The organism is Paenarthrobacter sp. NPDC090520 (assembly GCF_044769205.1).
GTDB lineage: Bacteria > Actinomycetota > Actinomycetes > Actinomycetales > Micrococcaceae > Arthrobacter.
This window is the reverse complement of the sequence record NZ_JBIVXM010000014.1, coordinates 1-56,333: the sequence shown is the minus strand read 5'-3', so window position 1 is coordinate 56,333 and position 56,333 is coordinate 1. Positions and strand designations below refer to the sequence as shown.

53 protein-coding genes, 1 tRNA gene and 1 rRNA gene (1 of these 55 running past the window's edge) are annotated in these 56,333 nt (G+C 64.2%); 19 read left to right on the top strand and 36 right to left on the bottom strand.

Annotated elements, in window-relative coordinates:
• The 4 genes from rsmH to dinB form a co-directional block, all read right to left on the bottom strand.
• Positions 1-560: the 5' portion of a 16S rRNA (cytosine(1402)-N(4))-methyltransferase RsmH gene (gene rsmH, locus ACIQTZ_RS16640; protein WP_400334663.1), read on the bottom strand. The gene continues 439 nt to the left of window position 1, outside the view; 560 of the gene's 999 nt are visible here — the first part of the coding sequence; it begins with the start codon at positions 558-560; its stop codon lies beyond the left edge, outside the window.
• A 164-nt stretch (positions 561-724) separates the two neighbouring features.
• On the bottom strand, positions 725-1,156 hold the full coding sequence (mraZ, locus tag ACIQTZ_RS16635; RefSeq protein WP_397322897.1) for a division/cell wall cluster transcriptional repressor MraZ: 432 nt from the start codon (positions 1,154-1,156) through the stop codon (positions 725-727).
• A 467-nt stretch (positions 1,157-1,623) separates the two neighbouring features.
• The gene (locus tag ACIQTZ_RS16630; protein ID WP_397322898.1) at positions 1,624-1,992 is read right to left on the bottom strand and encodes a DUF3040 domain-containing protein; all 369 of its coding nucleotides are present in this window, start codon (positions 1,990-1,992) and stop codon (positions 1,624-1,626) included.
• Between the two features lie 241 nt (positions 1,993-2,233).
• On the bottom strand, positions 2,234-3,496 hold the full coding sequence (dinB, locus tag ACIQTZ_RS16625; RefSeq protein WP_402982340.1) for a DNA polymerase IV: 1,263 nt from the start codon (positions 3,494-3,496) through the stop codon (positions 2,234-2,236).
• A 74-nt stretch (positions 3,497-3,570) separates the two neighbouring features.
• Between dinB and ACIQTZ_RS16620 the strand changes: the two genes are divergently transcribed.
• Positions 3,571-4,128 (top strand): hypothetical protein, encoded by a 558-nt coding sequence (locus ACIQTZ_RS16620; protein WP_402982336.1) that lies wholly within the window; start codon positions 3,571-3,573, stop codon positions 4,126-4,128.
• Between the two features lie 8 nt (positions 4,129-4,136).
• Entirely contained in the window at positions 4,137-5,222 is a 1,086-nt protein-coding gene (locus tag ACIQTZ_RS16615; RefSeq protein ID WP_402982334.1) for a polyprenyl synthetase family protein, read from the top strand.
• Between the two features lie 73 nt (positions 5,223-5,295).
• On the opposite strand, the gene ACIQTZ_RS16610 is transcribed toward ACIQTZ_RS16615, so the two are convergent.
• Positions 5,296-5,649 carry an Rv2175c family DNA-binding protein gene (locus ACIQTZ_RS16610; RefSeq protein ID WP_400334671.1) on the bottom strand — a complete coding sequence of 118 codons (354 nt, stop codon included), beginning with the start codon at positions 5,647-5,649 and terminating at the stop codon, positions 5,296-5,298.
• 260 nt (positions 5,650-5,909) lie between these two features.
• Between ACIQTZ_RS16610 and ACIQTZ_RS16605 the strand changes: the two genes are divergently transcribed.
• Positions 5,910-7,259, top strand: a complete 1,350-nt coding sequence (locus tag ACIQTZ_RS16605; protein ID WP_402945724.1) for a LysM peptidoglycan-binding domain-containing protein — start codon at positions 5,910-5,912, stop codon at positions 7,257-7,259.
• 75 nt (positions 7,260-7,334) lie between these two features.
• On the top strand, positions 7,335-9,374 hold the full coding sequence (pknB, locus tag ACIQTZ_RS16600) for a Stk1 family PASTA domain-containing Ser/Thr kinase (RefSeq protein ID WP_402982332.1): 2,040 nt from the start codon (positions 7,335-7,337) through the stop codon (positions 9,372-9,374).
• Positions 9,375-9,442: 68 nt separating this feature from the next.
• Here pknB and ACIQTZ_RS16595 read toward each other — a convergent pair whose 3' ends face one another.
• Complete coding sequence (locus tag ACIQTZ_RS16595; protein WP_400271612.1) at positions 9,443-10,846, bottom strand: class II 3-deoxy-7-phosphoheptulonate synthase; 1,404 nt, start codon at positions 10,844-10,846, stop codon at positions 9,443-9,445.
• Positions 10,847-10,912: 66 nt separating this feature from the next.
• Positions 10,913-11,704 carry a lysophospholipid acyltransferase family protein gene (locus ACIQTZ_RS16590; RefSeq protein WP_402982330.1) on the bottom strand — a complete coding sequence of 264 codons (792 nt, stop codon included), beginning with the start codon at positions 11,702-11,704 and terminating at the stop codon, positions 10,913-10,915.
• A gap of 106 nt (positions 11,705-11,810) precedes the next feature.
• On the opposite strand from ACIQTZ_RS16590, the gene ACIQTZ_RS16585 reads away from it, so the two are divergent.
• From ACIQTZ_RS16585 to ACIQTZ_RS16575, 3 genes are read left to right on the top strand one after another with little or no spacing between them, the layout of a single operon-like run.
• Complete coding sequence (locus ACIQTZ_RS16585; protein ID WP_402982328.1) at positions 11,811-12,599, top strand: alpha/beta hydrolase; 789 nt, start codon at positions 11,811-11,813, stop codon at positions 12,597-12,599.
• A complete protein-coding gene (locus ACIQTZ_RS16580) occupies positions 12,596-13,399 on the top strand; it encodes an alpha/beta hydrolase (RefSeq protein ID WP_400334681.1) in 804 nt (267 codons plus the stop codon). Before ACIQTZ_RS16585 ends, ACIQTZ_RS16580 begins: the two co-directional genes overlap by 4 nt.
• Positions 13,386-13,913 carry a hypothetical protein gene (locus tag ACIQTZ_RS16575; RefSeq protein WP_402982327.1) on the top strand — a complete coding sequence of 176 codons (528 nt, stop codon included), beginning with the start codon at positions 13,386-13,388 and terminating at the stop codon, positions 13,911-13,913. Before ACIQTZ_RS16580 ends, ACIQTZ_RS16575 begins: the two co-directional genes overlap by 14 nt.
• Before the next feature lie 30 nt (positions 13,914-13,943).
• On the opposite strand, the gene ACIQTZ_RS16570 is transcribed toward ACIQTZ_RS16575, so the two are convergent.
• Positions 13,944-15,002, bottom strand: coding sequence for an ROK family protein (locus tag ACIQTZ_RS16570; protein ID WP_402982325.1), 1,059 nt, complete (start codon positions 15,000-15,002; stop codon positions 13,944-13,946).
• A 186-nt stretch (positions 15,003-15,188) separates the two neighbouring features.
• On the opposite strand from ACIQTZ_RS16570, the gene ACIQTZ_RS16565 reads away from it, so the two are divergent.
• Positions 15,189-17,000 (top strand): AMP-dependent synthetase/ligase, encoded by a 1,812-nt coding sequence (locus tag ACIQTZ_RS16565; RefSeq protein WP_400334686.1) that lies wholly within the window; start codon positions 15,189-15,191, stop codon positions 16,998-17,000.
• A 78-nt stretch (positions 17,001-17,078) separates the two neighbouring features.
• Here the strand turns inward: ACIQTZ_RS16565 and ACIQTZ_RS16560 are convergent, their stop codons facing one another.
• Positions 17,079-20,474 carry a pyruvate carboxylase gene (locus ACIQTZ_RS16560; protein ID WP_402982323.1) on the bottom strand — a complete coding sequence of 1,132 codons (3,396 nt, stop codon included), beginning with the start codon at positions 20,472-20,474 and terminating at the stop codon, positions 17,079-17,081.
• 307 nt (positions 20,475-20,781) lie between these two features.
• On the opposite strand from ACIQTZ_RS16560, the gene ACIQTZ_RS16555 reads away from it, so the two are divergent.
• Positions 20,782-21,591 (top strand): ParA family protein, encoded by an 810-nt coding sequence (locus tag ACIQTZ_RS16555; protein WP_402982322.1) that lies wholly within the window; start codon positions 20,782-20,784, stop codon positions 21,589-21,591.
• 82 nt (positions 21,592-21,673) lie between these two features.
• On the opposite strand, the gene ACIQTZ_RS16550 is transcribed toward ACIQTZ_RS16555, so the two are convergent.
• The 5 genes from ACIQTZ_RS16550 to gcvH all read right to left on the bottom strand — a co-directional run bounded on the left by ACIQTZ_RS16550 (position 21,674) and on the right by gcvH (position 24,749).
• Entirely contained in the window at positions 21,674-22,267 is a 594-nt protein-coding gene (locus tag ACIQTZ_RS16550; protein ID WP_387438600.1) for a MerR family transcriptional regulator, read from the bottom strand.
• 236 nt (positions 22,268-22,503) lie between these two features.
• Positions 22,504-23,007 carry a bifunctional nuclease family protein gene (locus ACIQTZ_RS16545; protein ID WP_397322914.1) on the bottom strand — a complete coding sequence of 168 codons (504 nt, stop codon included), beginning with the start codon at positions 23,005-23,007 and terminating at the stop codon, positions 22,504-22,506.
• Positions 23,007-23,723, bottom strand: coding sequence for a MerR family transcriptional regulator (locus tag ACIQTZ_RS16540; protein ID WP_400334690.1), 717 nt, complete (start codon positions 23,721-23,723; stop codon positions 23,007-23,009). The genes ACIQTZ_RS16545 and ACIQTZ_RS16540 overlap by 1 nt, the downstream gene beginning before the upstream one ends.
• Positions 23,724-23,746: 23 nt before the next feature.
• The gene (locus tag ACIQTZ_RS16535) at positions 23,747-24,223 is read right to left on the bottom strand and encodes an FHA domain-containing protein (RefSeq protein WP_397322917.1); all 477 of its coding nucleotides are present in this window, start codon (positions 24,221-24,223) and stop codon (positions 23,747-23,749) included.
• A 139-nt stretch (positions 24,224-24,362) separates the two neighbouring features.
• Positions 24,363-24,749, bottom strand: a complete 387-nt coding sequence (gene gcvH / locus ACIQTZ_RS16530; protein ID WP_400334692.1) for a glycine cleavage system protein GcvH — start codon at positions 24,747-24,749, stop codon at positions 24,363-24,365.
• Positions 24,750-24,866: 117 nt separating this feature from the next.
• On the opposite strand from gcvH, the gene ACIQTZ_RS16525 reads away from it, so the two are divergent.
• The gene (locus tag ACIQTZ_RS16525; protein WP_402982320.1) at positions 24,867-25,457 is read left to right on the top strand and encodes a hypothetical protein; all 591 of its coding nucleotides are present in this window, start codon (positions 24,867-24,869) and stop codon (positions 25,455-25,457) included.
• A 106-nt stretch (positions 25,458-25,563) separates the two neighbouring features.
• On the opposite strand, the gene ACIQTZ_RS16520 is transcribed toward ACIQTZ_RS16525, so the two are convergent.
• Positions 25,564-26,772, bottom strand: coding sequence for an MFS transporter (locus ACIQTZ_RS16520; protein WP_402982319.1), 1,209 nt, complete (start codon positions 26,770-26,772; stop codon positions 25,564-25,566).
• A gap of 172 nt (positions 26,773-26,944) precedes the next feature.
• On the opposite strand from ACIQTZ_RS16520, the gene ACIQTZ_RS16515 reads away from it, so the two are divergent.
• Positions 26,945-27,391, top strand: coding sequence for a MarR family winged helix-turn-helix transcriptional regulator (locus ACIQTZ_RS16515; RefSeq protein WP_402945701.1), 447 nt, complete (start codon positions 26,945-26,947; stop codon positions 27,389-27,391).
• Positions 27,392-27,501: 110 nt separating this feature from the next.
• Here ACIQTZ_RS16515 and ACIQTZ_RS16510 read toward each other — a convergent pair.
• From ACIQTZ_RS16510 to ACIQTZ_RS16465, 10 genes are all read right to left on the bottom strand, one after another.
• Positions 27,502-27,578: transfer RNA gene (locus tag ACIQTZ_RS16510), tRNA-Pro, on the bottom strand.
• A 141-nt stretch (positions 27,579-27,719) separates the two neighbouring features.
• On the bottom strand, positions 27,720-29,270 hold the full coding sequence (gene der, locus ACIQTZ_RS16505) for a ribosome biogenesis GTPase Der (RefSeq protein WP_400334699.1): 1,551 nt from the start codon (positions 29,268-29,270) through the stop codon (positions 27,720-27,722).
• Between the two features lie 11 nt (positions 29,271-29,281).
• Positions 29,282-30,016 (bottom strand): lysophospholipid acyltransferase family protein, encoded by a 735-nt coding sequence (locus tag ACIQTZ_RS16500; RefSeq protein ID WP_402982317.1) that lies wholly within the window; start codon positions 30,014-30,016, stop codon positions 29,282-29,284.
• A complete protein-coding gene (cmk, locus tag ACIQTZ_RS16495) occupies positions 30,006-30,719 on the bottom strand; it encodes a (d)CMP kinase (RefSeq protein WP_402945697.1) in 714 nt (237 codons plus the stop codon). Before cmk ends, ACIQTZ_RS16500 begins: the two co-directional genes overlap by 11 nt.
• Positions 30,719-31,825: a prephenate dehydrogenase gene (locus ACIQTZ_RS16490; RefSeq protein ID WP_402982315.1), complete on the bottom strand. Its 1,107-nt coding sequence runs from the start codon at positions 31,823-31,825 to the stop codon at positions 30,719-30,721. Before ACIQTZ_RS16490 ends, cmk begins: the two co-directional genes overlap by 1 nt.
• Before the next feature lie 2 nt (positions 31,826-31,827).
• Entirely contained in the window at positions 31,828-33,039 is a 1,212-nt protein-coding gene (locus tag ACIQTZ_RS16485) for a pseudouridine synthase (RefSeq protein ID WP_402982314.1), read from the bottom strand.
• 134 nt (positions 33,040-33,173) lie between these two features.
• A complete protein-coding gene (locus ACIQTZ_RS16480; protein ID WP_402982312.1) occupies positions 33,174-33,830 on the bottom strand; it encodes an SMC-Scp complex subunit ScpB in 657 nt (218 codons plus the stop codon).
• The gene (locus tag ACIQTZ_RS16475) at positions 33,823-34,689 is read right to left on the bottom strand and encodes a segregation and condensation protein A (RefSeq protein ID WP_402982401.1); all 867 of its coding nucleotides are present in this window, start codon (positions 34,687-34,689) and stop codon (positions 33,823-33,825) included. Before ACIQTZ_RS16475 ends, ACIQTZ_RS16480 begins: the two co-directional genes overlap by 8 nt.
• A 38-nt stretch (positions 34,690-34,727) precedes the next feature.
• Positions 34,728-35,627, bottom strand: coding sequence for a ParA family protein (locus ACIQTZ_RS16470; protein WP_397322929.1), 900 nt, complete (start codon positions 35,625-35,627; stop codon positions 34,728-34,730).
• A 244-nt stretch (positions 35,628-35,871) separates the two neighbouring features.
• Positions 35,872-37,215: a cation:dicarboxylate symporter family transporter gene (locus tag ACIQTZ_RS16465; RefSeq protein ID WP_402982310.1), complete on the bottom strand. Its 1,344-nt coding sequence runs from the start codon at positions 37,213-37,215 to the stop codon at positions 35,872-35,874.
• A 141-nt stretch (positions 37,216-37,356) separates the two neighbouring features.
• Here ACIQTZ_RS16465 and ACIQTZ_RS16460 point away from each other — a divergent pair, with 141 nt between their 5' ends.
• The 6 genes from ACIQTZ_RS16460 (at position 37,357) to ACIQTZ_RS16435 (ending at position 44,112) form a co-directional block, all read left to right on the top strand.
• Positions 37,357-39,021, top strand: coding sequence for an ATP-binding protein (locus ACIQTZ_RS16460; protein WP_402945688.1), 1,665 nt, complete (start codon positions 37,357-37,359; stop codon positions 39,019-39,021).
• Complete coding sequence (locus ACIQTZ_RS16455) at positions 39,018-39,731, top strand: response regulator (RefSeq protein ID WP_402982309.1); 714 nt, start codon at positions 39,018-39,020, stop codon at positions 39,729-39,731. Before ACIQTZ_RS16460 ends, ACIQTZ_RS16455 begins: the two co-directional genes overlap by 4 nt.
• A gap of 76 nt (positions 39,732-39,807) precedes the next feature.
• Positions 39,808-40,449, top strand: coding sequence for a GntR family transcriptional regulator (locus tag ACIQTZ_RS16450; protein ID WP_402982307.1), 642 nt, complete (start codon positions 39,808-39,810; stop codon positions 40,447-40,449).
• A 23-nt stretch (positions 40,450-40,472) separates the two neighbouring features.
• Positions 40,473-41,993: an MmgE/PrpD family protein gene (locus tag ACIQTZ_RS16445; RefSeq protein ID WP_402982305.1), complete on the top strand. Its 1,521-nt coding sequence runs from the start codon at positions 40,473-40,475 to the stop codon at positions 41,991-41,993.
• On the top strand, positions 41,994-42,899 hold the full coding sequence (gene prpB, locus ACIQTZ_RS16440; RefSeq protein WP_402982304.1) for a methylisocitrate lyase: 906 nt from the start codon (positions 41,994-41,996) through the stop codon (positions 42,897-42,899).
• A gap of 73 nt (positions 42,900-42,972) precedes the next feature.
• Positions 42,973-44,112: a bifunctional 2-methylcitrate synthase/citrate synthase gene (locus ACIQTZ_RS16435; RefSeq protein ID WP_402945678.1), complete on the top strand. Its 1,140-nt coding sequence runs from the start codon at positions 42,973-42,975 to the stop codon at positions 44,110-44,112.
• 102 nt (positions 44,113-44,214) lie between these two features.
• Here the strand turns inward: ACIQTZ_RS16435 and ACIQTZ_RS16430 are convergent, their stop codons facing one another.
• Positions 44,215-44,709, bottom strand: coding sequence for an 8-oxo-dGTP diphosphatase (locus ACIQTZ_RS16430; protein WP_402982302.1), 495 nt, complete (start codon positions 44,707-44,709; stop codon positions 44,215-44,217).
• Between the two features lie 56 nt (positions 44,710-44,765).
• Here ACIQTZ_RS16430 and ACIQTZ_RS16425 point away from each other — a divergent pair, with 56 nt between their 5' ends.
• The gene (locus ACIQTZ_RS16425; protein ID WP_402982300.1) at positions 44,766-45,578 is read left to right on the top strand and encodes a hypothetical protein; all 813 of its coding nucleotides are present in this window, start codon (positions 44,766-44,768) and stop codon (positions 45,576-45,578) included.
• A 5-nt stretch (positions 45,579-45,583) separates the two neighbouring features.
• Here the strand turns inward: ACIQTZ_RS16425 and xerD are convergent, their stop codons facing one another.
• From xerD to ACIQTZ_RS16380, 9 genes are all read right to left on the bottom strand, one after another.
• On the bottom strand, positions 45,584-46,543 hold the full coding sequence (gene xerD, locus ACIQTZ_RS16420) for a site-specific tyrosine recombinase XerD (RefSeq protein ID WP_402982399.1): 960 nt from the start codon (positions 46,541-46,543) through the stop codon (positions 45,584-45,586).
• Positions 46,544-46,545: 2 nt separating this feature from the next.
• Positions 46,546-47,208 carry an NUDIX domain-containing protein gene (locus tag ACIQTZ_RS16415; RefSeq protein WP_402982299.1) on the bottom strand — a complete coding sequence of 221 codons (663 nt, stop codon included), beginning with the start codon at positions 47,206-47,208 and terminating at the stop codon, positions 46,546-46,548.
• A gap of 28 nt (positions 47,209-47,236) precedes the next feature.
• Positions 47,237-48,982 carry a CTP synthase gene (locus ACIQTZ_RS16410; protein WP_402982297.1) on the bottom strand — a complete coding sequence of 582 codons (1,746 nt, stop codon included), beginning with the start codon at positions 48,980-48,982 and terminating at the stop codon, positions 47,237-47,239.
• A gap of 135 nt (positions 48,983-49,117) precedes the next feature.
• A complete protein-coding gene (gene recN / locus ACIQTZ_RS16405; RefSeq protein ID WP_402982295.1) occupies positions 49,118-50,857 on the bottom strand; it encodes a DNA repair protein RecN in 1,740 nt (579 codons plus the stop codon).
• A 3-nt stretch (positions 50,858-50,860) separates the two neighbouring features.
• Complete coding sequence (locus ACIQTZ_RS16400; protein ID WP_397322947.1) at positions 50,861-51,883, bottom strand: NAD kinase; 1,023 nt, start codon at positions 51,881-51,883, stop codon at positions 50,861-50,863.
• A gap of 13 nt (positions 51,884-51,896) precedes the next feature.
• Entirely contained in the window at positions 51,897-52,709 is an 813-nt protein-coding gene (locus ACIQTZ_RS16395) for a TlyA family RNA methyltransferase (protein ID WP_402945667.1), read from the bottom strand.
• A gap of 3 nt (positions 52,710-52,712) precedes the next feature.
• Positions 52,713-52,961 (bottom strand): hypothetical protein, encoded by a 249-nt coding sequence (locus ACIQTZ_RS16390; protein WP_402982294.1) that lies wholly within the window; start codon positions 52,959-52,961, stop codon positions 52,713-52,715.
• A 9-nt stretch (positions 52,962-52,970) separates the two neighbouring features.
• A complete protein-coding gene (locus ACIQTZ_RS16385; protein ID WP_402982292.1) occupies positions 52,971-53,957 on the bottom strand; it encodes an HAD-IIA family hydrolase in 987 nt (328 codons plus the stop codon).
• The gene (locus tag ACIQTZ_RS16380; RefSeq protein WP_402982290.1) at positions 53,950-54,774 is read right to left on the bottom strand and encodes a hypothetical protein; all 825 of its coding nucleotides are present in this window, start codon (positions 54,772-54,774) and stop codon (positions 53,950-53,952) included. Before ACIQTZ_RS16380 ends, ACIQTZ_RS16385 begins: the two co-directional genes overlap by 8 nt.
• A 6-nt stretch (positions 54,775-54,780) precedes the next feature.
• On the opposite strand from ACIQTZ_RS16380, the gene ACIQTZ_RS16375 reads away from it, so the two are divergent.
• The gene (locus tag ACIQTZ_RS16375; protein ID WP_402982289.1) at positions 54,781-55,770 is read left to right on the top strand and encodes a hypothetical protein; all 990 of its coding nucleotides are present in this window, start codon (positions 54,781-54,783) and stop codon (positions 55,768-55,770) included.
• A gap of 209 nt (positions 55,771-55,979) precedes the next feature.
• Here the strand turns inward: ACIQTZ_RS16375 and rrf are convergent.
• Positions 55,980-56,096 (bottom strand): 5S ribosomal RNA (gene rrf / locus ACIQTZ_RS16370).
• Positions 56,097-56,333 lie beyond the last annotated feature (237 nt).

Here is a 56,333-nt window from a genome sequence, read left to right as displayed (position 1 = left end):
GCGCTGACAATCCTGTTGGCGATTCGGCCGGCGAACTTCTCCTCGCCCCACTTGCGGATGATCCGCACCAGGTCTTCTTCGCTGTATTCATTGACCACATCGGCGGCCGTCTGTCCGCGGCTCGTGTCCATCCGCATGTCCAGCGGGGCATCGTAGGAGTACGCGAAGCCACGTTCGCGCTCATCAAGCTGCAGGGAGGACACACCCAGGTCCATCAGGATGCCATGCACCTCGTCGATCCCGAGATCCGCCAGGACCTCTTCGATCTCGTCATACACGGCGTGGACCAGGTCGGTCCGACCTGCGAAAGGCTCCAAGCGCGCACCAGCCAACGCCAGCGCTTCCTCGTCGCGGTCAATGCCCACGAGGTGCAGGTCCGGGAATCTTTGCAGCATGGCCTCGGAGTGTCCGCCCATGCCCAGCGTTGCATCGATGGCCACGGGCGTTTGGCCGCGCTTCCGGGCAGCCTCGAAGCCTGGAGCGAGGAGATTGATGCAGCGGTCTTTAAGGACGGGTACGTGGCGTTCCGATGTGGGCTTTGCCGCGTCTTGCTCCTCCACGCTGCCTCCTCTTTCCTCATTGGCCCTGCTGGTGGTTCTTGAACCGGATCCCCATCCGCGCCTATCGCCCCGCCGGCCTGGCTCCGGGGAAGGTGAGCCAGGAAAACGGATCGATGGGCGGCTGGAGATCCCATCCAAGAACCGGTACTGCCTGTTCTGTCGGGCTAGAAGAACCCGGGCAGATTGTCATCGTCGGTCTCCGAGAAGGCGGCTTCCTTCTCGGCGAGGTACTCCTCCCAAGCTTCGGCATCCCAGATCTCAGCGCGGGTACCGGCGCCGATGACTGCCAGTTCCCTGCCGAGCCCTGCGTAAGACCGGAGCGCCGGCGGAATCGTCACGCGCCCCTGCTTGTCAGGTACCTCGTCAGAGGCTCCAGACAGAAAAACCCGAATGTAGTCGCGTGCCTGCTTGGAGGACAGTGGAGCCTCCCGCATCGACTCGTGAATGCGTTCGAATTCTTTCTGGCTGAAGACGTAAATGCAGCGCTCCTGGCCCCTTGTAAGAACCAAGCCCTCAGCCAGTTCCTCGCGGAACTTGGCGGGAAGTATGATCCGGCCCTTCTCATCGAGACGCGGCGAATGGGTGCCCAGAAACACCGGCCCACCGCCCCTCAATCAAGGTGCCCGCACATACCCAGCCCTGCCATTACCCTCTTATGCGCTCCACTTTACTCCACAACGCACCACAGTCAACGCACGCCGCGGCGTTTCTCCACCATTGAGATTCCCGAAGGCCGGAATGACGCGGAATTCGGGGCGTGGTGGGAAGTGGAGGGTTCAGGGAAGCCGCGGCGGATTCGCCTCCCCTTGTCCTACGTCGGAAAGGTCCCGCGGGCGGAATCGCGCCAGGAATCAGCCCGACGGGAGGGAAATGGAGGGAAATCCGGAAAGGGGTGGAAAGTGGAGGGGCGGAAGCGCCCCGCGCCCGTTAAACACGAAAAGACCCTGTTCGGGTCTTATGGCGGACGCTGTTGTGGCGCTCCTTTCGGGGGCGCCACACGTCAAACTCTTGGTTTGGTAAAAGACCGGCCACTGGTGCCGGGCGTCATTTCACGCCAGAACGCTCAGTTGTCGTCGCGGCGACGCTCGTCCCAGCGCTCTTCCAGGCTGCTCATGAAGGAACTCTTGGACTTGGCCTTGCCGGGCTTGCCCTTGCGTCCCTTACCGAAGGCGGCTCCACGCAGCGTTGCGAAGTAGACGCCCGCGCCCATCACCACGAAACCGAGGACGCCCACAAATATCTGCTGGAGTGAAACTCCCACAAGCAAGAGAAGAATGCCCGCAATGGCACCCAGCACACCGATGATGACGTGTCGGGTGGACCAACTGCGAATGGGATCAGACCCCATGGTGTTGGCAAACTTCGGATCGTCCTCGTGAAGCTGCTTCTCGAGTTGCTCCAGCAGCTTCTGTTCGTGCTCCGAGAGGGGCATCCCGACCTCCTTAAGTCAGCCAGCGTCTGGACGGACCGCGGCCTTTGCGTCTGTTTCCAGAACGAACGGATCCGAGAATTGGTTCCCCATGAATTCCTGCGAAGGTAAGCAGGCTTCCCGGGGCCGATAGCTCAGGAAACAGCAGTCCAGACGATCTAAATATCTGTACTCCTTAGGATAGTTTGTCCAGCGCCGTTCTGAAAGACGGGCAAACAGCTCGAATGGAGCCCCGAGCCGCGGCTCAGGGCTCCTCGGGAGGCTTGCCGGGCTCCAGTAACCGCGCCGGAAGGAGTGTCTTGGAACCAAACCGCTCGGCAACCCGGTCCAGTGCCTGCTCGGCCGCCCTCCAATTGTCGTCCCGGCGATCAAAACTGAGCTGCATGGACGTTTGGCCGGCAGCCTCCAACTGCTCCGCGCGGACGCCCACCAGCCTGACACTCAGTGGACGTGTCCCCAGCGAGTCCAGGAGCTGGACAGCCACCTGGTAAATGAGCTGGGCGCTGTCCATGGGAGTCTGCACGGTCCTGCTGCGGGTCACAGTGGAGAAGTCCGAATAACGCAGTTTCAGGGCCACCGTACGTGTCAGCATTCCGGCGCTCCGCAGCCGTCCGGCGACACGGTGCGACAACCTGAGCAACTCCCTGTTAAGCAGTGAAGGATCCGCCGTGTCCGTGGTGAAGGTCTCCTCGGCTCCGATGCTCTTTTCAAGCCGGGTAGGAGTCACCGGGCGGGGGTCCACACCCATGGACAGCCGATGGACGTGTTCGCCGCTGGCACCCAGAACCTTCTTGAGTGATGCGCGCGGAGTAGCGGCGACGTCGGCCACCGTCCGGATCCCGAGGCGCGCCAGGACCTCCGCGGTTTTTCCGCCGACGCCCCACAGCGCATTCACCGGCAAACTGTGCAGGTAGGCCACCGTGTCCGCGGCGTCGATCTTCAGGATGCCGTCCGGCTTGCAGCGCGTTGATGCGATCTTGGCCACGAATTTGGTCCCGGCAATTCCCACCGATGCAGTGATGCCGAGTTCGGACTGTACTTGACGGCGGATCAGGTGGCCGATCTCCAGCGGCGGACCCAATCGACGGATGGCACCTCCCACATCCAGGAAGGCCTCGTCCACGCTCAACGGCTCGACGAGATCCGTGATGGAAGCGAAGATGTCCATGATCTGCCCGGAAACCTCGTAGTACAGCTTGTGACGGGGTTGGATGATAACGGCAGCCGGACACATCCTCATGGCTATGGCCATGGGCATGGCTGACTTCACTCCCGTTGCGCGGGCTTCGTAGGACGCGGAGAGAACCACGGAGCGTTCGGCGGGGAAACCGACAATGACCGGCTTGCCCCGCAGGTCCGGCCGGTTCCGGAGTTCCACCGAAACAAAAAAGGCGTCCATGTCCACATGCAGGATGCTGGTGCGCCGAAGTTCGCGCAGGGCGTCCGCAGCACTACGGGCCGACCCGTGGTCCGTTTCCGCGCCGCCGCCAACTGCATCCTGCCTCACAACGGCAATACTATGCCCGGCCACTGACTAAACTGGAGGAACGCCCCGGCGTCAGCCAACGGAAGGATACCCCTGTGAAGCTCCCTGGAACTGCCCACGTGCGAGGACTTGCCCTGATCGCAATCACCGTCGCCCTGGCGGTTTCCGCCTGCACCCCTGCTCCCCAAGGGTCCGCTGCTCCGTCGGCCTCCAGCTCTTCCACCTCAGCGGCCCCGGCGTCCTCCACGCCTACAGCAAGCAGCACCGGATCCCCTGCCAGCAGTCCGGCCACGGCTGCCCCCAGCGCCACTGCCACTGTCGGAGCGTTGGTTGAAGGCTTCCCCCAGCAACTGATTCCGGTGATGCCAAAAACGTCCGTCCGTTCCAGCAGCTTCGACAAGACGGCGTCCCCTGCCACAGTGGCCTTGGTCGGAACCGTCAAGGCTCCGCCGGAAGGCGTGGTGGACTACTACAAGGCATCCTTGGAGGCCCAGGGCTTCAAAGAAGTTCCCGGATCCGGAACGGTGGGCAACGTCACCTCGATCGACTTCATCCGGGGTGACGGCGAAACAGTTAATCTTTCTGTCCGCCAGAAGGAAGGCGTCTCCACCTTTACCATCGGCGCCAACGTGGCGGCCGGTTCCGTCAAGTGACCGCGCACGTGCAACAGCTTCAGGCGGAACAGTCCCGGTTCATCCTGGGCGTCGCGGACCATCTCGAAGCCTTCCTGTCCTCACAGCAGGACATGATGGCGACGGTATCCTCCGACGTGGAGCCCCTGCTGGGCTCAATCTCAAGCCTGGTCACGGGCGGCAAGCGGCTGCGTGCCCTCATGTGCTATTGGGGTTGGCGGGGGGCCGGCGGTGCCGAAAACCACCAGGAGATCCTGACGGCAGGCTGCGCCTTGGAACTCTTCCAGGCCGCCGCCTTGATCCACGACGACATCATCGACCGTTCAGACACCCGCCGCGGTGGCCCCAGTGTGCACAAGCGATTCAGCCAACTGCACGAGGTCAACGGCTGGGCCCTGGACAACGAACGGTTCGGCCAGGCAGCCGCCATCCTGACCGGAGACCTTTGCCTCTCCTTCAGTGAAGAATCGTTTACCCGGATCGGCCCCAGGGCGGCAGCCGGTACCCAGGCCCGGTCCATCTTCAACCTCATGCGGGCCGAAGTGATGGCCGGACAGTACCTGGACATCCTTGAGGAAGTGGCCGGTCCGGTCCGGGAGCGTGCGGGATCAGTGGATCGGGCCAAGGCGATCATCCGTTACAAGTCGGCCAAGTATTCAACTGAGCATCCTCTTGCACTGGGCGGCGCCCTTGCCGGCGCACCCGCGGAATTGCTCAGGGGCTACTCGGCCTTCTCCTTGCCACTGGGCGAGGCCTTCCAAATGCGTGACGATGTCCTGGGCGTGTTCGGCGATCCGGAAACCACTGGCAAACCTGCCGGTGACGACCTCCGCGAAGGCAAACGTACGGTCCTGGTGGGATTTGCCATCAATATGGCGTCCGCTGCAGACGCGGCCCACGTAGACCAACTCCTGGGAAAGCAGGACCTCAGCGCGGAGGAAGTTGACCGCATCCGTCACATTATTGTCGAATGCGGCGCCTTGGACGCCACTGAGTCGCTCATTGCGGAACTCAGCGACCAGGCATTCGCGGCGCTCGAACAGCTGCCTCTGGCGGAATTGCCGCTTTCAGCGCTCCGCCATCTGGCCGAGGCGGCCGTTAGCCGCGCGGCCTGACCCATCAGGCAAGGTACTTAAAAGGAATCGACGGCGGTGTGGCACCGCCGTCGATTCCTTTTGTTTGGTCCTGCTACCAGGCCAGGGATTGGGCCCTGCGCCTGATTTCCGTCTTTCGTCCTTCACGCAGTGCATCAATGGGACGGCCGCGCAGGGACTCATCCGGCGTGAACAGCCAGACAATCAATTCCTCGTCGCTGTAGCCCGCATCGCTGAGGACGGCAACGGTCCCCTTAAGGCTGTCCACGACGTGTCCATCCTGGATAAACAGTGCCGGGATGGAACGGATATTCCGTTCACCCCGCCTGACGGCCACCATCGCGCGCTCGTCGAGCAGTCCGTGGACTTTGGTGATGGTGACATCCAACAACTCGGCGACATCGGGCAGAGGCAGCCAGTCGGTTACAAGGTTTTCAAGATTACTCACGGATCAAGGGTGCCATGACGCCCCACCTCCCGCCTAGCCGAATGCTTTCAGGGAGCGGGCATTCCTGTTTCAGCCTCCACGGCTTTCCCGCCTGATTCCGTCAATCGCGAGGAATTGTTGTGCCGATGGAATAAGTATGAGAGATTCACTTTGATCACACTTGCACCATTGATAACAACTGCACCATTGATAACATCAGTAACATTGGTAACAGCGGCAATACCCAACCATCCCCCGCTGCCGAGATGAGGACTCACTTCATGACCACGCCCCGCTCGACGAAACGAACCATGAGCATGCCCGTCATCGCGGCAACCACGGCTGCGCTTCCTGCAGTGGTGTTGTCCTCGCTTGCAGTGGCCCAGCCCGCCACGGCAGCCCCGTTGCCGCAGCCGCGCAAGATTCCGGCTACGCTGGCCGCCGCGATCCAGGCCCAGGCTGCCCAGGCCGCACATGTCATCCCCGCGCAGTCTGTCGCGTCAGCGCTTCCCGCAGCGCTGCGCCCCATGGCACCGTCCGTCCCGGACACGTACAAGATCGTCAGGGGCGACACCATCAGCGCCATTGCCCACCGGTTCAGCCTGGACACCAACGAGGTGTTGAAGCTGAACAAGCTCACGGCCACCACGTTGATCTATCCGGGCCAAACCATCCAGCTCAAGGGCACGGCGCCCGCGGCCACTCCCGCTCCGGCACCTGCCGCTGCGCCTACCCCGGCTGCCTCATCGGATGCTGCTGCGACGTACACAGTGGTGTCCGGCGACACCCTGGGGGCCATTGCGGCCCGGCATGGAGTTCCCCTGTCCAGCATCTTCAGCTGGAACAACCTCAACGGAAGTTCCATCATCTACCCCGGCCAGAAGATCAAGGTCAGCGCTGGTTCCTCCGCACCCGCCCCGTCCGCTCCGGCACCTGCCCCGGCTCCGTCCGCGCCGGCGTCGGGCTCCGGCACCTACACCATCAAGGCCGGTGACACCCTCAGCTCCATCGCATCCCGGCAGGGCGTCTCCCTGTCCGCGCTCATGAGCGCCAACAACGTCACCGCCACCACGGTCATCTACCCCGGCCAGAAGCTGACCATTCCGGGAAGCAACAGCCTGGCGCCGGCGTCGAGCACCACGCCTTTGGTGCCCAGTTCCTTCCTTGGCTTCACTTACCCGCCCGCGGTGGTGAGTTCGGCAAACGAAAACAAGGCCCTGCTCAACGCTTCACCGGTGCCCAGCCGCGCCGAAATGAAGACGATCGTGGCGGACACTGCCCGTCGCATGGGGGTGAGCCCTTCGCTGGCCTTGGCTTTTGCGGAACAGGAATCCGGTTTCGACCAGCGCGCCGTCTCTCCCGCCAACGCCATCGGCACCATGCAGGTCATCCCGTCGTCGGGCGAGTGGGCCTCGGACCTGGTAGGACGAAAACTGAACCTCCTGGACCCCTATGACAACGCCACTGCCGGCGTGGCCATCATCCGCGCCCTGGTTGCCACGTCCAAGGACCTGGACACCGCCATCGCCGGTTATTACCAAGGTCAGTACTCGGTGAGCAAGTACGGCATGTATGACGACACCAAGAGATATGTGGAGTCGATCAAGGCCCGCCAGCGCACCTTCGCCTGAGAGCCCTGCCAAGCACGTGAAGAGGCCCGGATTCCGCTGGAATTCGGGCCTCTTCCACGCCTCGACTAGGATCGTATGGTGCAAGAACCTCAGCAGGACCACCTGATCGGAACAACCGTGGACGGGCGCTACCTGGTGCGCTCACGCCTCGCGAGGGGCGGAATGTCCACGGTCTACTTGGCGACGGACCAGCGCTTGGAACGCGATGTGGCCCTGAAAGTCCTGCACCCCCACCTGGCCAATGACCAGACTTTCCTGGAACGCCTGAGCCGCGAGGCCAAGGCAGCCGCAAGCTTGTCCCACCCCCACGTGGTGGGTGTCCTGGACCAAGGCGAAGACGGCCACATCGCCTATTTGGTGATGGAATACGTCAAGGGCCACACGCTCCGCGATGTGTTGGACGAGCAAGGCGCCCTCCCTCCCCGGCTGGCCCTGGCCCTGATCGATCCGGTCATTGAGGGACTGGCGGCAGCCCACGGGTCCGGCCTCATCCACCGGGACGTCAAGCCCGAGAATGTGCTCATTGCCGACGACGGCCGGATCAAGGTGGGCGACTTTGGACTGGCCCGCGCCGTCACCGCTACCACCAGCACCGGCGCCCTGATCGGCACCGTCGCGTATCTGGCTCCCGAACTGGTACTGGGTAAGGCCGCAGATGCCAGGAGCGACATTTACTCGGCCGGGATCATGCTCTACGAGATGCTGACGGGCAAGCAGCCGTACGCCGGCGATTCCCCCATCCAGGTGGCCTACCAGCACGTCAATTCCGCGGTGTCACGGCCTTCCGAGGCCGCCCCCGGACTGGCCCAGGACCTGGACGAACTGGTTCAGTGGTGCACGGCGGTGGACGCCGAGAACCGGCCAGTGGACGGGACCGCGCTGTTGTCCGAGCTCCGCCATATCCGCACCTCGCTCAGTGACGAGCAACTCGACCACAAGCAGGCGTCCTCGAACGGGCCTCTTCCGGCGACGGCCCCGGTGCCCTACGGGGCGCACCCAACGGAGGCCATCCCGGCCACGTCTTCGCCTACGGAGTTCATTTCCCACCAGAGCAACCCAACAACCGTGATGGCCTCGGCCGCTTCCCAGGGACGCGCCACCATACCCGGCGTTGACGATCCCGTCCGCGCGCCCGGGAAACGGGAAGCCAAACGGCTTGAAAAGCAGGAAGCCAAAGACCGGGCCAGGGCGGCGGCCACCCCGGTCCGGCCCCTCCGCGAGGGGAATCCGCGGCGCCGTGGGGTGATCTGGGCGATCGTGATCGTCATCCTGGCGCTCCTGGCAGGTTCCGCGGGATGGTTCTTCGGCATGGGTCCGGGGTCTCCCGGCACCGTCCCGGATGTCAAGAACAAGACCGTTGCCGAAGCACAGCAACTCCTGCGCACCGCCGGATTCCAGTCGGAACCGCAGGACGTCTTCGACGACGACATCAAGGCCGGCCTCACTGTGGGAACCAAGCCCGAATCCGGTGTGCAGGTGAGGAAGTTCCAGCCCATCACGCTCTTCGTGTCCAAGGGCGCCCAACTGTTTGCGCTTCCCGGGCTGACAGGCGGAACGCTCGATGACGCCAAGAACGCCCTCAACACCGCGCAAATGGCCTTGGGTAACGTTACCCAGGCCTTCGACGACAAGGCCCCTGCCGGCGTCGTCCTCGCACAGGACCCGGCCAAAGGCACCGAAGTCCGGCACGGCACGCCTGTAGCACTGGTTGTCTCCAAGGGTCCGCAGCCTATCCCGGTGCCGGATGTCAAAGGCCAGCCGCAGGACGCCGCCGTCAAGGCGATCCAGGACGCCGGGCTGAAGGCCGTGATCGCGCCGGAAACCGTGAACGACAAGACCGTGCCCAAGGGATCGGTCGTGACGCAGTCCCCTGCCAACGGAACCCTCATCAAGGGCGACTCTGTGACGCTGACCGTTTCCAAGGGGCCCAAGTTGGTCAAGGTGCCCAGCTTTGTAGGCAAGCAGGCCAAGGACGCCCGGAAGCAGCTCGAGGATCTGGGTTTCGAGGTCAAAGTCAATGAGATCCTGGGCGGTTTCTTCGGTACGGTCCGGGACCAGAACCCGGTCAACAGCGAGGTTCCCGAGGGTTCCCTCATCACGCTGACCGTGGTCTAGGAGACCAACCAAGCATAAAAAGGCGCGGCCCGGAAAATCCGGACCGCGCCTTTTTCTTAGGGGGACGTCTACCGCTTGGCGAGGGCTCCTGCCACCAGGAAAGCCATCTCCAAGGACTGCATGTGGTTCAGCCGCGGGTCGCAGACCGACTCGTAGCGGTCCAGGAAGGCATCCTGGTCGATCGGGTCTGCGCCGCCGAGGCACTCGGCGACGTCGTCGCCGGTCATCTCCACGTGCAGGCCACCCGGAACGGTTCCGAGGGCGTGGTGGACCTCGAAGAACCCGCGGACCTCGTCAATGACGTCGTCGAAGTTGCGGGTCTTGTAGCCGTTGGGCGAGGTGACGGTGTTGCCGTGCATCGGGTCGGTCACCCAGAGCACCTGGGCGCCGGAAGCCGTGACACGCTCGACGACGGCCGGCAGCTTTTCGCGGATGTTCTTGGCGCCCATGCGGGTAATGAAGGTCAGGCGGCCCGGTTCGCGGTTCGGGTCCAGCTTGTCGATCAGGCGCAGGGCGTCGTCTCCGCTGGTGGTGGGGCCGAGCTTGACGCCGATCGGGTTGCGGACACGGGACAGGAAGTCCACGTGTGCGTGGTCCAGTTCACGGGTCCGCTCGCCGATCCACAGGAAGTGTGCCGACGTGTCATACGGAAGTCCCGTGCGCGAGTCGATGCGGGTCAGCGCACGCTCGTAGTCCAGGAGGAGTGCCTCGTGGCTCGCGAAGAATTCCACTCGCTTGAGTGCCTCGAAGTCGGCGCCGCAGGAGTCCATGAACTTAATGGCGCGGTCGATGTCACGGGCCAGGGATTCATAGCGGGCGTGGGCCGGGTTTTCCGTGAAGCCCTTGTTCCACTGGTGGACCAGGCGAAGATCAGCGAAACCGCCCTGCGTGAAAGCCCTGATCAGGTTCAGCGTGGAAGCCGAGGTGTGGTAGGCCTGGAGCATTCTTCCGGCGTCGTGGGCGCGGGACTCCGGAGTGAAGTCGTAACCGTTGACGATGTCTCCGCGGTAGGCGGGCAGGGTGACGCCGTTGCGGGTTTCGTCGTTCGAGGACCGCGGCTTGGCGAACTGGCCGGCCATGCGGCCCATCTTGATGACGGGCATCGCGGCACCATAGGTGAGGACCACTGCCATCTGGAGGATCGTCTTGACGCGGGCGCTGATCTTGTCGGCAGTGGCAGCTTCGAAGGTTTCGGCGCAGTCGCCACCTTGCAGGAGGAAAGCCTTCCCCTGCGCGGCAGCGGCCAAGCGGTCCCGGAGGACGTCTACTTCACCGGCGAAAACCAGGGGCGGAACGATCGACAACTCCCTGACGGAAGCCTTGAAGACCTCTGCGTCGGCCCAGGAAGGCTGCTGCGAGATGGGCAGGTCACGCCAGGCATCGAGTCCGGGATAGTTCGCGGCACCGCTCTGGGCGGTGCTGGCAAGCGGATCTGCTACAGATGGTGCGGTGTTCGCGGTTAGCTCAGTCACCCTACAAGAGTAGTAGCCCGGGCGGGTCTTGGGGCACAGCATCCGTAACCCATCCTGCCGGATGCGTCACAGTGCCCTGCCGGAGGGGCCCATGCCACTGCCGGGCTCCTCCCGGTCTTCCGCTATCCCACCCGGAGCTTCCTCTGCCGCTTCGACTTTCTGAACCGGCTCCGGGCCCTTGCCGGCCAGCCTGGCCTTAACCACTGCCGCATACTCATCCACATATTCCTGACCGGACAACCTCATGAGTTCATACATGATTTCGTCAGTGACGGCCCGCTGGATGTGCCGGTCTTCCTCCATGCCGTAGTACCGGCTGAAGTCCATGGGTTGCCCAAAGATCAAGCCGATCCGACGGATGTTAGGCAGCCTCTTTCCAATGGGCTGCACCTTTTCCGTTCCGATCATAGCCACCGGCACCACGGGAACCCGTGTCTGCAGGGCCAGGCGGGCGACACCCACTTTGCCACGGTAGAGCCGGGCATCCGGACTGCGGGTCCCCTCGGGATAGATCCCCAGCAGCCCGCCGGCGGCCAGGACATCCTTGCCTGCCTGCAGCGACGTCTCCGAGGCCGCGCCGCCCGACCGGTCCATGGGCAACTGGTTGCTCAACCTGAAGAAAAGGGCCGTCAACCTGCCTTTGATGCCCTTGCCCGTGAAGTACTCCGATTTGGCCAGGAAGACCACAGGCCGGTGCACCATCAAGGGAAGGAAGATCGAGTCCGAAAATGACAGGTGGTTCGATGCCAGGATGGCGGCACCGTCCGCTGGAACGTTGTCCAGGCCTTTGACCCAAGGCCTGAACAGGAGTTTGACGATGGGACCGAGGAAGATCCTCTTCATGACCCAATAGAACACGGTTGTCCTCTCACGGCCGATGGCAGATGCCCTCCCGGCTGCGGCCAGGATTCAACAGCAACCCTACTCCAGTGAGAAATGCCCGGAACAGTGACACGATGGAGCCATGACGGAACCACACCAAGCGGCGGCCCCACTGGCTTTCCACCACCCGGGCCACGGGGAAAACGCCTCCACGGGTATCGCCATCTGCCATGGATTCACCGGTAGTCCCCAGAGCGTACTCCCCTGGGCGGAGTACTTGGCGGAGCGGGGCTTCGCCGTCTCGGTGCCGCTTCTCCCGGGACATGGAACCAACTGGCGGGATCTTGCCACGACCCGCTGGCAGGACTGGTACAGGGCTTTCGAAAGAAGCTACCTGGATCTCGCCGGACAAACCAATGCCTGTTTCGTTGCCGGACTCTCCATGGGCGGGGCCGTCGCCCTGCGCGTGGCTTCCCTCCACCCTGTTCCAGGCCTGGTGTTGGTCAACCCCGGTTTGAGCTTCTATGACCGCCGGGTGCGCTACGTGGGTGCCCTGAAGTACGTCATGCGCACCACGTCCCCCATTGAGGAAGAGAAACCGACAGCGGCCGCCACGGAGGACGGCGACTATTCGAAGACGCCGTTGCAGTCCGTCCACGAACTCAAGAAGCTTTTCAGGCACGCGACGCGCGCCTTGCCCCAGGTCCACGCACCCGCGTTGGTGTTCAAGTCGGCTGTGGACGGCGTCATCCCGCCAAGTTCCGTGGCCACGATTGCCAAGCACCTGGATCCGTCCCGGCTCCGGGTGGTCTCCCTTCCCGGCAGTGGACATGTGGCCACCTTGGATGTGGATGCCCCCACTATTTTTGAAGAATCCGCTCAGTTTTTCCGCCGTCATGCCGGCGACAGAGTAGCCTCGGAGACATCATGAACAAGCTTCCCGATTCTGCTCCGTTCCGCAGCGCCTCCATGGGCTCCGGACCGCGCATTGGCGTGGTCATGTCCCACGGATTCACCGGAAGCCCCCGCAGCATCAGGCCGTGGGCGGAGCACTTGGCGGACGCCGGTTATGCCGTCAATCTTCCGCTGTTGCCCGGCCACGGGACCACGTGGCAGGACATGGCCACGCGCTCCTGGCACGAGTGGCACCGCGCAGTGGACCACGCCTATCTGGAACTTGCCGAAGAGTGCGACTACGTCTTCGCCGCAGGACTGTCCATGGGCGGCACCTTGGCCTTGCGGATCGCCGCCACGCGACCTGTGGCGGGCACCATCGTGGTCAACCCGGGGATGGTGCTGGATGATCCCCGCGCAGTGATCGTGGGCGCGTTGAAGTACGTCCTGAAAAGCACACCGGCGATCGCCAACGACATCCTCAAACCGGACCAGGACGAGGGCGCCTATCCGCGGACGCCGGTGGCAGCAGCCCACCAGTTGAAACTGATGTACAAGGACACGGTGCGCCTCCTCCCCCGGATCAACGCCCCTGTCCGGGTGTTCCGTTCAACGGTTGACAACATCGTGTCCGACGCAAGCCTGGCCATCCTGCAATCGCGGGTACAGGCCAACGTGGATGTCAGCTACCTCAGGAACAGCTACCATGTGGCAACCCTCGACAACGACGCTCCGGAAATTTTCTCGGGCACTGTTGGGTTCATCCAGAAAACCCTGGCGGCACTGGCCGGCAGCGGGCCATCGCTCGAAAAGGATAAAGCCAATGAACAGGCCTGATCCCAACTCAGCCGACCAAAGCGCCAATAAGGACGACGACGCCGTATGGCTGGACCTGGTAGCACGCCTGGAGGCGACCGAATCTTCGCCTTCGGACGCGGAACCCGCGGGCGCCCCGGATCCTGGAGCTGACCGTAAATCCTTCCAGGATTTCGACCCGCTGGGCCTCTCGGCTCGGGGTGCAGGGCAGGACGCACCAGGCACTGATGCACCTCGCCAGCAGCATGGTTCCGGTTTCACCTCAGGTCCCCGGGACTACGATGTGGCCGACGACGACGGGGCCTTCGTTCCGGAGGAACCGCCGAGCCTGGCGGGAACGGAGCCGCTGACCATGCTGGCGTGGTTCGGCGCCGTCGGAGGCCCGCTCGCCCTGTTGTTCACGGCCATGTTCTGGCGCTCGGCACCCTTGGCAGCGATCCTGGGGATCGTGGCAGCCTTTGTTGCTTCGGTGGTCTACCTCATCATGCGGCTTCCGCGCGAAAAGAACGAGGACGACGACGGCGCACGCATCTAGGCGCGCAGCCTCCGGCCTGCGGTTGAATGCCTAGCTGTGCGCGCGTCCGCTGACCCGCGACAGATCGGCTGCGCCAATCATCCCGGCCCGCGGCCCCAGCGCTGCGAGTTCGATCCGGGCCATCGGCCGGAAGCCGCGTCCAGTCAGGTTCTTCGCAAAGGAGGACCTTGCCGGATCGGCCAGGAGATCGCCGGCGTCACACAATCCGCCGCCAATGACGAACATGCCCGGGTCCAAGGCTGCTGCGAGATTGGCGAGCCCAAGGCCAAGCCACTCACCCTGATCGGCAATAAGTTCCTTGGAAGTGGCGTCACCGTTCAATGCCAACGTGGTCACTGCAGCTCCGGTGATGCTGTCCGCCACGCCGCCGGCCTTTTCAAGGAGGCCCCGGCCCTCGGGTGAGTTGGTCTTGACGAGTTGCCTGGCTTCACGTCCCAGGGCATTGCCTGAAGCGTACTGTTCCCAGCAGCCCCGGTTTCCGCATTCACAGCGGTGGCCGCCGGGGAAGATGATCTGGTGGCCGAACTCGCCGGCCACGCCAAAGCGGCCGCGCTCCACGCGGCCGTCCATCACCATGGCGCCGCCGATCCCGGTGCCCAGGGTGATGCACACCAGGCGGCTCTCTCCTTGGCCGGCACCAAAGCGCCATTCCGCCCACGCGGCGGCATCGGCGTCGTTGGTCAACAGGACCGGGCGCCGCAAGAGGTTCTGGAGGCTTTCGCGCAGGGGCTCGTTGCGCCAGGCCAGATGCGGGCTGAACAGGACCGTTCCGCCGTCGAGGTCCATCCATCCGGCGGCCCCAATACCCACGGAAGCGATCCGGTGATCGGCACTGAGCTCGTCCACCAGTTCCACGATGGTCCGCTCGACGGCCCGGGCATCGGCCCCCGGAGTGGCACGGCGGGCTTCGGCCAGCACCCGGCCGTCGGCGTCGATCACGCCGGCGGCCACCTTGGTTCCGCCGATGTCGATGCCGATGGCCAGCCCACGCCGGCCAAGGTGGCTGCGGCGGGCGCCCCACGGAACGTCTTTCCAACCGGCAACAGGAGGCCGGAGCCGGGGACGCGAGCTTGACCGAATTTGAGGCATCCCCTCATCCTATTCCGCTGCCCCGGGCAGCCCGGCATCGGGCGTCGATCGTGGCGCCAAGTTGCCCAAAATGGCGGGCGATCCGTAAAGTTACTCGCCAGTAGGTGAAATCGGACACACCTCCATGAGTGGGCATACTAGAGTGGACAGTGCCCCTTGTGGCCCGTGGATATCAAAGGAGCTGCCGTGCGTGAAATCAGTGTTCCTCCCCTCGTCAATGTCGCCCCCGAAACCAATATCACGGACTTCGTTGTCCGGGAGGCCGCGAAGGCATCCAACCCCGCACTGTTTTCCAAGCTGGACAGCCAAGGCCAATGGCAGGACATCCGCGCCACCGATTTCCTCGCCGACGTCAAAGCCCTGGCCAAGGGCCTGATCGCCAGCGGCGTAGGCGCGGGCGACCGCGTGGGCATCATGTCCCGCACCCGCTACGAATGGTCCCTGGTGGACTTTGCCATCTGGTTCGCCGGCGCCGTCTCCGTGCCGATCTACGAGACATCCTCGCCGTCGCAGGTGGCTTGGAACCTCGGTGATTCAGGAGCCGTGGCAGCGTTCGGCGAAGCCGCCCATCACGAGGACATCATCCGGCAGGCCGTCGCTGCCGAGGACATCAGCACTGTCACCAACGTCTGGCAGCTCGAAGGATCCGGGCTGGACGCCCTTCGCGCCGCCGGGGCTGACGTCAGCGATGACGAGCTGGAAACCCGCCGCTCCGCGGCCGGCCTCTCCGACCTCGCCACCATCATCTACACCTCCGGCACCACAGGCCGCCCCAAGGGCTGCGAACTGACCCACGGCAACTTCGTGGAACTTTCCGAGAATGCCCGTGCAGCACTCGGCGAGATCATCAACGAGTCGGGGAAGACCATCATGTTCCTTCCGCTGGCACACGTCTTCGCCCGTTTCATTTCCGTCCTGGCGGTAGCCGGCGGCGTCCAAGTAGCGCACACCCCGGATATCAAGAACCTCCTCGGCGATCTCCAGAGCTTCCAGCCGACGTTCATCCTCGCCGTACCCCGCGTCTTCGAAAAGGTCTACAACTCGGCACTGACCAAGGCAGAGGACGGCGGAAAGGGTGCCATCTTCCACCGTGCGGTGGACACCGCGATCGAGTACTCCAAGGCACGCCAGTCCGGCTCCTTGGGATTCGGCCTCAAGATCAAACACGCGGTCTTCGACAAGCTCGTGTATGGCAAGCTCCGCGCGGCCATGGGCGGGCATGTTGCCCACGCAGTTTCGGGAGGAGGCCCGCTCGGCGAACGCCTTGGCCACTTCTTCCAAGGCATTGGCCTCCAGATCCTGGAAGGCTACGGCCTCACCGAAACCACGGCACCGATCTCGGTGAACACGCCGTCGATGATCAAGATCGGCACAGTGGGAGCGCCGCTTCCGGGCAACGCGGTCAAGATTGCGGACGACGGCGAGATCCTCACCAAGGGCGTCTGCGTGATGCGCGGCTACTACAAGCGCGAGGACCTCACCGACGAGACCTTCGTTGATGGCTGGTTCCGGACCGGAGACATCGGCGAACTGGACAGCAACGGCTTCCTTAAGATTACCGGCCGCAAGAAGGAAATCATTGTCACCGCCGGTGGCAAGAACGTGGTCCCGGCACTCCTTGAGGACCAGATCCGGGCAGATGCACTGGTCTCCCAAGTGCTCGTGGTGGGCGACAACCGCCCGTTCATTGGGGCTTTGGTGACCCTCGATGAGGAAGCCCTGCCGGGCTGGCTTGAACGCCACGGACTCCCGGGTTCCACCACCCTGGAAGAAGCAACTGACAACGCCGTAGTGAAGGCAGCAGTCCAGGAACTCATCAGCAAGGCCAACCAGTCCGTCTCGCAGGCCGAGGCGATCAAGTCGTTCCGGATCGTTCCCTCGGACTTTACCGAGGCGTCCGGCCATTTGACTCCTTCGCTCAAGGTCAAGCGCGCACAGGTCATGAAGGACTTCGACACGGTGATCGAGGATATGTACTCGGCACCGAGGGCCTCCTAGGACCTCCCGGTAAAAAGTCCATAGCAGCAAAGAACCCCGCCAGGAAAATTTCCCGGCGGGGTTCTTTCAGTTCAGTGGCTAGCCGACCACGAGCAGCAAATCGCCGCCCTGGACCTGCTCCACCGCGGAGATGGCGAGGCGGGAAACCGTTCCTGCCACCGGTGTGGTGATTGACGCTTCCATCTTCATGGCTTCGATGGTGGCGACGGTATCGCCGGCCTTGACTTCATCGCCAACCTTCACGGTCACCGTGACGGCACCGGCAAACGGTGCCGCGACCTGGCCCGGCTGGGCGGGATCGGCCTTCTCGGCGGCCTTGACGTTGCTCACCACGGAACGGTCACGGACAACCACCGGACGGGACTGTCCGTTGAGCGTGCACATCACCGTACGCATGCCCTTTTCATCGGCTTCGGAAACAGCTTCCAGCTGCGCGATGAGCCGGACGCCCTTCTCCAGTTCGATGATGTGCTCTGCACCGCGCTGCAGGCCGTAAAGGTAGTCGCGCGTATCAAGGACAGAGATGTTGCCGTACGTGTCAACGCTCTTCTGGTAGTCCTTGGTGGGACCGGCGAACAGGAGACGGTTAAGCGTCTGCTGGCGGGTCTTGGAATCCGCTTTCAGCGCGGCGCTGTCCTCTGCGCTGATCTCGACGTCGCGCACCTTCACACTGCGGCCTTGGAGGGCCTTGGTGCGGAACGGCTCGGGCCAGCCTCCGGGAGGATCACCGAGTTCGCCGGAGAGGAAACCGATGACGGAATCCGGAATGTCGTAGTTCTGCGGGTTCTCGTTGAAGTCGGCAGGATCGGCGTTCAGTCCCACCAAGTGCAGGGCGAGGTCACCCACCACCTTGGACGACGGGGTCACCTTGACGAGGCGGCCAAGGATCCGGTCGGCAGCCGTGTACATGTCCTCGATGGCCTCGAACTGCTCACCGAGGCCCAGGGCGATCGCCTGCTGCCTGAGGTTGGAGAGCTGGCCACCCGGGATTTCGTGCTGGTAAACCCGGCCTGTGGGTCCCGGAAGGCCGGACTCGAAGGGCGCGTACACACGGCGCACGGCTTCCCAATACGGTTCGAAGGCCCCCACGTTCTCCAGGCTGAGGCCTGTGTCCCGCGGCGTATTGGCCAAGGCTGCCACGAGGGCAGAAGCTGCCGGCTGGCTCGTCGTACCAGCGAGCGAAGCGGCTGCAACGTCGACGGCGTCCACACCGGCGTCGACAGCGGCGAGCAGCGTTGCAAGCTGTCCTCCGGCGGTGTCGTGCGTGTGCAGGTGGACCGGGAGGTCGAACCGCTCGCGCAGCGCGGAAACCAGCTTGGCCGCCGCGGCCGGACGCAACAGGCCGGCCATGTCCTTGATCGCGAGGATGTGGGCACCGGCGTCGACGATCTTCTGGGCGAGGTCCAGGTAGTAGTCGAGCGTGTACAGCTTCTCTTCGGGGTCAAGCAGGTTGCCGGTGTAGCAGAGAGCCACCTCGGCGACTGCCGTCCCCGTGGCACGGACGGCGCGGATGGCAGGAGCCATCTGGTTCACGTCGTTCAGCGCGTCGAAAATGCGGAAAATGTCGATGCCGGTGGCAGCGGCTTCGTTGACGAACGCTTCCGTGACTTCTTCCGGGTACGGTGTGTAGCCAACGGTATTCCGGCCGCGGAGCAGCATCTGGATACACGTGTTGGGCAGTGCCTGGCGCAAAGCAGCCAAGCGGTCCCATGGGTCTTCGCCGAGGAAGCGAAGCGCGACGTCGTACGTGGCTCCACCCCAGGCTTCGACGGAAAGCAGTTCCGGCAGCAAAGCCGTGACCGCAGGGCCGGCAGCAACGAGATCGCGGGTGCGCACGCGAGTGGCCAGGAGGGACTGGTGGGCATCACGGAACGTGGTGTCCGTGACGGCGAGGGCCTGCTGTTCGCGAAGGGCCTTGGCGAAACCTTCCGGACCAAGTTCCTGGAGGCGCTGACGTGAACCCGAGGTGGGCACTGGGCCATCGACAACCGGCAACTTGTCGGCCGGGTCCGACTGGACCGTCAGTTCCCCGTTGGGCTTGTTCACCGTAACGTCTGCCAGCCAGGTCAAGAGCTTGGTGCCACGGTCCGCCGAAATGTGGGACTTGAGCAGTTCGGGGCGCTTGTCGATGAAGTCAGTGGCCACGTTGCCGGCGTTGAAGTCCGGGTCCGCCAGGACAGCCTGCAGGAACGGGATGTTGGTGGATACGCCGCGGATACGGAATTCGGCGAGGCCGCGGCGGGCGCGGGCGACTGCAGCCGGGTAGTCACGTCCGCGGCAGGTGAGCTTGACCAGCATCGAGTCGAAGTGCGGGCTGATCTCGGCACCGGAGTAAACGGTACCGCCGTCGAGCCTGACACCGGCGCCACCGGCCGACCGGTAGCCGGTGATCTTTCCGACGTCCGGACGGAAACCGTTCGCGGGGTCCTCGGTGGTGATGCGGCACTGCAGTGCGGCGCCTTTGATCGCGACGGTTTTCTGGCTCAGCCCAAGATCGGCGAGGGTCTCGCCCGAGGCAATGCGCATCTGGGCCTGGACCAGGTCCACGTCCGTGATCTCTTCGGTGACCGTGTGCTCAACCTGGATGCGGGGGTTCATCTCGATGAAGACATGCTGGCCTGCGCGGGCACCCTCGGTGTCCACCAGGAACTCGACGGTTCCGGCGTTGACGTAGTTCAGCGCCTTCGCGAAAGCGACTGCGTCGCGGTAAAGGGCCTGTCGGATGTTTTCGTCCAGGTTCGGCGCCGGAGCGATTTCCACCACCTTCTGGTGGCGGCGCTGCAGCGAACAGTCACGTTCGAACAGGTGCATGACGTTGCCCTCGGCGTCGGCAAGGATCTGCACTTCGATGTGGCGGGGACGCAGCACGGCCTGTTCAAGGAACATCGTGGGATCGCCGAAGGCGGCATCTGCCTCGCGCATGGCGGACTGAAGGGCTTCGGGGAGCGCTTCGCGGGTTTCGACGCGGCGCATGCCACGGCCGCCACCGCCGGCGACTGCCTTGGCGAAGATGGGGAAACCGATCTCATCCGCTGCCGCGATCAGCTCATCCAGGTCCTTGGACGGCTTGCTCGACTTCAAGACGGGAACGCCGGCCTTGCGGGCAGCCTCAAGGGCAGCAACCTTGTTGCCTGCCAGCTCGAGCACCTCGGCGGGCGGGCCGACGAAAGTGATGCCCTGGGCCGCTGCCGCGCGGGCGAGGTCCGGGTTCTCGGACAGGAAACCGTAACCGGGGTAAATGGCGTCGGCGCCGGCTTCCTTGGCGACGCGGACAACCTCCTCCACGTCCAGGTAGGCGCGGACCGGGTGGCCCACCTCACCGATCAGGTAGGCCTCGTCAGCCTTCTGCCGGTGGATCGAGTTACGATCCTCGTGCGGGAAGACGGCAACGGTTTTTGCGCCCAGTTCATAACCAGCGCGAAACGCCCTAATCGCGATTTCTCCGCGATTGGCCACCAGAATTTTCGAAAACATACTTCTCCTGCATCATTGCGGGTGGATCGGTCGGTGGTCACAGTGTGTAGTGCCGCCAGCATCAAACACAAATCTTTGTGGCAACCATCACAACAGTATTCGTCATGTGCGCTGTATGTGGGTACGGAGGACCATAAGGCGTGATATGTCAGGCCGCTCGCAGGAGTCCCCCGGGCGCGTAGAAAGCGGGATTCGGGGGCCGTGCACCATATGATGTTCAAGGGGCTTCGGCAAGTCCCGGGCTCCAGCTCTGCAGGAGCGGAAAACAGCGCGATACGGCAACCGGCGTTAGGTTTTGGGTTTTCAAGTGCAAGTAGTCAGCATCAGCAGCCTTAAAGGCGGCGTGGGAAAGACGTCCGTGACAACCGGCCTCGCCTCGGCGGCCCTCGCAGCAGGAATTTCCACCTTGGTGGTGGATCTCGATCCCCACGCCGATGCCACCACCGCCCTTGGCGTCCAGCCAAACGGAAAGCTGGACATCGGACGGATGCTCAAGAGCCCGCGCAAGGCCAGGCTCCCCGAGAACGTCTCCGGCAGCAGCTGGGTTTCCAATGGTTCCAGCAATGGGACACTGGACGTCGCCGTCGGCTCGGCACTGACAGGCATCTATGACCGGCCGGACCTCAGCCGCAGGGATCTTCGGCGCCTCTCCGCCGTCCTCGCGGGGACCAGTAGCTATGACCTGGTCCTGGTGGACTGCCCACCGTCACTCAACGGGCTGACCCGCATGGCCTGGAGCGCCAGCGATCGCGTAGTGCTCGTGGCTGAGCCCGGACTCTTCTCCGTTGCCGGAACCGAGCGGACCATGCGCGCCATCCAATTGTTCAAGCAGGAATTTGCACCGAACCTGGCCCCGGCGGGCATCGTTGCCAATCGTGTCCGGACGGGATCGACGGAACACGCGTTCAGGCTTGCCGAAATGGAATCCATGTTCGGGGAACTCCTGCTGAGCCCGCACATTCCCGAACAGGCAAACTGGCAGCAGATCCAGGGTGCAGCCCATTCGGTGCATCACTGGCCCGGCGACTCGGCCAAGAACTCCGCCAAGCTTTTCGATTCCCTGCTGCAGAACCTCATCACAGGTCCATCAGCATCCCAGGCCCGCCGCCAAGGCTGAGCCACCCACTGGACCAAGGCAAAGAAGCCGTCTCCCGATGAGGGAGGCGGCTTCTTCGGAACTGCATAAAGTCCGGGCGCGGTCAGCCGATCTTGCGGGCTACGCGTCGCTTGCTGAGTTCGTCGTCCGGAAAAGATTGTTCGGCGGCATGCTCACTCGGAAGGGCTGCGAGGCTCCCCTCGACCTCGCGCCACACGCGGCCCACGGCGATGCCGAAGACGCCTTGGCCACCTTGCACCAGATCAATGACTTCATCCGCGGACGTACATTCGTAGACGCTGGCGCCATCACTCATCAACGTGATCTGTGCCAGGTCTTCGACACCGCGTTCCCGCAGGTGCTCCACGGCGCTCCGGATTTGCTGGAGCGAGACTCCGGTGTCCAACAACCGCTTGACGACTTTAAGGACCAGGATGTCGCGGAATCCGTACAGGCGCTGCGAACCGGAACCGGCGGCGCCGCGGACAGCGGGTTCAACCAAGCCGGTGCGTGCCCAGTAGTCGAGTTGGCGGTACGTGATTCCCGCGGCCTTGCATGCGGTGGGGCCGCGGTAGCCTGCGTCCTCGTCCAGCACTGGAAGGTCCTCCGTAAAGAGCAAACCTTGGGCGCCGGATGCGGGCGCGGCAATGCCGGTCGAGGCCTGCTTCAGCTCGCCTGCTTCGCCTTTCGGACTCACGTGACCTCCTTGTTGACAGTTCCCTTGGGGACGGTGCACATCACTGACACACAACGCTGAAAATCAGCCGTGTAATTCCCACAAGACCGCACCTTCCAGTGTGACTTGCGCCGGCAGTGTATGCAACGGGAACTTGATACTTCGACGTTAGGCCGGTAAGAGCCCTAGGTCAAAGACGTTGGCCGCGAAAAAAGGCGTGTCGAAACTTTCACCCTCAACTTTAGGCTTAGGGTGACTCAGCCTTCGAAATCCTCTGGCTCCACATCGTCCAGGAACTCGCGGAAGCGGCGCATCTCACGTTCTTCGTCCACGCTGGGATCCGGCTCGGAGTCTTCGCCCTCGTCGTGCTCAGTGATACGGACGCCTGCTTCCTCCATGACTGCGTCGGCGCACCAAATGCGGCATTTTGCCCGCAAAGCCAGGGCCAGGGCATCCGACGCCCGCGAACTGACCACCGTGCCGTCGTCGAACTGCAGTTGGCCGTAAAAGATGTTGTCCTCGACCGCAACGATGTTGACGCTGATGATCGAGTGGCCCAGGGACTCAACAACGTCGATCAGGAGATCGTGCGTCATGGGTCGCGGGGGGACCACACCCTGCTGCGCCAGCGCAATGGCGCTGGCCTCGGGAGTGCCGATCCAAATCGGAACATGCCGCTCCCCCTTGAGTTCCCGGAGCAGAACCAAAGGCTGGTTGGAGGGCAGTTCGATGCGAACGCCGACAATTTCTACTTCGATCATCAGGAGTCCATCCGTGAGATGCGGTGGTGGACGAGCGCCCGGTGAAGGGTGAGGCAGAGGTCGCTGATTTCACGCGCGGCTTCGGCTGCACGGGCCTGCGACGCAGCATCCTTCCGCGAGGTCAGCGGCGCCACGGCCCTTTCCACCAGGCCAAACTCGCGGTCGGCGGCGGCCTGGAACGGCCTCAAGTGCCGGGGCTCCAGGCCGTGGACTTCCAGTTGGACGCAGGCGCGGGCAACCTGGAGGGCGTGTTCGTCGAACTTGCCGCCAATGTGGCTGATCAACCCGAAACTCAGCAGGGACTCCAGCAAGGGGACGCTCGCACCGGACTCGGCGCGAAGCTGTTCTTCCGTCAGCGTCCGGGCACGGCCATGGACCTCAGCAGCCATCTCGGCAGTGACGGCCCGGGGTGTGACCGAGACTCCCGGCGGAAGATTGTCCGGGCGCTCCCCACGGTCGATCGCGTCCAGGTAATCCTTGATCACCTTCAGCGGCAAGTACTGGTCGCGCTGGAGTGCCAGGACGAACCGCAGGCGTTCCACATCACTGTCCGCATACTGCCGGTAACCGGCCGGCGTGCGCTTGGGATTGATGAGGCCCTTTTCCTCGAGGAATCGGATCTTGGACGCGGTCATCCCGGGGAAATCGTCACTCAGTTGAGCCAGGACTTCCCCGATGTTCAGGACCTGCGGTCCGCGACGTTCCGGCTGGGCCATTGCCACAGGCAGGTACCCCGGGGTCAGGCTTGGCCCGCCGGGCGGCCAGGGCTCAGGTAGTAGGTCAGCCGGAACTTGCCGATCTGCACTTCGTTGCCGCTCTTCAGTTGAACACGGTCCACACGGTCGTGGTTGACGTACGTGCCGTTCAGGCTTCCCATGTCCACGAGTTCGAAGCCCGCGGAAGTGCGGTGGAATTCGACGTGCTTGCGTGAAACGGTGACGTCGTCCAGGAAGATGTCCGCATCAGGGTGCCGGCCGGCCGTGGTGGTATCCGCATCGAGAAGGAACCGCGCTCCGGCGTTGGGGCCACTGTGGGCAATGAGCAGTGCGGAATCCGGCGGCAGCGCGTCAACAGAGGCGCGTTCCTCCGGCGCAAGCTTCGGGGCAATGCTGGGCTCATCCCACGTTGGCGTGATGCTGATCGAGGTGGTCTCCGACGTGGGCTGCTCCTCCGCGCCGTTCCCTACATTGGCTTGGTTCTTGTCGCCGCCAACCATGGAATTTCCTCCTCATCCGCCGGCATTCCAAAACCTGCCGGCCACATCCACCTCCCGGTACCGCCGGGCAAATCGGTTGCTGGCCCGCCCTTCCCGTAAATCCCCTCCGGGGAAATACAGCCGGGCGGGCCAGATAACTTTAGCCTACCTGTTGTTCGTACTCCGATGCACTGAGCAGGGAATCCACTGCGTCAGCTTCGGCGAGTTTGACTTCAAAAAGCCAGCCTTCGCCGTAAGGATCGGAGTTGATGAGGGCAGGATCCTGGTCCAGGGCGTCATTCCTGTTGATGACTTCGCCGCTGACCGGAGCATAGATATCGCTGACGCTCTTGGTCGATTCAACCTCGCCCACAACATCATTTCCGGTGATCTTGGTTCCGGGTTCCGGCATCTGGGCATAGACCACATCGCCCAGGGCATCCTGGGCAAAATCCGTGATGCCTACACGGACAACTCCGTCGCCGTCCGGCGCCGAAACCCATTCGTGTTCTGCGGTATAGGAAAGATCGGCTGGAATATTGCTCATGAGTCGCCTTTCATCGGGACTTTATTGGACCTCGACGGCGGCCCGGGCATCCGGCCACCGCTGAAAGTATAGGCATAATTCCGTTACGCCCTGTGAGGTCTCTGCCATGATTGACCCATGACTGAACAAGCACAAGTACCACCCGGGAAAAAGGGCAATTGGGGCGTCAAAATAATCCTGGTCATTGTGGCATTGCTTGTTGCCGTGGCAGCCTACTTTGTTTTGGGCGCAATACTCCCCCGTTGGTGGTCCGACGTCATCGCGGGACAAATTCGGCGTGACCTTGGTGCCAGCGTCCTGGTGGGCATGTTCTACGGGTTCGTCTTCACCTTCGTTCCCTTGGTGATTGCCTGGCAAGCCACGCACAAAGCTGTGAAGTGGCCCCTCAAGATCGTCATTCTCCTGGTGGCGGTAGCCGTCGCGACGCCCAACCTCCTGACGGCGGGAATCGTGTTCGGCTCCAGCGAATCCGCCCACGCAGGCCAGCGCACCCTCAGCGTGGATGCCGGCTTCTTCACCACGTGGACGGCGATCTCCGCAGTGGCGGCCGCGGTCATCTTCGCCGCAGTCACCATTCTTTGGGCAGTGTGGCGTCGCCGTGGCAAGCAAATGAAGGCACTCAAGCAAGCCGAACTGGAACGCGTGCGTACCGCCAAAGCTGCGGCGTCGACGGAAGACGCAGGGAACGGGACGCCCGCCGGACCATGAGCCCGGGCGATCTGCGCCCGGGAGTCTGCCCCAACGGCAACAGAGCATGAAAGAAGCCCGCCCCGGACGACTATCCGCGGCGGGCTTTTCCCTGCTGCCGTCAGCGTCAGGCGACAGTGGCCGCCCGGGGTTCGCGTTCGACGTCGGACGCCGGCTTTGGCGCCGAAGGAGCCTTGCGTTTGGCCGCCACTGCGGCTGCCACCATGACCAGCAGGGCTGCCACCGTGATCCCCGCACCCGCCCAAATGGGCGATGTGTAGCCGAGGCCTGCGCTGATGGTCACGCCGCCGAGCCAGGCACCGAGCGCGTTGCCAAGGTTGAACGCACCGATGTTGGCCCCGGACGCCAGGGTGGGAGCCGACGTGGCGAAATGCATGACGCGCATCTGAAGGCCGGGAACCGTGGCAAAGCCGAACCCACCCATGAGCGCAAGCGAGACGAGGGTGGCGATGCTGCTGGAAGCCGTCAGGGCGAAGAACACCAAGACCAGCACCAAGCCACCGAGGATCACCATCAAGGATGCGTCGAGGGCCTTGTCCGCCGCCTTGCCGCCCAAGAAGTTCCCCACGAACAGGCCGGCACCGAACAGCACCAAAAGCCACGGAACCGAATTTGCCGCGAACCCGGAGACCTCGGTCAAGGTGAAGGCAATGTAGGTGAACGCTCCGAACATGCCGCCGAATCCGAGGATGGTCACCACAAGGGAGAGCCACACCTGGCCCGAGCGGAAAGCCCCTATTTCGGTGCGCAGGCTCTTGGCAGCATCGGCACTGGCCTCGGGCACCATGAGCGCAATCCCCGCCAAGGCAATGACCCCAATGACGGTAATGGCCCAGAAAGTGGAGCGCCAGCCAAAGTTCTGGCCGAGGAGGGTGCCGAAGGGCACTCCCAGGACGTTGGCCGCGGTGAGGCCGGTGAACATGATGGCGATTGCTCCGGCTTTTTTGTGTGCGGGAACCAGGCTCGCAGCCACCACGGAACCGATGCCAAAGAAGGCTCCATGGCACAGCGCGGCAATGATCCGGCCTACCAGCATGGCGCTATAGCTTTCCGACACCGCGGACAGGAAGTTGCCAACAATGAAGAGGACCAGGAGGCCCATGAGTACGGGTTTTCGGGGAAGCCTGGTCACGGCCGCCGTCACCAGGAGGGCTCCGACAGTGACGCTCAAGGCGTAGCCGGAGATGAACCAGCCGGCCGACGCTTCGCTGACGCGGAAATCAGCCGCTACTTCGGGCAAGAGGCCCATGATAACGAATTCGGTCAGTCCGATACCGAAACCGCCCAGGGCAAGGGCAATCAACCCTGCAGGCATGTGGAGAGCTCCTTCATTGGGGTGGTCCCCTGGAGTGGAAGTGCGCCGCCGGGAACCGTAGAATAATAGTTGCAGACGCTGTATATATAGTTGCACACGCTAGGTATTTGCGCAAGCAACTACTTTGTGGAGCCTGCATTCGGACCACCACCAAGTCAGGAGCACAGCAGACATGGGCATCAAGGATGACGCCGTCGAGGTACGGGCACAGGGCTGGCGCACGCTTGCCGCCTTGCACGGGAGCATTGAGGCCGAACTGGAGAAGGCACTCCAGGCGTCCAGCGAACTCTCGGTAGTGGAGTACACGGTCCTGGACGCGCTCAGCCGGCAGGACGGATGGCACATGCGCATGCAGCAACTCGCCCGCGCCACGGCACTTTCCAGCAGCGCTACCACCAGGCTGGTGAACCGCTTGGAGGATCGCGGGCTCCTCACCCGCATCCTCTGCGCCGATGACCGGCGTGGGATCTACACGGAACTGACAGTGGCCGGACAAAAGCTGCTCCTGGATGCCAAACCCGTCCACGACGAAACGCTGGCATCTGCCCTGGCTGCGGCCGAACGGGTTCCGGAACTCGAGCCGCTGGTGCGGGCGATCGGGGCTTTGCAGGCAGTCTGACGCACGCACCCCCAGGGGTGGCCTGGCTTTCGCCGGGCCGCCCAGGAGGGGCCGCACCCCTTAACGACCAAAGGCCGGAGTCCCGTGTTTCCACGGGACTCCGGCCTTTATGGTCGGGCTGACAGGATTTGAACCTGCGACCCCTTGACCCCCAGTCAAGTGCGCTACCAAGCTGCGCTACAGCCCGCTGGTTCCACCGTTCTCCGCCATGGTATTCCTCCGAAGATTCCTACCTAAGCAGTCCGGCCGAACCACCTCCAAAAGCTTACACGAAGTTGGAGGCCGCTTATGCCATCCGAGCCAAAGTTGGCTGTGATGCGCGTCTCATTTACTTTTTCCGGCCGCGCTTCTCGCGAACGCGCATGTTGACCTCGATAGGCGTGCCCTCGAAGCCGAACGTTTCGCGCAGGCGCCTCGTGATGAACCGGCGGTATCCGGGGTCCAGGAAGCCAGTGGTGAACAGCACGAACTTCGGCGGCCTGCTGGAGGCCTGGGTGCCGAAGAGGATGCGCGGCTGCTTTCCGCCACGGACGGGGTGCGGGTGGGCAGCTACCAGTTCACCCAGGAACGCGTTGAGGCGTCCCGTGGGAATACGGCGGTCCCAGCTCTCCAGCGCCGTGTCCAACGCAGGAACCAAACGGTCCTTGTGCCAGCCGGTCTTGGCGGAAATGTTCACCCGGGGGGCCCATTCAACGTGCGCCAGGTCCTGTTCGATTTCGCGTTCCAAATAACGGCGACGCTCATCATCCAGGAGGTCCCACTTGTTGAAGGCCAGGACCAGCGCACGGCCGGACTCGATGGCCAACTGCAGGATGCGGACGTCCTGCTCGCTGAGGACTTCGTCCACTGCGAGGAGCACGACGGCGACCTCCGCCTTCTCGAGCGCGGCCTGCGTTCGCAGCGAGGCGTAGAAATCCGCGCCCTGGGCCATGTGCTGGCGGCGGCGGATACCGGCAGTGTCCACGAAGCGCCACGTACGGTCGCCGAGTTCGATGAACTCGTCTACGGGGTCACGCGTAGTTCCCGCCAACGGGTCCACCACAACACGCTCCGAGCCAGCGAGCTTGTTCAACAGCGAGGACTTGCCCACGTTCGGGCGACCGATGAGTGCGATGCGGCGTGGACCACCGGACCGCTCGACGCCTTCCACCAGCGAGAACTCCGGCAAGGTGTCAATGACATGGTCCAGGAGGTCGGCGACCCCGCGGCCGTGCAGGGCCGAAACCGGATACGGCTGGCCGAAACCCAGGCCCCACAAGGAGGCAGAGTCGGCTTCCTGCGCAAAGTCGTCCACCTTGTTGGCCACCATGATGACCGGCTTCTTGCTCTTGCGGAGCATCTTCATGACGCCCTCATCGGTTGCCGTGGCGCCAACGGCGGAGTCCACAACGAACAGCACTGCGTCAGCCAGCTCGACAGCCATCTCGGCTTGGTCGGCCACGCGGGCATGGATGCCCTTGGCGTCGTGCTCCCACCCGCCGGTATCCACCAGCGTGAAGTTCTTGCCGTTCCAGCGCGCCGAATACATCACACGGTCGCGGGTGACACCCGGGGTGTCCTCAACCACGGCCTCGCGACGGCCCAGGATGCGGTTGACCAGGGTGGACTTGCCAACATTGGGACGCCCGATGATGGCCAGGACGGGATCCAGCTTGAGTGGTCCCTCGTCGCCTTCGTCCTCGTAGTCTCCGCTGAGCAGGGCAGCGTCGTCTTCGTCGAGCTCGTAATCATCGAGTCCGGCACGGAGGGTGGCGGCCCGGAGCTCTGCCTCCTCGTCGTCCAGCGCAGCCAGGTTTTCAGCCACCTGGTCGGTGCCGGTGGGCGTGTATTCGTCGTCGCCGGCACCATGGTGGCCGGATTTTTGAGTCGTATCGCTCATTGCACTTTCCTTCAGTGGTGGTCTGCCGGGGTTCCGGCTACTTCGATGTGGCGGTGGTGTTGGTCCGGTTCAGGGGCCGCTTCCCGGGGAAGGGCCTGCCCGGTCTTCCGGACGGCTTCCTGGACGTGTGCTGCCAAGGCATCGCGGATTGCCGCCGCCGCCCTGTCCATTGAAACACGCCCCGGTTCGCCCTTCCGGCGCTGCACCGTCAGGGGTTCGCCGAAGCTGACGTACAGCTTCCTGCGCAGGCGGGGAATATGGTCACGGTGCTCGCCCGGGTGCCGCGTTCCAAGGATGGCCACGGGAATCACCGTGGCACCGGAGTTGACAGCCAACCAGGCAACTCCGCTGCTGATGCTTTCGGCGGCACCGGTCCCCCGCGTCCCTTCAGGCAGGATGCCGACGCAACGGCCGCCGTCGAGCAGTTCCTTGCCCAGGTGCAAGGCGGCACGGTCGCCGCTGCGGTCCACCGGGATCTGGCCCGAAGCCGTCAGGACCCTGCCCAGGAACCCCTTGAACATCTCCTTCTTGACCATGATGTGCATGGGCCGCGGCGCGGCTCCGTACATGACGGGGCCGTCCAGGAAGCTGATGTGGTTGGCGGCAAAAATGACCGGACCGGCGGCAGGGATATTGCTCTTGCCCGCCACCGACGTCCTGTACAGAACGTGATCCAGGAACCACCCGATGGGACGGCTCCAGAAGCGGTTCCAGGATGCCGGTAGCCGCTGCTGCTCAGTCGCCATAGATGACCTTGCTGACAATCGCCAACGCAGTTTGGACGGTTTCCTCGAAGTCGAGGTCCGAAGAATCCAGGGTCACCACGCCGTCAGCGGCCTGCGTGAAGTTCACCACCGTGGAATCCTTCGCATCGCGCTGGAGCACCTGGGCGGCCAGTTGTTCGTTGCTCTGGGTCCCGCCCAACTGGATTCCGCGACGTCGGAGCCTGGCTTCCTCGCTGGCGGTCAGGAGCATGCGCACTTCGGCTCCGGGCGCGACGACCGTGGTGATATCGCGGCCTTCCACCACCATGCGGTGATGGTGCTGGTCGATCAGTTGCCGCTGACGGCGGATCAGTTCCGTCCTGGCACCCAGGGTGGTGGCCACGGCACTCACGGACGAGGAAATCCGGGGATCCCTGATTTCCTCCGTCACGTCGGTTCCGTCCACAGCCACGTACTCGTTCGCGGCACTGGTGCTGATTTCCAACGGCATGGTCTTGGAAGCAAGTTCAACGGCGGCGCCATCGTGAAGGTCCACCCCTGTCTTAAGGCAGTACCAGGTCAGCGCGCGGTACATGGCGCCCGTGTCCAGATAGGCCAGCTTCAGCCGCTTGGCCACTTCCTTGCTGACACTCGATTTGCCCGATCCCGAAGGACCGTCGATCGCTATCACGAGCGGCTTGCCGGGACGGGCAACCGTCTCCGGGCCAAAGAATTCACGCGTCATTACTGGAGTACCCGCCATCCACGATCGGTCAATGCTTCAACAAGGAGGTCGTGCTTGCTGGGCAGGACGGAGATTTCCACCATGCCCACGTTCTGTCCCGACGAATGGTCCAGCCGAAGGTCTTCCAGGTTGACGCCGATCTCGCCGATCTCGGTGAGGAGCTGCGCGATCTGGCCCGGCCTGTCATCGACCAGGATGGTCAACCAGGAATATGCCTGCGGCGGGCCGCCATGCTTCCCCGGGATCCGGGCCTGCCCGGCGTTGCCTTCGCTGATCAGTTGGGCGAGGTCAAGCCTGGCACCAGGGGCCAACGGATCTTCCAAGGTACCGATCAGCCGGTTGAGGTCCTCACGGACGCCATGGAGAATTTCCACGACCTTGCCCGCATTTCCACCGAGGATCTGGACCCAAAGGGTGGGATCGCTCGCTGCGATACGCGTGGTGTCCCGCAGGCCGTTACCGGCAAGGGACAGCGCATGGAGCGGCGTGCCTTGAAGCCGGCTGGCCAGCAGTGAGGACATGATCTGCGGCAAGTGCGACACCAGGGCCACAGCCTCATCATGTTCATCGGCGCTGAACTGGGAAACAAACGCGCCCAGGTCCCCCGCCAGCGAACGCGCCACTTGGCGTGCCTCGTCCGCTGTTTCGTCGGACGGGCAGATGACCCACGGCATGGACGTGAACAACTCGCCCCTGGCAGCCACGGGTCCGGACTTCTCCCGGCCTGCCATCGGGTGGGTGCCCACGTAGCGGGACATATCCACGCCCCGCGAACGCAAGTCGGCCTGGATGGCGGCCTTGACGCTGGCAATATCGACGACCACCGCTTCCGGGTAGTCAGCCAACGCCTTCTCGACGACGTCTGCCGTGACATCCGGCGGTGCTGCCACAACCACAAGCTGCGGCTGGGCATCCAGCTCGTCAAGCGGACGCCCCGCGCCAATGTCCACGGCCACAGCCTGGTTGGTGGGCGAGGTGTCGAACAGGAAAACCGGGACGCCGCGCCCACGCAGGCCGAGGCCAATGCTGGCACCGAGCAGGCCCGTACCAAGTACCACGACGGGGCCATCCAGATGGCCCCGTCCGTGCGTGCGGAATGCCGACATGACTAGAGTCCCACGGCGGCCATCAAGTGGCCGATTTCCTGCTTGCCGAGGTTGCGGATGCTGCCCTGGCGCTGGTCGCCCAGGCCAATCGGTCCGACCTTGACGCGGACCAGGCGCTGCACCGGGAAGCCGACGGCGTCGAACATGCGGCGCACAATGCGGTTCTTGCCGGAGTGCAGCACGACCTCGATGAGCACGTGGCCAGGCGTTGAGTCAACCAGACGGAAGGAGTCCACTGCCGCCACGCCGTCTTCAAGCTCGACGCCCGACTTCAGTTGGGCTCCGACACCCTGCGGGAACGGTCCCCTTACCTGGACCAGGTACGTCTTGGGTACCTCGTACGAAGGGTGGGTCAAGCGGTTGGCGAGCTCGCCGTCGTTGGTCAGCAACAGCAGACCCTCGGTGGCGACGTCCAAGCGGCCCACGTGGAACAAGCGTTCGCCCTTGTTCTTGTTGGTCTTGAGGAAATCGCTGATGCACGGACGGCCCTCGGGGTCTTCCATGGTGGACACGACACCCTTGGGCTTGTTGAAGACCATGTAGACCAGGGTTTCGTCCAGCTGGATGCGGATGCCGTCCACGTGGATGACCGCCGACTTGGGGTCGACGCGCATGCCAAGCTCCGTGGTGATCTGGCCGTCCACTTCGACGCGGCCTTCCAGGATCATTTCCTCGCACACGCGGCGGGAAGCCACGCCTGCCTGGGCCATGACCTTCTGGAGGCGCACGCCGTCAACGTCATGCAGATCCGATTGGGGAACGTCCACCCGCGGACCGCGGTTGCGGCCGGGCTTCCGGACCGGACCGAGGTTTTGGCCAAACCGCTCGCTGCCGAAGGCCTTGGAGCCGTACTGCTTGGCGTTGCCGGGCTTCGGCTTGGGCTTGAGGGCGCCGGGCGTGCCGGGTGCCTTGCCGTAACCCGGCTTGTTGGATCCGGGCTTGCGGAAGGGCTTGGCGGGCTTGGCCGCCTGGCTGCGACCGCCGGCGGTCGTGGGGTTGTCGGGGTCGAAAGGAGCCGCTTCCCGCGGTTTTGCGGCCTTGAACGGCCGGCCCTCGCCCTGCTTGAAGGTGCGCTTTCCAGCGCCGGCACTGCCGCCGCGGCCAGCAAAGCCGCCGGCGTTGGAGCGCCCTGCGCCGCCCCTTGCCTCATTGCGTCCGGAGTTGTTGCGTCCCGAACCGTTACGTGGTGAACCCTGGCGTCCCGCCTGTGTCATGACCCGTCCTTGTGTAGTATTGGCCGGCCGTCCGTGCTGCAATCAACACTAGCCAGCCCGGCAGGCAATCGCCTGCCCCTGCTGCTGCGGCACGCCCTGCGCGCCGTGAACCAATATGTATTTGTGCCGAATGCTCACATCCGGCTTGCGTCGTAATACTCGTCGATCCCCTCGAGGCCGGGAAGGTGCGGTGACAGCTGCGGCAAGTCCGCGACTGAACCGATGCCCATTCGTTCCAGGAAATAGGAGGTTGTCCGGTACAGGATTGCCCCGGACTCGGGATCGTTACCGGCGTCTTCGATCAATCCACGCTGGGTCAGTGTCCTGACGACGGAATCGACGTTAACGCCGCGAATTGCGGACACCCTGGCCCTCGAGACCGGCTGGCGATAGGCAATGACCGCCAAAGTCTCCAGTGCTGCCTGGGTCAGCCTGGTGGTTTGGCCCTCAAGGACGAACCTGCCAACGATGTGGGCGAAATCCGGCCGCGAGTAGATCCGCCAACCCCCGGCGATGTTCCGCAATTCGAAACCCCGGGGTGCGTTGCTGGCAGCGGCAAAGCCATCAGCATCCACGTCCGGGGCTTTAACAGTATAGCCGCTATACTCGCGCCGGATTTCCTGCAGCAAATCATCGACGACGGCGACGGTCACGTTCAGTCCCGCGGCCAGCTCCTCCGCGGTGGCCGGCTCGTCGATCACCATCAACACAGCCTCCAGGGCTGCCTTTGCGCCGCCGGGGAGGGCCTCGAGTTCGGCCAGGCCATCCGTGCCTGCCGGCTGGTCAGTCATCTGCGGCTCCATCTCCCAGGTCCTCGTACTCTTCGCTCACGTTTGAGCTGTCCCATTCTGCGTCGCTTCCACTCCATCGGACCACCAACTGGGCCAAGGGCGCGGGCTGCTCAAACGCGACCACGCGGTCACGGAACATCTCGAGCAGGGCCAGGAAGCGGGCAACCACCACCAGGGTGCTCTCGGCATCTGCGATCAGCACCTGGAACGTCAGCGGCGCCCCCAACTGCAGGCGGTAGCCGAGGATCCCGGCTTGCTCCTTCACACTGACAGGTGGGGCATGCAAATGGCCCAAGCCCACCTCGGTGGGCGGGGCATCTTTGGGTTCAAGCGCTTTGGCGGCCAGTTCGGCAAATTGCTCCGGGCTGTGGCGCCACACGAGTTCCGGCAACAAGGCCGCAAAATGTCCCTCCAGGGCCACTTGGCGCGGGAACCGGCGGCCTTCTTCTTCCAACTGGTTGCCGAGGAGTCCGGCCACTTCCTTGAAAGCCTTGTACTGCAGCAACCGCGCGAACAGGAGGTCACGGGCCTCCAGCAGCGCAATGTCCTCGTCGTCTTCCACCTCGCCGGCGGGCAGGAGGCGGGCAGCCTTCAGATCCAGCAAAGTGGCCGCAATGACCAGGAATTCGCTGGCTTCGTCCAGCGCCCAGTCCTCCCCCAGTTCCTGCAACCTGCGGATGTATTTGATGAACTCGTCCGTCACCGTTGCGAGGGCAACTTCGGTGATATCCATCTTGTGCTTGGCGATCAGGCCCAGCAGCAGGTCGAAGGGGCCCGTGAAATTGGCCAGCCGTACCTCGAAGCCGCCCTTTGACGCTTCGGAGGTGCCGGCGTCGGGCGTTGAAACGGAGGAGTCCACCGCGAGCGGTGGGGCAGAAGGCGATCCCACGCCGACGGCTAGGGTGCGCCGCCGCGCGAGATCAGTTCCTTCGCGAGCCGGCGGTAGGCATCCGCACCGACGTGGTTGCCCGCGTAGCTGGTAATGGGCTCGGCGGCAACGGTGGCGTCGGCGAACTTGATGGAACGCTTGATGACGGTCTCGAACACTTTGTCACCGAACGCCTCCACCAGGCGGGAGATGACCTCGCGGCTGTGCAGGGTGCGGGCGTCGTACATGGTGGCCAGGACGCCGTCCACCTGCAGGCGTGGATTCAGGCGGTCCTGCACCTTCTCGATGGTTTCCACCAGGAGGGCGACAGCGCGGAGGGCGAAGAACTCGCAGATGAGCGGGATGATGACACCGTGGGCGGCAGTCAGTGCGTTGACGGTCAGCAGGCCCAGCGACGGTTGGCAGTCGATCAGGACGACGTCGTATTCGTCCTCGACGCTCTTGAGGGCACGGTCCAGTACCTGCTCGCGGGCCACTTCGTTGACGAGCTGCACTTCGGCGGCGGACAAGTCGATGTTGGCCGGCAGGAGGTCCACGCCCTCCACGCCGGTCTGGTGGATGGCTTCGCGGATGCTCACCTTACGGTCCATCAGCACGTTGTAGACGGTGAGGTCCAATTCATGGGGGTTGACGCCCAACCCCGCCGACAGGGCGCCCTGCGGGTCGAAGTCCACCAACAGCACGCGGCGGCCGTACTCGGCGAGCGCGGCGGCAAGGTTGATGGTGGACGTGGTCTTGCCCACTCCACCCTTCTGGTTGACCATGGCGATGACTCTCGCCGGGCCGTGCGAGGCAAGCGGAGCCGGTTCCGGGAAGTCGCGGTGCGGGCGGCCCGTGGGCCCCATGATTGCGTCTTCCAGATCGAGCTCGGTGCCTGCCAGGGTTGCTGTTCCCCGTTCGATGCTCACGTATCCAACCACTCTTTCGACGACGATCTTCCCGGCCGCCGGTCCCGTGGGACCAGCACTGCTACCCACCTAGGCTACAGCGACCGACACGGTATTCCGGGGAACTTGACATTGCCCGGCCTTTGAGCCTTTACCCTCTAGTAGAGGTGGAAGGTTTAGGGTCTGCCCGCTCCCCCGCGCGCGAAAGAAGGCCGGCGCCCCTGCGGGCACCGGCCTTCAGACGGGCTCGGGATTCGGTGGAGGACTAGACGGTTGCCTTCTCGCGGGCTTCGGCTTCGGGAGCCTCGGCCACCTCGTCGTGGGCCAGCATGGTCTGCTCGTCGAAGGGTGCATTGCCCGAGAGGACCTCGTTGACCTGACGGTTATCGATTTCCTTGACCCACGTGCCGATCAGAACTGTGGCCACGGCGTTGCCGGTGAAGTTGGTCAGCGCCCGCGCCTCGGACATGAAGCGGTCAATACCGACGATCATGCCCACGCCACCCAGCAGCTCCGGCTTGTGTGCCTGCAGTCCGGCGGCCAGCGTTGCCAAGCCGGCGCCGGTGACGCCTGCCGCACCCTTCGAAGCGATGATCATGAAGACCAGGAGGGAGATCTGGGCGCCCAGGTCAAGCGGCGTCCCCATGGCGTTGGCAACGAACAGGGAGGCCATGGTCAGGTAGATGGCCGTGCCGTCCAGGTTGAAGGAGTAACCGGTGGGGACCGTCACGCCGACAACAGGCTTGGAAACACCCAGGTGTTCCATCTTCGCGATGAGGCGAGGCAGCGCAGCTTCGGAGGACGAGGTGGAGAAGATGAGCAGGTATTCGCGGGCCAGGTACTTCATCAGCTTGAAGATGTTCACACCGGCGACTGCACGGAGCAGGGTGCCGAGGATGACCACGATGAACAGGATGCAGGTGATGTAGAACGCGATCATCAGGGTGAACATGCTGAGGATTGCCTGCGCACCGGTTGCGCCCACGACGGCGGCAATGGCACCGAACGCACCTACCGGGGCGAGCCACATGATCATGATCAGGATGCGGAACACGAGGCGCTGCCCGTGGCCGATGGCGGCGAGGATCGGCTGGCCCTGCTTGCCCATCTTCTGGAGCGCGAAGCCCACCAGGATGGCGGCCAGCAAGGTGGGAAGCACCGGAATATCCCCGGGAATGATGCCGAGCAGGAAGTCCACTGTGCTGTCCGTGGCGGCCTTCTTGTTGGGGTCGTAGGGGGTCAGCTTGAGGCCCTCGCCCGGGTGGATCAGGTTGCCGACCACCAGGCCGATGGCGAGCGCGAACGTGGACATGGCCACGAAGTACCCCAGGGCGAGTCCGCCCACCTTGCCCACCGTGGCGGCCTTGGCAATGGAGCCGATGCCCAGGACGATGGTGCAGAAGATGACGGGTGCGATCATCATCTTGATCAGCTTGATGAAGCCATCGCCGAGCGGCTTGAGCGACTTGCCGACTTCGGGGAACACCAGGCCAACAACGGCACCGAGCACGACTGCGAGAATGACAGCGATGTACAGGTAGTGCGACTTGTCGAGCCCCTTGCGCCCGCCGGTGGCGGCCAATGCCGACTCTCCTCGTTGAGAGGTCATGGGAATCTCCTTCTGGATACTGTGTAAGGCGCTGCGGTCCTGCACTTGTGTCCACTCCGCTGCCCTTGTGTGATATCCATCATTCAGCCGCTGGTGACATACATCACCGTTGCGGTCATATTGGTCATGGGAGGCCCACACGTGTTTCATAGCTGGAGCATTGCCCGCCGCTTGTTCGTGGCGAACCTGCTGTTCGTCATGGTGCTGACGGCGGCGTTCGGCGCTTTCTCCGTGGCCGAGGCCAGGAACCGGGCCTACGACGATGCGGGCAGCCGGATGCAGGCGATCGTCGCTTCCATTGCCAACAACCCCTTGGTCCTGCAGGCTGCCTCCAGCCCCGACCCTTCCGCCACCCTGCAGCCCTATGCCTTGAAGGTCATGGACACCGCGGATGCGGATTTCATCACCATCATGGCCCCGGACCGGACACGGTGGACCCACCCCCGGCCCGAGGAACTCGGCAAGCCCTACATCGGAACCATCGAGCCGGCCCTGCAGGGCCAAACGTTTACCGAAGTAACTGCGGGAACCTTGGGCCCGTCGGTCCGGACCATCGCCCCGGTCAAGGACGCGGCCGGGTCCGTTAAAGCCCTGGTGGCAGCGGGCATCACGGTGCGCACGGTGGACACCGATCTCGCTGAGCGGCTGACCGTCATCGGCGCCATTGCCCTGGGGGTCCTCTTCTTTGGTTCCGTGGCGTCCTGGTTGCTCGGACGATACCTGCGCTCCGTCACGCGTGGATGGGGACCGGAGCAGCTGGCCCAGCTCTTCGCCTACTACGAGTCGGTCCTGCACTCGGTGCGCGAGGGTCTCATCCTCATCGACACGCGCGGCAACGCCGTCATGTACAACGACCAGGCGGCCGAATTGCTCGGCTTGGAGCCGTCCGAAGCGGACCGCTCCCCCGACCAGGCACCGCGGCTCGCCGAGCTTCCCTTCGACGGCAGCCTGCGCGCCCTGTTCGAGTCCGGCCGGCCGGCACATGACGAGATCCATCTGACGGGTTCCCGGATCCTGGTGGTAAACCAGGCCCCGGCTGTTGGTCCCGTCCCACCCAGGAGCCGCCAGAAACCGGCGGTCTACGGCACCGTGGCCACCATCCGCGACCGGACCGAGATCGAAGCCCTTGGCACGGAACTGGAAACCATGAAGACCCTCTCCGACGCCCTGCGCGCACAGACCCATGAGCACGCCAACCGCCTGCACATGATCGTTTCCCTCCTGGAGCTCGGCCGCACGCCCCAGGCGCTCGAGTTTGCCACGAAGGACCTTGAGCTGAGCCAGCAACTGACGGACGACATGCTGGCCGCAGTGGACGAACCGGTGATGAGCGCCCTGGTGATGGGCAAGGCCGCCGAGGCCCACGAACGCGGCGTGGATCTGACGGTCCGGACGTCCGGCACCGCGGGCGTTCGCGGATTGGAAATCCAGGACCTGGTGACCATCGTGGGAAACCTGCTGGACAACGCCATCGACGCAGCGGCAGCCGGCGGGCTCCCCCGATCGGTGGAACTTGAGGTCCTGACCGGAGGTGCCGCCGTCGAATTCGTGGTCCGGGACTCCGGCGCCGGCATCGATCCGGCGTCGATCGACGACGTCCTGCAGTACGGCTACAGCACCAAGTCCTCGACGGGGGATCCGCGCGGCAGCCATGGCAGGGGCGTCGGGCTGGCACTGGTGCGGCAAGCGATCCAAAGGCTCAACGGTACGATGTCCATCGATAATCCGGGGACAACAGACAACCCTGGCGGCGCGCAGTTCCATATTGTGCTGCCCACAACGGCTCCCGGGGAAGGGAAGGCATGACAGATATCCGCGTCCTGGTGGTCGAAGACGAACCGATCGCTTCCGATGCCCACTCGGTCTATGTGGGGAGGATCGACGGCTTTACCGTGGTTGGCACCGCCCCCGACGGCCAGTCGGCCCTCCGCCTCCTGGGCGAATTCGCCGCTTCCGGCTCACCTGTCGACCTGGTGTTGCTGGATATGAACCTCCCCGACCTCCACGGACTGGACGTGGCCCGACGCATGCGGTCCGCTGGAATCCTTGCGGACATCATCGCCATTACGGCCGTCCGCGAACTCAGCATTGTCCGGAGCGCTGTGTCGATCGGCGTGGTCCAATACCTCATCAAGCCGTTTACGTATGCCACCTTCGCGGACAAGCTCACCAGCTACCGCGCTTTCCGCGACCAATTGGCTGGTTCCACCACAGGGACCCCCGGCGCCGGCGCCTCGCAGAGCGATGTGGACCAGGCCTTTGCCAGCCTTCGCGCCCCCACGGACCTGCCCCTGCCCAAGGGGCTCTCCCCCTCGACACTGGAGGCAGTCAAGGACCTGGTACGCGCCCGTGAACTGCCGGTGTCCGCCAGCGAAGTCATGGAAGCAGTGGGAATGTCCCGCGTGACGGCCCGGCGCTACCTGGAGTACTTGGCCGACGCCGGCACGGTCACCCGGACCCCGCGGTACGGAACCCCTGGGCGGCCCGAAAACGAATACGGATGGCGCCGAAACTGACGGACTATGTATACAATAACGCCACATGGGCGGCGCATCATGGCGCATTTTCAGCTGTTTGTATACACTGGAAACCATGCGCGCCAGTGATCGGGCTTACACCGCCCTCCGTGAGGACATCATCGAATGGCGCCTCCGTCCCGGTACCGTCCTGGCGGAAGTGGAGCAGTCCGAACGCCTCGGCGTCTCCAGGACGCCGGTCAGGGAAGCACTCGGCCGACTGACCGCTGAAGGACTGACGACGGCGGCAGGCGGCCGGGGCGTCGTGGTCACCGACATCTCCCTCGAGAGCATCGATGAGCTCTTCGAACTGCGAGAAACCTTGGAAGTCAGGGCCGCAGCCTTGGCCGCGGAACGCGGCGATCCCGGCATTTTTAGTGAACTGCAGGCACAACTGGACCGCGCGCCCGGGCTGCTCCGGGAATCGGACCCGGCCCGTCACGATTACTACGCACTCGTGGGGCGCCTGGACGACGCCATCGATGCCGCTGTTGCCAACACCTACCTCGCCCAAGCCATGCGGAGCCTCCGTGTCCATCTGGTCCGCATCCGGCGACTCGCGGTCGATGATTCCGCCCGACTCGCCGCCGCGGCCGCGGAACATGCAGCCATCGCCGAAGCGATCGCCGCCGGGAACCCACGGTTGGCCAAAGCGGCCACCATCGTCCACCTGCACCGCAGCCTCACCCACGTCAAAGCCGCACATCCGGCCCAGTGAACCGTCCAACCCAAAGGAGCACCATGGTCCAGAACCATCACGTCCGTGTTTACAAGTCCGAGGAGAACCTGCCCCGCGAGGAGCAGTTGGCTCACAAGATCGCCGTGGTCGCGGCTGATCCTGTGGAGGTCACGGCCGAGGTGACGGACATGGTGATCAACCGGATCATCGATAACGCCTCGGTGGCGATCGCCTCGCTTAACCGCGCGCCCATCGTCGCTGCCCGTGCCCAGGCCCTCACCCACGGACCCTCTGCCAACGGCAAGGGCGCTTCGGTGTTTGGTATCGAGGAGCGGGTTTCGCCGGAGTGGGCTGCGTGGGCTAACGGCGTGGCCGTCCGTGAACTGGACTACCACGACACGTTCCTGGCTGCGGATTACTCCCACCCCGGCGACAACATCCCGCCCATCCTGGCCGTCGCCCAGCACGTGGGCTCCAACGGTGCCGACCTGGTCCGGGCGATCGCCACGGGTTATGAGATCCAGGTGAACCTGGTCAAGGCGATCTGCCTGCACAAGCACAAGATCGACCATGTAGCCCACCTCGGCCCCTCCGCAGCCGCAGGCATCGGCACCCTGCTCGGCCTGGACGTGGAGACCATCTTCCAGTCCGTTGGCCAGGCCCTGCACACCACCACCGCCACCCGGCAGTCCCGCAAGGGCGAGATCTCCACGTGGAAGGCCCACGCCCCGGCCTTCGCTGGAAAGATGGCCGTTGAGGCAGCGGACCGGGCCATGCGTGGACAAACGTCCCCCGTGCCGATCTACGAAGGCGAAGACGGCGTGATCGCCTGGATGCTCGACGGCCCGGACGCCTCCTACGAGGTACCGCTGCCGGAGAAGGGCGAGGCCAAGCGCGCCATCCTGGACACGTACACCAAGGAACACTCCGCCGAGTACCAGGCACAGGCTTGGATTGACCTGGCCCGCAAACTCAACCGTGAACACCCCGAAACCACCGACCCGGCCAACGTGGCCTCAGTGCTGATCAAGACCAGCCACCACACGCACTACGTCATCGGCTCCGGCGCCAACGACCCCCAGAAGTACTCCCCCACGGCGTCCCGGGAAACCCTTGACCACTCCATCCCCTACATCTTCACCGTCGCCCTGCAGGACGGCGCCTGGCACCACGTGGACTCCTACGCCCCCGAACGCGCCACACGCCCGGACACCGTGGAACTCTGGCACAAAGTCACCACCGTGGAAGACCCGGAATGGACCCGCCGCTACCACTCCCTGGACATCGCCGAGAAGGCCTTCGGCGGCACTGTTGTCATTACACTCACGGATGGAACCGTGGTCACTGACGAGATCGCCGTCGCCGACGCGCACCCGCTCGGAGCCCGGCCGTTCGCCCGCGAACAGTACGTGAACAAGTTCCGCACCCTTGCGGCCGGTTTGGTGGAGGAGGCCGAAATCGAACGGTTCCTCGCCGCCGTCGAACGCGTCACCGAACTCGGTGAAGGCGAACTGGACCAGCTCAACATCACCGCCGCCCCCGGCGTCATCAACCTCGAAACAGCTCCGAAGGGACTGTTCTAAATGCTGTACTCCAAGACCACACCCGAACAGAAACGGGTGAAGCTCCGCGAATTGCTCGGCTCCGGGACTGTCCAGCAGTTCCCGGGCGCCTTCAACCCGCTCTCCGCGCGCTTGATCGAGGAAAAGGGCTTCGCCGGGGTCTACATCTCCGGCGCGGTCCTGGCCAACGACCTTGGCCTGCCGGACATCGGCCTGACCACCCTCACCGAAGTCGCCACCAGGGCGGGCCAGATCGCCCGCATGACCGATCTGCCCTCCCTGGTGGACGCGGACACGGGCTTTGGTGAACCCATGAACGTGGCCCGCACCGTCCAGGAACTCGAAAACGCAGGCCTGGCCGGCTGCCACATCGAGGACCAGTTCAACCCCAAGCGCTGCGGACACCTGGACGGCAAAAACGTGGTGGACCTCGACACCGCCACCAAACGCATCCGCGCCGCAGCCGACGCCCGCAGGGACCCGAACTTCCTCATCATGGCCCGCACCGACATCCGCGCCGTGGATGGCCTCCAAGCGGCCCAGGACCGGGCCAAGGCCCTGGTGGATGCCGGCGCCGACGCGATCTTCCCCGAAGCCATGCGGGACCTCAACGAGTTCCAAGCCATCCGCGACGCTGTGGATGTGCCCATCCTGGCCAACATGACCGAGTTCGGAAAAAGCGAGCTCTTCACCACCGAACAGCTCCAGGGCGTCGGCGTGAACATGGTGATCTACCCCGTGACGCTCCTCCGCATTGCCATGGGCGCTGCAGAGCGTACTCTGGAATCGATCAAGGCTGCGGGGACCCAAGAGGCACACGTCGACTCCATGCTTACGCGTGCTCGCCTCTACGACCTCGTGGATTACGAGGCATACAACCAATTCGATACCGGCGTTTTCAACTTCCAGGTTCCTGGCATCCGCTAGGTCCGGATCAACATAGGGGACGCAGGCAACCGGGATCCCTCCGGTGGCCTGCACAAGAACGAAGGAGTTCAGCATGGCAGCTGAAGACATCAAAAAGGGCCTCGCCGGAGTCGTGGTGGACTACACCGCCGTTTCAAAGGTCAATCCGGACACCAACTCCCTGTTGTACCGCGGGTACCCGGTGCAGGAACTGGCAGCCAAGTGCAGTTTCGAGGAAGTCGCCTACCTGCTGTGGAACGGCGAACTGCCGGACGAGTCGCAACTGGCAGAGTTCACGGCCCGCGAGCGCGCCGGCCGCGCACTGGATCCCGTGGTCAAGTCGGTCATCGACACGCTCCCGACAAGCGCACATCCCATGGATGTCTGCCGGACCGCGGCCTCGGTGCTGGGCGCCCGTCACGAACTTGCCGAGGATTCCTCACCTGTTGCCAACCAGAAGAAGGCTGTGGATCTGTGGGCAGCCATGCCTGCCGTGGTGGCTTATGACCAGCGCAGGCGGCGCGGCCAGGACGTGGTGGAACCACGGGACGATCTGGACTACTCGGCAAACTTCCTCTGGATGACCTTCGGCGAGGAACCGGTGGACGAGGTGGTCGAGGCCTTCAACGTCTCGATGATCCTCTACGCCGAGCACTCCTTCAATGCGTCCACGTTCACCGCCCGCGTGGTCACTTCGACGCTTTCCGACTTGCACTCCGCGGTGACGGCGGCGATCGGGGCACTCAAGGGCCCCTTGCACGGCGGCGCCAACGAGGCCGTCATGCACACCTTCGACGAAATCGGCATCCGCCCGGAGGAATCCCTGGAGGACGCGGCAGCCCGGGCGCGTACGTGGATGGAAGACGCCCTGGCGCAGAAGAAGAAGGTCATGGGCTTCGGCCACCGCGTCTACAAGCACGGCGACTCCCGCGTTCCCACCATGAAAGCCGCCCTGGACAAGATGATCGCCCATTACGGACGGCCTGAACTCCTGGGACTCTACAACGGCTTGGAGCAGGCCATGGACGAGGCCAAGGCCATCAAGCCCAACCTCGACTACCCGGCCGGTCCCACGTACCACCTCATGGGATTCGACACCCAGACCTTCACGCCGCTGTTCGTCGCCAGCCGCATCACCGGCTGGACCGCCCACGTCATGGAGCAGTTGGCGTCCAACTCACTCATCCGCCCATTGAGCGAATACAACGGACCGGAAGAGCGGCACGTCCCCTAACGGGTCTAGCACCACGGCATGACGCACGACGGCGGGCCGGTCACCTGGGGTGACCGGCCCGCCGTCGTGCGCTTCTGTGGGGGGTGAATCGGCTCCGTACCGTCACTCGACGCCCGTCCATTCCCTGGTCTGGACGCCCGCCACGTTCTGGTTGTCCGGCGCGAGTTCCACCCGCACGGCGATGCGGCGGCCGGAAATCATGGCCGGAAGCCAATGCTCGGCATCGGCCCACATCCGCTCCACCGGCAGCTGCTCCACCGGGTACCAGCCGGGCGCGATTTCATCGCTCTCGGACGGTTCGCCCTCCCAGTGCCGGGTGAGGAAGACGGTGGTGGCCATGTTCCACTCGGGCCTGGCGGGGAAAATGAAGTCCACGGTTCCTGCGGGGACGAGGTCAGCGGCATCGACCACCACGTGGATCTCTTCCATAACCTCCCGGCATGCGGCTTCGATGGCCGTCTCGCCGGCCTCGACATGGCCGCCGACACCCACCACCTTGCCGCTGCCGAATCCGGTCTTCTTGGTTCCGAGAAGGACGTACTGGCCCTCCGCGTCATCGCGGAGGAGAAAGCACAACGTCACATGGGCTGCAGTCATGCTGCCCACCTTAACCCGGTCTCCCCCCGTCCGGCCGCCATTGCTACAGTGAGCCCATGAACGAAGCCGGGGGTAAACCGCGGGCGGCGACGGCCGCCGTCGAGCATGCTGCCGAAGTACCCGGGACCCCGTCGGCCGAAGCGGTGGTCCCTGTACCAGATCCGGTGACCCAAGCGGCAGGTCCAGAGGCTCCGACGGATGGTCCGGTTTCCACGGCCGCTCCGGACCGCGACGCGTGGTTGCCGCGCTGGCTGGTGGCGCACCCCCTGTACTCCGGGTGGGCCTGGACGGTGCTGTGGTCCGGGCTGATCGTCCTGGACGAAGTGGTGGACCTGGCTGGCTGGACCTGGTACCTGCTGGTGTTGGTAGCCGCGCTGCCCACGCTGGTGTCCACGTTAGTGGTCCTTCACGCGACCCCGCGCAGCCACCTTAAAGCAGTGGACGCGACCGTGCTGGGCCACTTCTTCGTGCGGTTCCTGGCGCTGGTAGCCGCTTTCATGGTGTGGGCCGCCTCCGTGGTGATGAGCGCTTCCATCTCCACCACCGTCCAAACGGTGATCGGTGATTCCGAAAAGGAAGTCACGGCCTTGGGCTTCAACCTGATGGTGGCATCGGTACCGTTGGTGTTGTCCGTGCTGTGGATGGCCTTCATTGTGCGCTGTGCCTGGTTCCTGCGGAGGCTGCGTGGTTGGCGGCAAATACCGGTGAAGACCCGGGTGCCCAAGAAGTTCCTCCGCGGACGGCCCGCCCTCAAGCGCGTCGTAGTGGGCCTGGCCCACCCCGGATTGCTCCTGGTGGCCGGCCTGGGAACATCGCTGCTGGCCGTCTTCGTGGACGCAGTAGAGCTGACGTTCAGCGTGATTGGCTAGGGCTGCTACCCAAGCGCCCGGGGATGCGCTGCAGCATAAACCTCACGCAACGTATCAGCCGTCACCAGGGTGTACACCTGCGTGGTGGTCACCGAGGCATGGCCCAGCAGTTCCTGCACGACGCGCACATCCGCTCCGCCTTCCAGGAGGTGGGTGGCAAAGGAATGCCGCAGTGTGTGGGGCGAAACATCCTTGGTGATATTCGCTTTCTCAGCCGCGGTCTTCAGGATGGTCCAGGCGCTCTGCCGGCTGATCCGGCCGCCGCGCGCGTTGAGGAACAGGGCCGGGGTGCCCTTGCCCTTGGACGCAAGGAGCGGCCTGCCGCGGACAACGTAAGCTCCGACTGCCCGGGCGCCGTAGGAGCCGAGGGGTACGAGGCGTTCCTTGGATCCCTTGCCGAACAGCCGGACAATGGCCGGGCCAGGGCCCGTTTCCTGGAGGGAGACGTCGTCCACGTCCAGGCCCACGGCCTCGCTGATGCGGGCACCCGTGGAGTAGAGGAACTCCAGGAGGGCGCGGTCCCGCAGGCCTGTGGCTGTCTCCGTGCCGGCAGCTTCGAGGATCCGGGTTACCTCATCCACGCTGATGGCCTTCGGAAGCCTCTTCCCGGGCATGGGTGGGTGGACGTCGCCCGCGGGATCGGAGGTGGTCACGCCTTCAAGAGCCCAAAACTTGTGCAACCCCCGCACCGCAACCACGGTCCTGGCCGCCGAACGCACACCCAGGACGGATGCACCGTCGGCGCCGTCGGACAGGGCCTGCACAAACGCCGTGACATGGTGACGGGTTACCCCGCCGGGCTCGCCGACCCCTTGCGCGGCAAGGAAATTGGCATAGCGGCCCAGGTCCCGGCGGTACGCGGCAAGGGTGTTCGCCGCCAAGCCGCGTTCCACTCCCACGTATTGCAGGTAATCGGTGATTCCACGGTCAATGGCTGTGGCAGTCCGGGTGGCGGCCTCGGCCATGCTCAGCGCTGGCTCGGGTGTGCCGGCCAAGGAGCATTGGCCGGGCGGAGGCTGCGGAAGCCGTCAGCTTTAGCAGCGGCCGCGGCAAGGATGCCAAGGACCGCGGAGGGGTTGTGCAGCCGGCCCTCAAGGACGGCCTGCACGGCATCGTCCAACGGAATCCAGTGCAGCTCAATCTCGGCTTCTTCGTCCGTCCGGACATGGCGTTCGGCTTCCGGAACGCCGCTGAGGCCGCGGGCCAGGTAGATTCGGACGGCCTCGCTGGAAGAGCCCGGCGAGTTGAAGAAGTCCACAAGGACGTTCCAGGTTGCCGCGGTGAGGTCCGCTTCTTCCGCCAGCTCACGGGCAGCCCCCACCACGAAGTCTTCACCCTCCACGTCCAGGAGGCCTGCGGGGATTTCCCAGAGGTCCATGCCCACCGGGTGGCGGTACTGCTTCAACAGAAGAATTTCGCCATCCACGTTCATGGGCAACACGGCCACGGCACCGGGGTGGTCGATATAGTCTCGCACCAGTGTGTCGGTGTCCTCGCCGAGCTGGAAGGAATCGCTGACCACATCCCAGATGCGGCCCTCATAGACCTTGCTGGAGGACAAAAGACGGCGCGGGCTCGGCACGTCCGAAACCTGCCGTGTTGTGCTGGGGGTTTCAGAAGTACCGGGCATCGCGCCGTCCTTTGCTTGTGCGGTTTGTTTACTTGGCAGCTACCGCGTCGGCGGCCTGCTTTGCTTCGACAGCTTCACCTTCACGGCGATCCAGTGCAGCCTTCACCAGGCCTGCGAACAGCGGGTGCGGACGCGTAGGACGCGAGCTGAGCTCGGGGTGCGCCTGGGTGGCGACGTAGTACGGGTGCACGTCGCGGGGAAGCTCCACGTACTCCACCAGCTTGCCATCGGGTGAGGTACCGGAGAACACCAGGCCCTCGGCAGCGATCTGGTCACGGTACTTGTTGTTGACCTCGTACCGGTGGCGGTGGCGTTCGCTCACTGACGTGGTGCCGTAGGTTTCGGCTACCACGGAGCCTTCGTCGAGCTTGGCTTCGTAGAGCCCCAGGCGCATGGTGCCGCCGAGGTCTCCCTTGCCGTCCACGATGTCCAACTGCTCTTCCATCGTGGCGATGACCGGGAACTTGGAGTCGGGCTCGAACTCGCTGGAGGAAGCACCCTCCAGGCCAACCACGTTGCGGGCGTACTCGATCACCATGCACTGCAGGCCAAGGCACAGGCCCAGGACAGGGAGCTTGGTTTCACGGGCGAACTTCAAGGCGCCAAGCTTGCCTTCCAGTCCACGGATGCCAAAACCACCCGGAACGCAGATCGCGTCCACGCCCGCCAGGGACTTGGTGGCACCTGCGAGGGTTTCGCATTCGTCGGAGGGAACCCAACGGATCTTGACCTTCGCCTCGTTGGCGAATCCGCCTGCGCGCAGTGCCTCGGTCACCGAAAGGTAGGCGTCCGGAAGGTCGATGTACTTGCCCACCAGGGCAACCTCGACCTCGTGCTTCGGGTTGTGCACGGCTTCAAGCAGTTTGTCCCACTTGCTCCAGTCCACGTCCTTGAACGGCAGGTCCAGGGCACGGACGATATAGGAGTCCAACTGCTGGGAGTGCAAGGTCTTTGGGATGTCGTAGATGCTCGGAGCATCGGCGGCGTTGACCACGGCGTCGATGTCGACGTCGCACATGCGGCCGATCTTCTCCCGCATGGCTTCGGGAACTTCGCGGTCCGAACGGATCACGATTGCTTCGGGCTGGATGCCGATGGAGCGCAGGGCCGCGACGGAGTGCTGCGTCGGCTTGGTCTTCAACTCCTGGGAAGGTCCGATGTACGGGACCAGGGATACATGGAGGAAGAAGACATTCGTCCGGCCGATGTCCTGGCGGACCTGGCGGGCTGACTCCAGGAACGGCTGCGATTCGATGTCGCCAACGGTTCCACCGATTTCGGTGATGATGACGTCCGGAGCGTTCTTGCCCTCGGCGGGCAGGCGCATGCGGCGCTTGATCTCGTCAGTGATGTGCGGGATGACCTGGACAGTATCGCCAAGGTACTCGCCGCGGCGCTCCTTCGCGATGACCGTGGAGTAGATCTGGCCGGTTGTGACGTTGGCCGAACCTTCAAGGTTCTCGTCGAGGAAGCGCTCGTAGTGTCCGATGTCGAGGTCGGTCTCGGCGCCGTCGTCAGTCACGAACACTTCGCCGTGCTGGAAGGGATTCATCGTGCCCGGATCCACGTTCAGGTAGGGATCGAGCTTCTGCATAGTTACAGACAAACCGCGTGCCCGCAGCAGGTGGCCGAGGCTCGAAGCCGTCAGTCCTTTACCGAGCGAGGACGCCACACCGCCGGTGACGAAGATGTGTTTGGTCGTCTTGGACGAGCCCGGGAACCGGGAATTTACACGGGAATTTGATCGCTGCACCACGGAATTCGAGCTTATCATCAATTACGCCTTCCAAGCGTCCTGTCCGGATTCCCCAAATGGTCCATGGTTGCCCAGTTACCTGCCTGCAATCAAGGGTTCGGCCGGAACAAAGTGCACTGAATGTGATTGTCCTCGCAGTGCCTCTCCCGGCCACTAGGCCTGCTGCGGAAGGAGTTTCGCGTCGTCCAGGAGCTCCTGGGCGTGGGCCTGCGCGGACTCCGAGTCCTCCTGCCCGGCCAGCATGCGGGCGAGTTCCTTGACCCGTTCTTCCTCGGACAACAACTGGACATCGCTGGAGGTGAATCCAGAGGTGGTCTTGCCATCCGCGCCGCGCACCGAGGTCTTGATGACCCGGATGTGCTGGTCAGCAAACGCGGCAACCTGGGGCAAGTGCGTGACTACCAGCACCTGGACGTGCCGGGCCAGCATGGCCAGCCGGCGTCCGATTTCGACGGCGGCACGCCCGCCGACGCCGGCGTCCACCTCGTCGAAGACGAACGTCGGAACCGGGTCCACGGCAGCGAGGACCACTTCGATGGCCAGCATGACGCGGGACAGTTCACCGCCGGATGCACCCTTGCCCAAAGGCCTCGCCGGGGCACCGGAGTGTGGTCGGAGCAGGAACGCGATCTCGTCGGTTCCCCAGGGGCCCAGGGAGCCGCTGTCCTCGAGCTCAATGACCAACGTGGCGTCGGCCATGGCCAAGGCCTTGAGCTCTGCGCTGACCCGGGAAGAGAGGTCTTTGGCGGCCTTCTGCCGCGCCTTGGTCATGGCCGCTGCCAGTTTGCGCAGCTTCTCTTCCGACGCGGCCACTTCCGCGTCCAGGGATTCGATGCGGGTCGAGTCGTCCTGGAGTTCGTCAAGGCGGATCCGCGCCACGGCGGCCCACTCCAGCACCTCGTCGATGCTCGGGGCGTACTTGCGGATCAGCTTGGCCAGCGCTGCGCGGCGTTCCTCGATCTCGGACAGTCGCTCGGGTCCCTCGGTGTCCAGGGCGGCCTGGTAGCTGGACAGTTCGGCCGCGATGTCGTTCAGGAGGAACCCAACTTCGGCCAGCCTGGCAGCCGCAGCGCCGAGCGCCTCATCATGGTCTGCCACCTGTTCGAGGGTCCGCTTCGCCGCATCCACCAAGGAGGTGGCATCGCCGGACTCACCGAACTCCTCCGCGATCAAGGACTCATGGGCTGATGCCGCGGCGATCCTCAACTCTTCGACGTTGGCCAGTTTCACAGCTTCGGCCTTGAGTGCCTCGTCTTCGCCCGGCTGGGGATCGATCTCATCGATCTCGGTCAGCGCGGCATCCAACGACTCCGCTTCGCGCAAGCGCTCACGGGCCTCGTTGCGCAGCGTCTCCAGCTCGGACTGAATCGACTTCCAGTGCTTGTACAGCTCCTGGTACTCCCCCAGCGGCTTGGCCAACGATGGTCCGGCAAAGCGGTCCAGGGCATGCCTTTGCGCTGCCGCACCCTTGAGCCTGATCTGGTCCGTTTGGCCATGGACCACCACCAGGCTCTCCCCCAACTCCGCCAGGACGCCTACCGGCGCCGTCCGCCCACCCACGTAAGCCCGGCTGCGTCCGTCGGCACTGACGGTACGGGCAAGCAGGAGTTCAGCCACGCCGTCGTACTCTTCCGCTTCGCCGCCGGCCTCGCGGGTGCGCTCCACGGCGTGGTGTTGCGGGTCGAGCTTCAGTACCGCCTCGGCGGATGCTGACTTGGCGCCGCTGCGTACGGCACCGGCGTCCGAGCGGGCGCCCAGGAGAAGCCCGACGGCGGTGACCACCATGGTCTTGCCGGCGCCGGTTTCACCGGTGACGACGCTCAGGCCAGGGCCGAGCGGAAGGGCGGCGTCGGTGATGACGCCAAGGTCACGGATTCGGAGTTCTTCAAGCATGCTTCACTTCGCATTCGTGGGGTCGGAGGGTTCACCGTGCCCAGGCTCGTGCGGGCTCGGCAAGGGTGCCGGCGACGGTGTGCGGATCACGGGGATCGGGCCGGTGTGGACCTCGCCGCTGCGTGGGGCGGGACCACGCCAGCCATGGATGGGTAGCTGGAACTTCCGGACCAGCCGGGCGGAAAACGGGGTCATGTGGGTCCGGGCCAGCCGGACTGGTGTGGCGGAGCGGGTCACTTCGACGCGGGCTCCGGGCGGCAGGTCCACCGAACGCCGGCCATCGCACCACAACACACCCAAGGCATCCGTCCGGTTCATGATCTCTACGGCCAGCTTGGACCTCGGGGATACCACCAGGGGCTTGGCGAAAAGGGCGTGGGCACTGATCGGCACGATCACCAACGCCTCCACTTCCGGCCAAACAACCGGGCCGCCGGAAGAGAAAGCGTAGGCCGTGGAACCTGTTGGAGTTGCCAGGACCACACCGTCACAGCCGAACGAGGTCAGCGGACGTTCGTCCACCTCGGTGACCACTTCCAGCATGCGCTCACGGTTGGCTTTTTCGATGGCGGCTTCATTGAGCGCCCACGTGTGCCAGATCTTTTGGCCCTTGATCCACACCTGGACATCGATGGTCATGCGCTCTTCCACCGTGTACTGGCGGCTGGCAATCCATTCAACGGTCTGGGCCAGGTCCGCACGCTCGCTCTCAGCCAGGAATCCGACATGGCCAAGGTTCACCCCCAGCAGCGGAACATCCACTTCGCGGACGAGTTCGGCAGCGCGCAGGATGGTGCCGTCGCCGCCAAGCACCATCACCAGTTCGACGTCTTCCAGGCTCACGTGATCGTGAAGGATCTCGATGGGAGTATCCACGGCGCCGAAAAAGCGTTCGACGTCGGCCAGCTCGGACTTCTGCAACACCGGAACAAGTCCGGAAGAATGCAGTTGGGTACAGGCATCCCACGCCGCGCGGAGCGATTCCTCCCGTCCGGTGTGGGCAAGGACCAATACGTGCCTGCTCATCGGGTTCTGCTTTCTAGTGGTTCGGCCAGAGTGATTCCATCAACGCAGCAACGTCCCCGTCCCGCTCTTCGATCTTAGGCAACACCGCCGACATCCTGCGTTTCATCCACAGGAAGTACTCAACATTTCCGTCCTGGCCCGGCAACGGACTGACTGCGAGGCCTTGCACCTCCAGGCCGGTATCCACCGCGGCCCGCACCACCTGGGCGACTGCCCGGCGTCGTTCCTGTTCGGAAGACACCACGCCGGTGCGGCTCAAGCGTTCCTTGCCAACCTCGAACTGCGGCTTCACCATGAGCACCAGGTCACCGCCCGGCGCAGTGCAGGCCGCCAGTGGCTCCAGGACCAACGTCAAGGAAATAAAAGAGAGGTCTGCCACGGTCAGGGACGCGGCCCCACCGATCTGATCGGGCGTCATGTACCTGACATTGAGTCCCTCATGAACATCCACCCGCGGGTCGTCCCGAAGCTGTTGGACCAACTGGCCGTGCCCGACGTCCACCGCCACCACCTGGGCAGCGCCCTGCCTCAGCAGGACGTCCGTGAAACCGCCGGTGGAGGCACCGGCGTCGAGGCACCTCCGGCCGGCGACCACCACGTCCGGGAAGGCTGCCAGTGCACCGGCGAGTTTGTGACCTGCGCGGCTGACGTAGGCGTCCTCCGGATGGGGTTCCACCTGCAAGGCTGTCCCGGCATCCACCGGCTGGGAAGCCTTGGACAGGACGGCGCCGCCGGACGTGACCTTGCCATCGGCAATGAGCTTGGCCGCATGGGTCCGGGACCTCGCCAGCCCACGGGTGACGAGTTCCTGATCGAGTCGTGCCATACGCTAGCTGTTGCCTTCCGGGGTGTCGGCGGCCGGCTGTCTCGCCGCCTGTCCCGCCGCGGCCGGCGGGAGGCCGGGTTCGGCGTCGAGGGCCTCCAACAGCGAATCATGCAGGGCCGTGTACAAGTCCGCATGCTCCGAAACCGGAGCCCCCGGAACTGCGTTCAACAGTTCCAGGGTCCGGTCGACCGCCGTTTCACCCGTGGGGGCGGCAGGCCCGGGCCATGGTGCTTCTTCAGGGGACTCGGTCATCGCACCAGTCTAGTGAGAACGCCACTCAAGCTTCGGCGCCTGCGCTTCGGAGGCATCCGGCACAGCACTCCACCAGGCCGCACACGCCGCGCGCCAGGCATCGAGATCGTCCTCGGAACCAATGACGGTCACAACATTGTCCTCCACGGAGGCGGATGCCTCCCCGCAACGGAACGAGTGGTCTTCTCCGACGACGTCCGGATAGGGCTCGTAGAGCTCCGTGAGATCCGCCAGCAAGTACGTCGGCCGTTCATCAGTCCGGGCGGCCAGGATGGTGTGCTTCGTATCGACGCCGGTCAGGACTGCCGCCGTCGCGTATCCTGCGCGGTTACCACCCAGGATGTCGGTGTCCAGGCGGTCGCCCACCACAAGCGGCCGGTCGGCCTTGAGCCGCTTCGCAGCGGCGTGGAACAGGGGCGCTTCCGGCTTGCCCGCAACCAGGGGATACTGCCCGGTCGCTGCGGCAACAGCCGCCACCAGGGTGCCGTTGCCCGGAGCCATTCCGCGGGCCTGCGGAATGGACATGTCCGTGTTGGTGGCGAACCACTTGGCCCCGCCAGCGACGACGTAGGAGGCCTCGGCAAGCTCCTTCCAGCCAATCTCCGGGTTGAAACCCTGCACCACTGCCACCGGATGTTCAGCTGCGCTGTGCACGGGCTTGAGGCCCACCAGCTCGATCTCATGGGCCAAGGCCGCACTGCCTGTAATCAGGACGTGTGCGCCCGACGGAAGCATCGAAGCAAGCAGTTCGCCCGCGGCCTGCGAGGAACTCACCACTTGGTGGTCCTCTGCCGGCGCCCCCAGTTCCCTCAGATGAGCGGCCACCTGTGCCGGTGTCCGCGACGCATTGTTGGTCACGTACCCCAAGCCGACGCCCACGGTCTCCAGCCGCTGCAGCGACTCCACGGCGCCCGGGATGGCGTGCGGCCCGGCGTACACCACGCCGTCAAGATCGGAGAGAACGGCGTCAAACGAGTCAATCAGCGCATCAGCCATTCCGGGACTCGTCTCCTGCGGTCTCGTTGTCTTCAGCATCCTCGGCCTCGTCTTCGTCCTCGTCCTCGGCGGAATCGATGTCGGACTCGGGGTCGTCGGATTCAAAGTAGTCGGACTCGGCGTCGTCCCCTTCAATATCCTCGTGGGCAGCGTCCGCGGCCGCGGCTTCAGCGATCACAGTGTCAGTTTCGCCCTGCCCGACGGCGGCGTCACCGTCCTGCTTCTGGAAACGGGGCTTCCGCTCGGCTGCTTCGTCCTCTTCGTCCCAACCGAGGTCAAGGATCTCCGGCTCCGCGAACTCGCCGACGCCCAGGGCGTTCTCGGCCACGACCGCCTGGCGCTCCCAGCGCACTGCTTCGTCAGCGCGGCCGGCAGCCGTCAAGGCCTCGGCGTAGGCGCGGAACAAACGGGGGCTGTAGGAGAAGGCCCGGTTGATGTCCAGTTGCGGGATCTCGAGTTCGGCCACCGCTGCATCCAACTGGTTCAGGTCGGCACGGGCGCCCGAAGCCACAATGGCAAGCTCAACCTTGCCCGGAGCATCCAGGTCCTGGGCCTCGGGTGAACGAACCATGTCCAAGGCACGGTCGGCGCGGCCCAAACCACGCTCGCAGTCAGCCATCACCGGCAGGTGCACGTTGGAGCCGCTGATGCGACGGTACGTACGGAACTCACGCAGCGCCTCACCGTAGTGTCCGGCAGCGTACGCCGTCAGACCCACAGCCTCGCGGACTGCGGACAAACGGCCACCGCGACGGCTCGCAGCGAGGGCGTGCTGGAACGCGAGCTCAGGTTCCACATCGATCAGGCGTCCTGCCATGACCAGGTGCTTGGCGACCCAACCGGCATTCTGGTCTTCAAGGGTCTTGATCTGGTGACCCGTGGCCCGGTCCAGTTCATTGCCCGTGACATCCGCGTCGATCTCCGGCGAACGCTCGCGGTCCGGACGGTTGGCGCTACGAATGTCCTTGGCGTTGGGCACACGGGCGGGACGGTCTTCGCGGCCTTCGCCGAAACGGCCACCACTGGGCCTGTTCTCCCCGAAGGACCGACGATCCCCACCGCGGTCATTCCGGTCACGGTCGTTCCGATCACGGTCGTTCCGATCGCGGAAGGGCTTGCGGTCATCGTCACGGCGCGGACGATAGCCGAAAACGCGGCGGTCATCGTCACGGCGCGGACCGTCAAAGTTCCGCGGACCACGTTCCGGGCGGTCACCGAAGGGCTTGCGGTCACCGTTATACGCCCGGCGCTCACCATCACGGGCAGGACGCTCGCCGCCACGTGCCGGGCGGTCACCAAAGGAACGACGCTCATCACCGTCACGGCGCGGGCGGTCACCAAAAGGCTTCCTGTCGCCACCAAACGAACGACGCTCGTCACCGTCACGACGCGGACGATCACCAAAGCTACGACGCTCATCACCGTCACGACGCGGACGATCACCAAAGCTACGACGGTCATCGCCATCACGACGCGGACGATCACCAAAGCTACGACGGTCATCGCCATCACGACGCGGACGATCGAAGCCACGCTCGGAACGCTCTCCGAAAGACTTGCGGTCACTGTTGTACGGACGGCGCTCCCCATCGCGGGCAGGACGCTCGCCGTAGGAACGGCCTTGGTCATTGCCGTCACGGTTCTCCCTGGAGCGGAAGCCTCGGGGGTCACCGCCGGAATTGTTGTTGGGGCGGTAGGACCCTCGGTCACCACGATTCCCGCCGAAGTTACCGCGATTGCCGCCGTTGTGCTCAGCCATTATGGATTCCTCCTGTTGCGAGCCGACCAGTGGCGCGTGCGTAGTCGCTCATAACCCTTATTTCGTTGTCACGCCGCCGGCAATAGCTGATGCCGGCTCGTTTGTCTTATGCAATTCTAGGCGACCGTACTTCTGGAGCCGAACCCCCAGGGTGCCTCATAGTGTTCCCGTGGCAAGTCTCACAACTTGTTGTCGGGCATTTTCGCTTCTTAAACTGGGAGGCCCCCCAACCTGGTGGTTGGGGGGCCTCGACCTGAATGGTTGTCCGGCGGTGTCCTACTCTCCCACACCCTCCCGGGTGCAGTACCATCGGCGCTGTGGGTCTTAGCTTCCGGGTTCGGAATGGGACCGGGCGTTTCCCCCACGCTATGACCGCCGTAACCTTTTTACCCGTACCCTGTTGGGGGTTGGGAAGTTTGTGGTTACAACTGTGGTGCTTGGTTGTGTATTTGGTTGTGTTGGTTCCTGTTGTTCAACTGGTGTTGTTGGTTGGGAACCACATAGTGGACGCGTGCAGTGTGTTTTTTTGGGTGGTGTAAGTTGTTGGCCTATTAGTACCGGTCAGCTTCACGAGTCTTTAGTCCTCGCTTCCACATCCGGCCTATCAACCCAGTGGT

What these genes read in the sequence shown, in the direction of transcription:
- ACIQTZ_RS16630 (WP_397322898.1), bottom strand. Translation starts at nt 1,992, where the DNA reads ATGCCCCTCTCGGAGCACGAACAGAAGCTGCTGGAGCAACTCGAGAAG.
- ACIQTZ_RS16605 (WP_402945724.1), top strand. Translation starts at nt 5,910, where the DNA reads ATGACCACGCCCCGCTCGACGAAACGAACCATGAGCATGCCCGTCATC.
- pknB (WP_402982332.1), top strand. Translation starts at nt 7,335, where the DNA reads ATGGTGCAAGAACCTCAGCAGGACCACCTGATCGGAACAACCGTGGAC.
- ACIQTZ_RS16585 (WP_402982328.1), top strand. Translation starts at nt 11,811, where the DNA reads ATGACGGAACCACACCAAGCGGCGGCCCCACTGGCTTTCCACCACCCG.
- ACIQTZ_RS16580 (WP_400334681.1), top strand. Translation starts at nt 12,596, where the DNA reads ATGAACAAGCTTCCCGATTCTGCTCCGTTCCGCAGCGCCTCCATGGGC.
- ACIQTZ_RS16575 (WP_402982327.1), top strand. Translation starts at nt 13,386, where the DNA reads ATGAACAGGCCTGATCCCAACTCAGCCGACCAAAGCGCCAATAAGGAC.
- ACIQTZ_RS16570 (WP_402982325.1), bottom strand. Translation starts at nt 15,002, where the DNA reads ATGCCTCAAATTCGGTCAAGCTCGCGTCCCCGGCTCCGGCCTCCTGTT.
- ACIQTZ_RS16560 (WP_402982323.1), bottom strand. Translation starts at nt 20,474, where the DNA reads ATGTTTTCGAAAATTCTGGTGGCCAATCGCGGAGAAATCGCGATTAGG.
- ACIQTZ_RS16545 (WP_397322914.1), bottom strand. Translation starts at nt 23,007, where the DNA reads ATGATCGAAGTAGAAATTGTCGGCGTTCGCATCGAACTGCCCTCCAAC.
- ACIQTZ_RS16540 (WP_400334690.1), bottom strand. Translation starts at nt 23,723, where the DNA reads ATGGCCCAGCCGGAACGTCGCGGACCGCAGGTCCTGAACATCGGGGAA.
- ACIQTZ_RS16535 (WP_397322917.1), bottom strand. Translation starts at nt 24,223, where the DNA reads ATGGTTGGCGGCGACAAGAACCAAGCCAATGTAGGGAACGGCGCGGAG.
- gcvH (WP_400334692.1), bottom strand. Translation starts at nt 24,749, where the DNA reads ATGAGCAATATTCCAGCCGATCTTTCCTATACCGCAGAACACGAATGG.
- ACIQTZ_RS16525 (WP_402982320.1), top strand. Translation starts at nt 24,867, where the DNA reads ATGACTGAACAAGCACAAGTACCACCCGGGAAAAAGGGCAATTGGGGC.
- ACIQTZ_RS16520 (WP_402982319.1), bottom strand. Translation starts at nt 26,772, where the DNA reads ATGCCTGCAGGGTTGATTGCCCTTGCCCTGGGCGGTTTCGGTATCGGA.
- ACIQTZ_RS16515 (WP_402945701.1), top strand. Translation starts at nt 26,945, where the DNA reads ATGGGCATCAAGGATGACGCCGTCGAGGTACGGGCACAGGGCTGGCGC.
- der (WP_400334699.1), bottom strand. Translation starts at nt 29,270, where the DNA reads ATGAGCGATACGACTCAAAAATCCGGCCACCATGGTGCCGGCGACGAC.
- ACIQTZ_RS16500 (WP_402982317.1), bottom strand. Translation starts at nt 30,016, where the DNA reads ATGGCGACTGAGCAGCAGCGGCTACCGGCATCCTGGAACCGCTTCTGG.
- cmk (WP_402945697.1), bottom strand. Translation starts at nt 30,719, where the DNA reads ATGACGCGTGAATTCTTTGGCCCGGAGACGGTTGCCCGTCCCGGCAAG.
- ACIQTZ_RS16490 (WP_402982315.1), bottom strand. Translation starts at nt 31,825, where the DNA reads ATGTCGGCATTCCGCACGCACGGACGGGGCCATCTGGATGGCCCCGTC.
- ACIQTZ_RS16485 (WP_402982314.1), bottom strand. Translation starts at nt 33,039, where the DNA reads ATGACACAGGCGGGACGCCAGGGTTCACCACGTAACGGTTCGGGACGC.
- ACIQTZ_RS16480 (WP_402982312.1), bottom strand. Translation starts at nt 33,830, where the DNA reads ATGACTGACCAGCCGGCAGGCACGGATGGCCTGGCCGAACTCGAGGCC.
- ACIQTZ_RS16465 (WP_402982310.1), bottom strand. Translation starts at nt 37,215, where the DNA reads ATGACCTCTCAACGAGGAGAGTCGGCATTGGCCGCCACCGGCGGGCGC.
- ACIQTZ_RS16455 (WP_402982309.1), top strand. Translation starts at nt 39,018, where the DNA reads ATGACAGATATCCGCGTCCTGGTGGTCGAAGACGAACCGATCGCTTCC.
- ACIQTZ_RS16450 (WP_402982307.1), top strand. Translation starts at nt 39,808, where the DNA reads ATGCGCGCCAGTGATCGGGCTTACACCGCCCTCCGTGAGGACATCATC.
- ACIQTZ_RS16445 (WP_402982305.1), top strand. Translation starts at nt 40,473, where the DNA reads ATGGTCCAGAACCATCACGTCCGTGTTTACAAGTCCGAGGAGAACCTG.
- prpB (WP_402982304.1), top strand. Translation starts at nt 41,994, where the DNA reads ATGCTGTACTCCAAGACCACACCCGAACAGAAACGGGTGAAGCTCCGC.
- ACIQTZ_RS16435 (WP_402945678.1), top strand. Translation starts at nt 42,973, where the DNA reads ATGGCAGCTGAAGACATCAAAAAGGGCCTCGCCGGAGTCGTGGTGGAC.
- ACIQTZ_RS16430 (WP_402982302.1), bottom strand. Translation starts at nt 44,709, where the DNA reads ATGACTGCAGCCCATGTGACGTTGTGCTTTCTCCTCCGCGATGACGCG.
- ACIQTZ_RS16425 (WP_402982300.1), top strand. Translation starts at nt 44,766, where the DNA reads ATGAACGAAGCCGGGGGTAAACCGCGGGCGGCGACGGCCGCCGTCGAG.
- xerD (WP_402982399.1), bottom strand. Translation starts at nt 46,543, where the DNA reads ATGGCCGAGGCCGCCACCCGGACTGCCACAGCCATTGACCGTGGAATC.
- ACIQTZ_RS16415 (WP_402982299.1), bottom strand. Translation starts at nt 47,208, where the DNA reads ATGCCCGGTACTTCTGAAACCCCCAGCACAACACGGCAGGTTTCGGAC.
- ACIQTZ_RS16410 (WP_402982297.1), bottom strand. Translation starts at nt 48,982, where the DNA reads ATGATAAGCTCGAATTCCGTGGTGCAGCGATCAAATTCCCGTGTAAAT.
- recN (WP_402982295.1), bottom strand. Translation starts at nt 50,857, where the DNA reads ATGCTTGAAGAACTCCGAATCCGTGACCTTGGCGTCATCACCGACGCC.
- ACIQTZ_RS16400 (WP_397322947.1), bottom strand. Translation starts at nt 51,883, where the DNA reads ATGAGCAGGCACGTATTGGTCCTTGCCCACACCGGACGGGAGGAATCG.
- ACIQTZ_RS16395 (WP_402945667.1), bottom strand. Translation starts at nt 52,709, where the DNA reads ATGGCACGACTCGATCAGGAACTCGTCACCCGTGGGCTGGCGAGGTCC.
- ACIQTZ_RS16390 (WP_402982294.1), bottom strand. Translation starts at nt 52,961, where the DNA reads ATGACCGAGTCCCCTGAAGAAGCACCATGGCCCGGGCCTGCCGCCCCC.
- ACIQTZ_RS16385 (WP_402982292.1), bottom strand. Translation starts at nt 53,957, where the DNA reads ATGGCTGATGCGCTGATTGACTCGTTTGACGCCGTTCTCTCCGATCTT.
- ACIQTZ_RS16380 (WP_402982290.1), bottom strand. Translation starts at nt 54,774, where the DNA reads ATGGCAGGACGCCTGATCGATGTGGAACCTGAGCTCGCGTTCCAGCAC.